Origin of the sequence: Streptosporangium canum, from assembly GCF_900113865.1 — a bacterium.
Taxonomy (GTDB): Bacteria; Actinomycetota; Actinomycetes; order Streptosporangiales; family Streptosporangiaceae; genus Streptosporangium; species Streptosporangium canum.
Genome location: NZ_FOQY01000013.1, coordinates 1 through 55018 on the forward strand (window position 1 = coordinate 1; position 55018 = coordinate 55018).

Below are 55018 nucleotides of genomic sequence, written 5' to 3' on the forward strand. Positions count from 1 at the left end.
GGCCGTCCCGGAATATTGGCGGGCGACCCCCGCCGACCGCACGCCCTTCTTCAAAAACCCCGTGTCATCCAGAATTAGAACACCTTGTTCGGCATCTCCTATGGATTCGGTAACCAGGGAGCGCATATCGTCACGCACGCCATCCATATCCCAAGCATAGAAATTCAGCAGACGCTGAATACGTTCCGGGCCGTCCGCGCCTGATATCTCCGCAAGGGTCCAGCCATTCTTCCGCTCGAGCTCGCTGAGGAGTCCGCGCAGGTATGAAGCCGCCTGGCGGCGCGACTCCACCCGAGGAAAACGATGAGCGAACACCGCTAAAAAGTCGGAGAACTCCCGCGACCAGGCTTCGACATCGATCGTGACCACACACCACTATCGACATTTCACGAGAAAGAGTTACAACCTGTCGTTGCAGTACTAGCCTTCGCATTGACGTTTTCCCTGTAGCGAGGGTCGTCTTCTTCCTCCCAGATCCTGTGCAGCGCAGTGCCGCGGCCCACAGCACCTCTGTCGATGTACTCCAGGTAGTCTCCTGGGATCACCTTGCTGGTGTTGGCGAAGGCGCTTTTGATGTGACGAGCGACCTCCCCGTGGTTCACGCTCTTTTCGTAGTAGGTGAGGAACCTGTTCCCCTTGGCCAGGATGCAGCCTCCGTAATTGTCCTTGTACTTGGGTGAGGTGTCGCACATCACCTCCGGCTCCTCGTGGAAGTTCTTGACGTCTTCATCCTTCAGGAGCTTGCCGTTGAGGTAACCGCCGACTTCGATGTACGGGGCTATCTTGCAGGTGCCGACCTTGTCGGGCCCGCTGCTGTCGGCGGTACGGGACTTGATTTTGAAGTGTGCGTAGGGGTTTGACTTCCAGTCCGCACGCGACGCCTTTCTGGAAGAGGGTCCGTCGACGGCGCAGACGCCAGGACCGGGGTCGCCCGCCGTCGTGATGTTGGCATTCAGCATGATGTCGTTGATGCTGACGCCCTCGGGCGGGACTGTAGAAAAAACGGTGTAACTCCTGATCAAGGAGACACACCTGATGAGTACTGTGATCCAGGCATCCGAAGCGATGGACCTGGAGGCGGCCGCGGTGACGCGGGAAGAACATGGAACGTCGGATCGGGAGCTGGTGGCCAGGCTGGTCGACCAGGCCCATGCCGAGGGGCTGGAGCTGGTCGGTGAGAACGGTCTGTTGGGCCGACTGACCAAACTGGTACTGGAGTCCGCGCTGGAAGGCGAGATCACTGACCATATCGGCTATGACAAACACGATCCGGCCGGACGCGGCGCCGGCAACTCCCGCAACGGCACCCGGGCCAAGACCGTCCTGACCGACGTCGGCCCGGTAGAGATCACCGTCCCACGCGATCGGGACGCCAGCTTCGAGCCGAAGATCGTGCGCAAGCGGCAGCGGCGGCTGGCCGGCGTCGATGAACTGGTCATCTCCCTGTCAGCCAAGGGCCTGACCACCGGAGAGATCTCCGCGCACCTGGCCGAGGTCTATGGCGCCGAGGTCTCCAAGCAGACCATCTCCACCATCACCGACAAGGTGCTGGAGGGAATGGCCGAGTGGCAGAACCGGCCGCTCGATCCGGTCTACCCGGTGGTCTTCATTGATGCGATTCATGTGAAGATCCGTGATGGGCAGGTCGCCAACCGGCCGATCTACGTGGCGTTGGCGGTCACCGTTGACGGCGAGCGCGACATCCTCGGGTTGTGGGCGGGCGACGGCGGCGAGGGCGCAAAGTTCTGGCTGCACGTGCTGACGGAGATCAAGAACCGCGGCGTCACCGATGCGCTGATGGTGGTCTGCGACGGGCTCAAGGGTCTGCCGCAGGCGATCGAGCAGGTCTGGTCCCGGGCGGTCGTGCAGACCTGCGTGGTGCATCTGCTGCGCGCCTCCTTCCGCTACGCCGCCCGCCAGCACTGGGACGCCGTGGCCAAGGCGCTACGGCCGATCTACACCGCGCCGACCGAGGCTGCAGCTCTGGAGCGGTTCTATGAGTTCGCCGAGGCCTGGGGCGGGCGTTATCCGGCGATCGTCAAGCTGTGGGAGGACGCCTGGGCGGAGTTCGTGCCCTTCCTCAACTTCGACGCCGAGATCCGCCGGGTCATCTGCTCCACCAACGCCATCGAGTCGGTCAACGCCCGGATCCGCCGAGCGGTCAAGGCCCGCGGCCACTTCCCCAACGAGCAGGCGGCGCTCAAGTGCGTTTACATGGCGATCATGAGTTTGGACCCTACCGGCAAGGGCCGCAAACGCTGGGTTACCCGGTGGAAGGCCGCGCTGAACGCCTTCGCCATCACCTTCGACGGACGCCTGTCAGTCGGCCAGAAGTAGACAATCAAAACGATCAGTTACACCGTTTAATTGACAGACCCGTCAGGTAGCGGAATGTGGGATAACGATTGCGGTTCGTGATCGTTTCGGAGTGGTGAATGTGGTTGGTTGGGTGGGATTTCTGCTTGATCGTGTTCGTGTCGGAGACGGTCAGGTGGTCACCTCATCTAGGCGTGGCTGGGTGCTGATCGAAGCTGGCCGCCAGACATGTCAGGATGCGTCGAAGGTGACGGCAAATTCTGGAAGAGGTTGAGCGCTACCGGCCCACGGTGGAGAACGTGTGGCACATCTCCCCACGGCAGCAGCGGCTCGTCTGGGCCGAGGTTCCGGAGTCGCTCCAGGGCGCGGTTGGTCACCTCGGAAACTGCCCGCAGCGTGGCGGTTGTCAGCGGGAGATAGTCGTCCTCGGTGCCGGGGTCGGCAGTTCGGGCTCCCGGTGTGACACGCATGAGCCGGATGCAGCATCGTGCTGGGTCAAGTTGCGAGGTATCGAGTGTCCAGACCGGGACGTTGCCCATGGGCAGCCCAGCACTTCGCACCGCGTCGAACAACACTGTGGGGTTGAGCGGTGAAAGGAAGACCACGTCGGCCCATGTGCACTCGAGCGGTATCACTCGTTCACGTAGACGGTGCTCTCGGCCGGCGTACTTGGCGACGTGACGCGCGTGGAGGTCTGGGTAGCGCTCCCGAAGCATTGCCAGCGGCAGGAGCTGGTCACCATGCGGATCCGTGATCATGGCGTGGAAGAGGCGCCCGCGAGCGCGCTGCTGAGTGGGTTCGGTGGGCATAAAAAAAGCGTCGGGCTCGAAGGAGGCCGACGCATGATCAATTATATCCGATGCCCTGCATTGAGAGCTCCTTGATCTCACTTCACTACCTGACGGCTGGGGACATGTTCGGGAGCGGAGAGCCTGGCCTGGTGGCTGCTGGGCAGCCTGCCCGCGCTGCCGAAGACCGCCGAGGAGGTCACCGCCCGCCAGGGCGCCCTGCAGCGCGTCACCATCAGCCCCAGCCGCAACGGCGAGAGCCGCCCCGCCCCGCTCTGGACCTCAACGCAATCTGGAAGTGATCACCATTGAGAAAACCTCAGTGGCCATGATCCTGCGTAATACGACGGTGGTACGGCGACGCGGCGCCGCTTGGCGGGCACCAACGGGACCAGCGTCTGAGCCCTTCTGAATGCCGGACCTCTGAGTGACCAACTGGGTGACAACGCCCATGGACGAGACCAGACGGTGATGGATCACTATGGACCGTATGCGCAGGTGAGAAGGGAGATTGAGGGACGCCCTACAGGGGTTTCGGGGCGGCGAGACTTGCTCAGGACCGACCGCGGGGGTGTCGTCTGGCGGTGATGTCCGCCGTAATGAGCAGTCCGGCAGGGATGACTGTGAGAAGGAAACCGCTCGGTCCGATCAGGCTGACGGCCAGTGCTCCCCAGGCGAGGGTCACCCAGCCGACATACCCGGGAACGTGTTGTCCCTGCCGCCCCGCCCGCGCCACCAGTAGCCCCAGCAGCACCAGCACCACGACGAATCCACCGGGCAGCGCCCAGAACGTTGCCACCGAGTCGCTGTCCGCGGCACGGTTGCGGAGGTCCCCGGCGAGCCAGCTAGACCAGGGGGCGAGGAGGGCGAACACGGCGGTGTGCGCCATGGCGATCAGGATCATGGTTCGGCCGGCCCAAATGGTGAGCCGACTCGGGGGTGCGGACAATGCAGGTGAGTAGGCCGTGGGTGTGGTGCTCATGGTTACCAGCTTCTCTGGGCCGCGGCCCGGTGTGCTCCCCCGCAGGAGGGATCCGGCTCCCTCGCTCCGGGGAGTGGCGCACAGATGCGGCGCTTACGGCCGCAGCAGTGGTCGATTCTTTTCGCCCGCGGCGCCAGGCTCGCCGAAGACAGCGGCGCCGCGATTCTCACCGCCTATTTGGACCACTACGTGCTTCGGCTGGATTGCCACTACGACCAGCACGACGCGGTGGGTGCGCTGCTCAACCTTGACGAGCGGCTCGGCACTGATCGCGCCGCATGCTGGCCTGCCTGCTGGAAATCGACATCATCCGCGACATGCAGGGAGACTGTGACCCAACCGCGACATTCGCCCGCGAGTCGGCCAGCCCACCACCCATGCCGCGCCGACGGAAGTCCACGCCTCAGCCCGGCCGCGCCGCCCAAGAGCCGCAAGCAAGGGGCGGCAGTCGCATGCAGGGCCGGGGGCGGTGGCAGGTGCCAGGGCAGGACCAGCCACACCCCCTCGCCCAGCTGCTTGATCACCTCGCTGTACACGCCGACCTCGGCTTTATTCGCCAGCCGAACATAGATCACTCAAAGCTGGTCAACGCCTCCGCCGTCCAGCTCGGTGCCGCCATGGCTGCCCTGGGCCTGTACGACGGGACCAACGCCGCCGACGAGCACGCGGCCGAGGCGGCCCGGCTCGGCGGGGACGGCCCGTACCGGATGCGGCTGGCCAACGCGCCGAGGTCACGCTGTACGAACGCGCGATGGACCGCACCGCCCGCGTGCTCGGCGATCTGGTGAGACTCGACCTCGAGACACGCCTGATCCGGCTCAACGAGCGGCAGGGCGCGATGCTCGCCGAAGTGATCCGCGGCTCCCTCGACGAGCACCTGGCCCGGGTCCTGGCTCTGCTCGGCGACCGCGCCGAGGCCACCGCGATCCGCCAGTCCTGGCCCATCTGGTCCTCCCAGATCGTGCCCGCCCAGATCGCGACCGTTGTGGCCGGTGACCGTGGCTGACCCGAGCAGGGCCCCGGTGCGCCTGCCCGAGCGGGCCACCATGACCGTCACCGAGACCGCCCGGATCCTGGGCATTCACCGCGACACCGCCTACGACGCGGTGCGCCGCGGCGACCTGCCGGCCATCCGGGTGGGCCGGGCCATCTTGGTGCCGACCGCCCTCCTGGCGGCGATGCTCGGACTGCCCGCCCCGGGGGCCGGCGACGTCGCCCCGCCGTGAGGGGATTTTGGGACTTTCGTGACACCCCTACGCGGGCGCGTGTGAGGTCCAGCCGAACGCAGAGTCTCGAACGCCCACCGCAGAGGCGGGGAGTTTCCGCAGGTCAGGCGTTACCGCGATAAGGGAAGTTATCGGGCGTTAGGCGAGCCGGTGACCTGCGGAGGTGCCGCCGGATCACCTCGAGGGCAGGTGCCGGCACACCGGGCGCTGCTGGTAGCCGCCGCTGACATCGGCGTCGACGGTGGCCCAGAACGCCGCCGAGGTTGAACTCGTTCTTGACGCCTCCGTCCGACTGCGCCGAGGTATATCATCCTTTGCAGAACGATGACGTGCACGTGACGGGCACCAGTGCTCCAATAGCACGACGGCTTACCAGCAGCGGTCCTGGGACGAGCGGATGGAAACCGCGACCTCCCTCAATGACCGGACTCGCCCGGCTTGCGTACACCGATGGTTTCGCGTGGGCGCAGAGCCCATGTCCCCGGCATGGCCGGGGTAGCCGTCCCGTGACGAGCACCGGACGGCATTGAGCAGGCAAGGAAGTCCTGCCATGTCCCCACACGCCAGGACCGTCGTCACCGAAGACGGCACCGAGATGCAGATCGAGCGCGACCCCCGGCCGCTGCCACTGCCCGACTCCAAGGACCTCAGCGCGCTGAAGCGCTCCCTGCGCGCCAACCCCAACATCAATCTCACCGGCGCCGCGATCGATACCGCCGTCGGGATGTTCATCGACCTGCCCAAGGTCATCCGCATCGCGACGCACCAGTCGGGCATCGATGGCCTGAGCTCGCAGTATGCCGGCAGCACCCACCTGTTCATGCTCGAAGGCGAGGCGGACGCCGAGGCGCCGTCGTACCCCTTGGGGAATCCGCGGTTGGGCGACCTGCTGCATGGTGTGCCGAAGGGGCCGCGGATCACCGGCGTCCGAGACGAAGACGGATGCCTCCAGGCGCAGCTTGTCGTCGAGTTCGACTCGGTCGCCGACGCCGAGAGTCTGGTGGAGAGCACCGTCCGCGGAACGCTCCAGGACCCGGGCGCCAACTACAGCGACTCGATCCTTGGGCACGGGGTGATGACCCCGGTCGAGGCCGTCCTGGTGGAGGTTCGCTTCGCTGACGGCAGCCCGTCGCTGCACGTCGCCGCGCTGTACGACGGCACCTCGCGAGTCACCAGCGCAGCGCTCGTCCGATACCGCGAGAGCACGGATCCGGCGCAAAACGTGGCGCGTGCGGCGCAGGAACTCCGGCGGGCCCTGACGACGCCCTCGCGCAAGCGCCGGGCGGCGTACCTGAAGGAGGCCGAGGCTGCCAACCTCGCCTACGTGCGAGACGGGCTCACCATGCCGGTGCTGCGCCAGCTCCAGGCCCGGCGGGTGCCCGTCCGGCTGATCGTTGGGGCGCAGTTCAGTGATGAGAACAACCTCGCCGAGCTGCCCGCCGCGATCACCGCAGCACAGAGCACCCGCCACATCAGCGTCAATCCCTGGCGCGAGGCGGCCAAGGACACCGTGACCGCGCAGCGCACGGTGCTGCACCTGCGCCAGGCCGACCAGGTGGCGGAGTCGTTCGTCCACCTCATTGAGGACCGCCCGCTCGATGACAAGCAGGTCGAAGAACTGTTCCCGGGGGCCGACCCCGAGCTGGTGACCGACCCTGCGACCGGCCGTGCCCGGCCGTTGTGGCGGGCGGCGGTCATCGTGCACACGCTGACCGACCCCGAGGTCCACAAGGAGGCCAAGCGGTTCATCCGCAGCGACCAAGGCATCGCCATGGTTCATCCTCACCGCTACGCCGGGTTCGTCGGGGTCCTGGTGGACCTGCCCTGGCGGTGGGCCAAGCCGCAGACCACCGACACCGCCCGCAACGCCTGGCGCAACGGCGGCGTCCTGTCCGACGGAATCCTCAAGGATGACTGGGAGCCGCTGTTCGAGTCGATCGAGGAGCTCGTCCGGCTCGCCGACGACGGGAACGTCTCGGCCCGGCTTACCCTGCAGGTACTGGCAGGCACCGCGCTGCTCGCCGACGGCATCCTCACCCGCGACCGCGGCAGCAAGATCGGTGAGGACGGGGTAACCTACCGGGCCACACCGCCGGTGTTGCTGGCGTCGTGGGCCGACACGCGGCATGGGCGACTCCAGGCCATCCGGATCGTGCGCGGCTTCAACCCCACCCGCGCCGGCGGCTCGGGCACCGGCCGGGCCATCAAGGTCGACTACACCTACCCGCTGGTGGACGAGAAGGGCGATCCGGTCCGCTCGGGGGAGAGCCACCGGGTGCTCATCGAGGGCGACCTGTTCGACCAGGCCAACCCAGAGAAGGCCGCTGAAGGACGCGAAGAGATCAACGAAGCGCAGAGGAAGCGCGACGCGCAGAAGGGCCACAAACCCTCCCGTGAGCAGCTGAACGAGCAACGGCGCTTCATGATTGTCGAAAACATCGGCCGCGCGGGGACCACCGTCCAGCAGTTGGAGGCTGAGATCCCCGACTACCCGAGCAAGCTGTCCGAACACCCCTTCGGAAAGCGCGCCGACTGGCAGCTGATGCGGAAGAGGATCAACGACCTCGGCGAGTCCTTGATCACGGTCATGCCGCCGGCCGATCCCGAGCCCCCTCTGTTCGACGACCCCGAAGAGAAAGAGGAGACGCCCGAGCAGGAAGAGGAGAAGTGAGTACCCGCCCGCGCCCGCTGGCGCCGGGTCACCCCACCGCGGTCATGTGGCAGCGGCTACTCGCCTGCACCCCGGTCGCTCGTGCGCTCACCGACCCAGCCGACGCGCGAAGCCGGTCCTTGGCCTGGCCGCTGCCCGCCGTCCTCCCCGTCGACCTGCCGCATGGGCCGCTGGTCTACCTGATGCTGGAAAGCTCAGGCAGCTTCCGATATGTCGGGCGGACGATCCAGCCGTTGACTCGGCGGATCGCTCGGCACCGGCTGGACCGGCCGGATGTTGCCACTCGGTGGCGATGGGTTCTGGTCGCGAAGGTCAATCCGGCCATGGCAGGTCCGGCTGAGGAGTGGATACGGGCGGTGCTTCAGCCGCCGGACAACCGGATCCGTGCCGCAGGGTGGGCGCAGGTAGCCTCCTGATCTCTGGCCGCCGCAACCATCTCCCAGATCGTTCCCCGCGCCACCACGTAACATGTAAACGTCCCCGATCCTTTCCTGGTTGGGACAAACTGCTGCCCTCGGACTGACTATCCGAACACACAGGACGGCAGAAGCCCCCGCCGACCACACGTCGGCGGGGGCTTTTTCACGCCAGCTACCCGGCCACGCATTTCAGAACACCATCCCGGGGTTGAGGAACTCGCTCAGATCAAGGAAGACATCCCCGCGCTGGTCCGTGCCGTCAGCCTGCTCACCGCCGAGAACGCCGAGCTGCGCGAACTCCTGGAAATGCCCACGGCCAACGTCGTTCCCCTACGGCCTGATGAGCACTGGCGACAGTGTCGTAACGGGCGGCGAAGCTCCTGGCGTCCGATGGTTTCGGGAGCCACAGAGGGCTCACCGAGGGTGATCGTCCGCCAAAATAGCGGGATGCCCCAACCAGTCCCCGCCGACCTCCTGGAAATCGCTGAAGCACTGGTTCCTGACGCTGCTCTTGCCTCCGCACGCCTTGCCGAGCACGGGAACATGCACCACGTCGTGCTGTTCCCCGGCATCGCCGCCGTGCGTATCAGCAAGCGCCCCAGTGCCGCCGCCGAGCTGCCGCGCCGGGTCGAAATTCTTCGGGCCGTTGCGGCGGCCGGCCTGCCTTTCGCCGTGCCGGAGCCGCTGACTGCGGTGGCCACGTTCGGGGAACGTGCGGCCGTCGCGATTTCGTGGATTGACGGCGAGGGGCTGCCGGAAGGCAACGGGGACCCGGCGGCGTTCGGCCTGCTCTTGGAGGCAGTGGGCAAGGTTGAGATCTCGCCGGAGCTCGAGGCCGTTCTCCACAGGCCGCGCCGGTATGCCGATGGCTTGGGATGGGCCGACATCCTGAACGACGAGATCGTTCCGCGCCTGCCGGCGAAGTGGCGTGACGGAGTTCGGCAGCGGCTGGACACGCTGCTGGCGCTTGAGGAGGTCCCGGCCAGGCTTGTCCACGGCGACCTCGGCGGCAGCAACTTCCACTTCGGCGAGGACGGCAAGCTGACCGGCGTCCTCGACTGGGACATGGCGATTCTGTCGGACCCAGCGATCGACGCGGCACTCGTCGCGGCCTGGCATGGCTGGGACGTCCTCCGGGCCGCTACCGACGAGGAGACCTACCGACGCGCCTGGGCCTGGAACGACGCGGTCGGGGTCGGGCACCTCCACCCGGTGTTTGCCGGCAAACCCTTGTCACGCGTCGACGGTCTCGTCCGGTCCGTCATCGCGTGGTTGGAGGAGCGCGGCTGATGCCATCTCTCCGGATCGGGCGGGGACGGTCCGGGTAGCGGTTTCGATCTCACACAATGCGGGTTGCGTGAGGCCCCGGTCCGCCCGACCAGGGAGAACCGGAGTTTCGATGCGGAAACGACGGGCCTGGGAGGCGGAATTGCCTACCTGGGCCCATGTCCGTTGGTCCACCAGTCAATGGCGATCAGGAACGCTCGAACAGCGAGTGCCGCCCCTTCCCCGAAGACCAGCTTCTTGCGGCGTCGCCGGTGCGCAGCCATGAGAGATATCTCCCTCCTGGGCCCCTGTGACCAAGGAAACGACCGTGGGGCCTGCTTCCGGTCGATCCCTGCAGGAGACCGACCGCTGAGCGGCGATGCTCGGCGACGCGGAGTGGGAGAGACGGTTCAGTGCTGCATCTTCTTGCGGTGCACGCGAATGCTGGCGGGGGCACCGAGGTAGTTGCAGCTCGCTTCGGGGCAGGCCTCCCAGTAGCCCTTCTCCACCGCGGCCTCGCGGACGCCGTTTTCGGGGCCGAAACCGTGGTGGGCGATGAGTCGGGCGACGGAGTTGTCGTACCGGGCCGCCAGGAGGGCGGCTTCTGCGATCTTGTCGTGTCCCTGGGAGAAGAAGGAGCCGAGACCAACCTCGGTTCCACATCCACACCAGCACGTACCTGTCGGCATCAGGCGGGGTTCGCTCTTAGGCATACCTTCAAGGTAGACCTTCTAGAAGGGGAGTCAAGAAATAGTTCCTAGGAAACTTTCCAAGCGATTCTCGATCATGAGAATCTGGGTTGCGATAACATGCCTTATCGCAACCCAGAACATGGGGTCAGGCACGGACGAAAGGACCCTTTCGGATGACCGAGTTGGTACGGCCGACACCTGACACCACGACCCCGGCGACCATCGCCGCGGCGCACACCGCCGACCGGGAGCTGAGCGAGGCCGCCCGCGCCCGGGTCGCCGGCGGACTGGCCGACAACACCAGCCGCGCCTACGCCCGCGACTGGGAGATCTTCACCGCCTGGTGCGCCACCCACCACCGCACGCCGCTGCCCGCCTCGGCCGAGACGCTCGCCGAGTACGTCACCCATCTGGCCGCCACCCCGACCCGGCGCGGCACGCCCCCGGCGCCGTCGACGATCGAGCGGGCCCTGGCATGCGTGCAGTCCCGGCACAAGAAGGCCGGGCTGACCGTCAACGCCGAAGGCGGCCGCCTGGCCCTGCGCGCCTACCGAAAAGAGCGGGCCAAAGCCGGGACACGCACCCGCAAGGCGCCGCCGGCCGAGCTCGACCTGCTGCGCCGGATGATCGACGGATGCGACCCCGCCACCCTGGCCGGCCTGCGCGACCGCGCCACCCTGGTGCTCGGCTTCGCCCTGATGGGCCGCCGCTCGGAGCTGGCCGCCCTCGACCTCGGCGACCTGGCGCTGACCGCCGACGGCCTGGAGGTCACCATCCGCCAGTCCAAGACCAACCAGGACGCCCGCGGCGAGGTGGTGCCCCTGCCCTACGGCTCGCACCCCGACACCTGCCCGGTGCGCGTCGTGCAGGCCTGGAGTACCGCCCTGGCCGAGCACGGCATCACCGCCGGGCCGCTACTGCGCGGCATCGACCGGCACGGCCGCATCACCACCGCCCACGCCGGCGCCTCGGGCAAGGCAGCAGCACGGATGAGCGGCCACGGCCTCAACCTCATCGTGCGCCGCGCCGCGACGCGGGCCGGCCTGCCCAACGCCGAGACCTACACCGCCCACTCGCTGCGCTCCGGCGGGGCCACCACCGCCGCCAAGAACGGGGCGCCCGTCTCGGCGATCGCCCGGCACGGCCGCTGGTCGGAGAAGTCCCCCGTGGTGCACGGCTACATCCGCTCCGCCGACAAGTGGCGCGACAACCCCATGCGGGGAATCGGCCTGTGACCTCAGAAGGGGCGTCGGTAAGAATCGCGTCACCCGGCCCAAACGAGCGGCGTTACTGCAGGTCACCCTACGCAACGGGCCCAACCCGCCGAGGGCGGGTGTCAGTCCGGGCGTAGGCTCAGGAGCCGACTGGCTGGAGGGGCGGTCCAGTGGTGTTCGCCCGGCCGCGGGACTGGATCTTTCAGGCGGCCGAGAGCCCAGGTGAGAAGAAACTCCAGCCCGATTCCGGCGACTGAACCGGCAGCGCTACGGTGCCTCCCCGCGCAGTCATGAGCCGGTGGGGTGCCACGACTGCCGCGCCGGTGGTGGCCGGATGAGGCCACGAGACGGCGATGCTTACGGCCGTCCTGTTCCGCGGCCGGCGGGGCGAGAGCGGCAGAGCCAATGATCTACCCCCTTGGCGGCCAGGGCGAAGGTTGGGCCCTCGGCAGCCCGGACCTGCGGCGTCGCACCGAGACGGAGAAGCGGTGCCGGCGTCGCCGATCGTGGCCGGATGGGGGTCGTGGTCATATTCCGACGAGACTTCTCGATAAGCGCTGAGCCGCAGGTCGGCTGAGTGTTGGGCCCGACGCTCGGGTCGGAACCACCGAAGGAAAGGTGGAGCCGTTCTGGCACGTCACGGGCGGCGCCTGCCCATCCTCACGGAGCGGGCTTCACCAGCAGCTGGATGAACCGTTCGCTCTCCAGCGGGTGCTGGCGCGCGTCCACGACCACCATGTTCTCGCCCTGCCCGCCTGGCAGGACCACGAACGTCGAGTCCAGGCCGCGGCGATCGAGTTCCTTGCGCACCTCCTCCAGCGGCTTGCCTTTAACCGGGTAACCCTCCAGGAGGCCGCCCTTCCCGGTCACCGAGCGGGAGCCGGCGAACTCCTTGACCAGCTTCTCGCCGCGGTCGTCGGCGACCAGCTCGCACGGCGCGACGGGATCCTTCATGAGGATCGTGCTGGTGCTGCTGCCGCCGCCGGACAGTGGGGTGATCGTCCAGACGAAGGTTTCACCCGGGCGGAACAACGTGGTGTCGACCCGCATCTGCCAGCCCCGCTCGTCGCCCGGTATGTTCTGGGGCGCGTAGTAGAGGCCCTTGGGCACGTCCTCGACGTATTCGGCGCGCGGCTCCTTGCACTTCTTGCCCTCGGGCGCGTAGTCCACGATCGCGGGGACGCCCAGCTCTTTGAGCTGCCTGCTCAGTCCGGTGGCGTCCTTGAAGTCGGTCACCCTGACCCACACCACCCCGTCCGCCTGCTTGGTAACGGCCCAGGAGGCCGAGGTGTAGGTGCCGCTGTCGTCCAGAACGCTCGGCACGACCACCGCCGCCACGGCGAGCGCCACGGCGACCGCCAGTCCCAGCGCGAACCGGGGCCGCTGCAACCAGCGCCGCGCGGCTTTCTCGGCGGGCGCGTGCGCGGTGATCTCCGCCAGCAGCGCCCGCGCCCCCGCGCCGGACGGGTCCCCGCCGTGCTCGCCCGGCTTCACCCTGGCCAGGGTTTTCGTCATCGTCTCGATCTCGTCCATCACAGCGACCCTTCCGTAGATACCAGCCGGTCCGTCCGCACTCCTGCCTCGGTCAGCGCCCGTGCGAACCGTTTGCGCGCGCGATGCAGCCGCACCCGAACGGCGTTGCGCGTCAGGCCCAACACCGCGGCGACCTCCTCCCGGTCCAGGCCCTCCCAGGCGACCAGGGCCAGCACCTCCCGATCGTCGTCGGGCAGCGTGGTGAACACCCGCGCCACCGCCTCGGCCTCGACCCCGCTCTCCGGCGCGGCGGCATAGAGGTCGGTCATCTCCCCGTCGAGCTCGACGGTCCTGGCCCGGCGCCGGTTGTCAGTGCGGTAGTGGTTGGCCAGCACCTTCCTAGCCACGCCGTACAACCAGAGCAGGGCCGGCTCTCCGCGCGGCAGCTTGTCCACCTTGCGCCAGGCGATGGCGAACGTCTCGGCGACCACGTCGGCCGCGTCCTGCGGCGCGATGCAGCGGCGTATCGCATATGCGGTGATCTGGCCATACGTCTGCCGGTAAACGGCCTCGAATCTGGCCAGCCGTTCTTCATTCACGGGCGTCCTTTGTCAGGCGAAAATACGGACATCACTTTCTATGTACGGCAAGGCCTGGGCATTACCGGTCCCGCGAAACTTTGATGAGCAAAGCCAGATGCCTGCCCGCGAGCAGCAGGGGCGTCTCGCTCTGGGACACCGGGGCGGACTCGTGCGCGTGCTGCTGACGGGCCTTGGCCAGGGCCAGCACGCGCGGGTCGGGGGTGGACCTGCAACGGAACCGGATCGCACGTTAAGCCGGTTCGGGGAGATCAGGAGGGGTGGCCGGTGCGGGCTCGCCGAGGGGCGGATTGCCCGTGGGAATGTCGATTCCCGCAGCCGGATCAGTCCTCGCTGAACAGCGCCGTCATGCCGCTGAGCATCTCCAGCAGGATGTCGACGTTGCCGATCGCGGCGACCAGGCATTCGCGGGCCGCCCGCACCAGGCTGCCGCAGAGTGCGGTGTCGATGGCGGTAGCCAGACTTCGCGAAGCAGGTTCTGTCGTGGCCCGCACCGATCCACGTGACCGCCGCCGGACACTGCTGCGTCACGCAAAGCACCTCTCCGATCGGGTCGGAGAGGTGCGCGCGCGCACAATCGACGAGGCACTCGGCCGCGCTCTCGGCACCGACGACACGGACGAGATCCGTGATGTCGTGCACGCCCTGGAAGCGATGTCCCAACGGTTGGGCCCGCAATCGGCCCAGCCAGGCTGACCTCGCCCCGCTCTGGATCATCCGCGCGATCGCCTCAACACGGATGGGGGTATCCCTCGCGAGGGCGCCGGTCACCTTGGCGTCGCTATGCCGCCGCACCGCTACACATGAGTCGCCGGCACGGCGAATCTTGCATCGCGGTCGTGCTGAGCGCCCCCCGCCGGAGGCGAAGTCCGTCTCGCGCGCTCCGGCGGTTCCGCCGGTCACCCGGGGCGGGGATCACCGGACGGGTTCCTGACCGCCGCGCAGCGGTAGCCGTACGGTCACCCGCCACTCCCCGTCCACCGCCCCGGCGTCCAGACGGCCGCCCAGCAGCGTCACCCGCTCCCGCATGCCCGCCACCCCTCGGCGTCCGGTCCGCTCCGGCCGCTGCCGGGCCCGGTTGCGCACCTCCAGCTCAAGACGGTCGTCATGGACGGCCGCCACCAGCCGGGCCGGGCCGGAGCCATGCCGGAGCGCGTTGGTCAGCGCCTCCTGGACGATCCGGTAGGCCTCCCGCGAGACCAGTGCGGGCAGCGCGGAGAGATCGCCGGTGATCTCGGCGGCGGCGCCGGTCGAACGGACCAGCTCGGGCAGGTCCGCCAAGGTCCTGGCCGGAGCGCGGTCGCCGCTCTCCTCCTCGCGCAGCAGCCCGAGCACGTGATCCAGATCCTCCAGGGCCGAGCGTGCGGACTCCTCGATCGCCGTCAGCGCGGTACGCGCCGCCTCCGGATCCCGGTCGAGCACCCGGCCGGCCGCGCCCGCCTGGATGGTCACCACGCTGAGCGCGTGCCCGACCGAGTCGTGCAGCTCGCGGGCGAGCCGGTTGCGCGTGGCCAGCAGCCGGGCCCGCTCCTCCAGCGCCGCCAGCCGGTCGGCCGGGGTGGGGCCGAGCAGGGCCGGGGCGAGCCGCGCCAGCAGCGTCCCCGCGCCCGCCGCCGCGTAGACGAGCAGCGCGAGCGTCGCCAGCGCCGCCGCCGGTCCCCACGCGCCGCTCCAGCCGGCCGTCACCGTGAAGCTGAGGAACCCGATCCGGTCGCCCAGCAGCGGCAGCAGGGACAGCCAGATCACGAACGGCACCAGCGCGAGCGTCGCCCCCGCCAGCACCGCGCCGATCCCCAGGTGCAGGGTGAACCAGGCCGCGGTACGGCGCCGCTCGGCCCAGGTGCGTGCTGGCCGGTCCGGAGGGGAGTCGATCCGGGCGCCCAGCAGGCCCCGCGCGGCGGTCAGCTCCAGCGCGCGCACCGGCAGGAACAGCCCGGTCAGCGCGATCAGGGGGAGCGCGCCCGCCAGGACGGCCGGATCCATGGAGACCAGCGTGTAGGCCGTCGTCTCCCGCAGTCTCAGCAGCTCCGCGAGCACCGTGCCGACCATCACGTACGGCGTGGCCAGCGCGCCGCCCAGGATCAGGCACGTCCACCCGAGATAGGTGGCCGAGCTGGTCAGCGGGGCCAGGATGCGTCTCACGCGGGCAATCCTCCCAGCTCGTGTTGGGGTGCGCCCTCCCACCGGGGAGGGACCGCCTCCCTCCTGCGGGGGAGGGGTGGATACGCTCTGCCGGGCGGACATCTGATTCGGGGGCTTGGCGTGGATATGGCGGAGATCGTCCTGCTGCTCGTGGCGGCGGCCGGGGCGGGATGGATCGACGCCGTGGTCGGCGGGGGAGGGCTGCTGCAGCTTCCGGTGCTCCTCATGGCCGGGCTCTCACCGGTCCAGGCGCTGGCCACCAACAAGTTCGCCGCCATCTTCGGCACGGCCTCGGCGGCCGTGACCTACGCCAGGACCACCAAGATCGACGCAGGGGTGGCGGTACCGGCCGGGCTGGGCGCGGTGGTGTTCGCCGGGCTGGGCGCGGCGTCGGCGGCGGCGATCTCCCGGGAGGCGCTCATCCCGCTGGTCATGGTCACCCTGGTGAGCGTGGCGCTGTTCGTCACCTTCCGCCCTGCCTTCGGCACCCATCCCCAGCCCCATCTGCGCACCCGCGTGAGGACCGTTGCCGCGATCGCCGTCACCGGCGCCGGGATCGCCTTCTACGACGGCATCCTGGGCCCGGGCACCGGCACCTTTCTGATCATCGCCTTCACCACGATCCTCGGCATGGACTTCGTGAGCGGCTCGGCCCATTCGAAGATCATAAATTCCTGCACGAATCTGGGCGCCCTGCTGGTCTTCGCCTATCAGGGGCATGTGCTGTGGCTGCTCGGCCTGGCCATGGCCGTCTGCAACATCGCCGGAGCCCAGCTCGGCGCCCGGATGGCCCTGCGCCGGGGGGCGGGGTTCGTGCGCGCGGTCCTGCTGTGCGTGGTGATCGTGATGGTGGCCAAGCTGGGCTACGAGCAGTTCGCCGCCTGACGCCCCGTGGTGGCGGCGCATGTGCGCCTCGGCGGACCGGCGGTCCAGGACCACGTCGGAGTCGAGCCGGTGGATCACGTCACCGGTGGCGGTGGCGAGCCCCGGAGGCTGCTCCGCTCCGATCCGGTGATCTACTTTGTAAAGGGATGGGGCCGGAGCGCGGCCGCCGCCAGTGCCACGAAGGCCGCCAGAACCACGGGGATGACCAGGGCGCGTGGCAGCCCCACCAACTCGGCCACGCTGCCGATCAGCACCGGACCGCTGAGGAAGCCCACGTAGGACAGGCTCGCCACCCGGGCCAGAGCCTGCCCGGCGCGGGCCGGGTCGCGCCGTCCGGCGGCGGAGAAGACCTGCGGGACGATGCACGACAGGCCCGCGCCGAAACAGCCGAAGCCGATGACCGCGGCCACCGGATGGTCGGCCAGCAGGGCGGCGCCGAGCCCCGAGGCGGCCAGCAGGCCGCAGCCGCGCACCAGCGTCACCGGGCCCAGCCGGGCGGCCAGCCGGTCACCCACCAGGCGGCCGGCGGTCATCATGATGGAGAACGCGGCGTAGGCCGCCGCGGCGAACCCGGCCGAACTGCCGAGGGCGTCGCGCAGGTAGACCGAGCTCCAGTCCGCCGCCGCCCCCTCCCCGATCATGCAGCAGATCCCCAGCAGGCCCAGGAGGAGCAGGCCGCGGTCCCAGCCCGCCGTACCGGCGCCGCCCGTGGCGTCGGCGTCGGCTCGGGCGGGTGCCGCCGGGACGGCGAACGCCCAGCGGGAGGCCCACAGGGCCAGGACGGCGATGGCCGCGGCCAGGACGGCGAAGGTGGCCGCGGGGGTGAACGCGGCGTGCGCGAGCAGCCCTCCGACGGCCGCGCCGACGAACCCGCCGATGCTGAACACCGCGTGGAAGGACGACATGAGCGGCCGGTCCATGGCCCGCTCGACCTCGACGGCGTTGGCGTTCATCGCCACGTCGAGCGTGCCGTGCACCGCGCCGAAGGCGAACAGCGCCAGTGCCAGGGCGGCCAGGTTCGGCATGTAGGCAGGGAGGATCAGCACGACGCTCTGCGCGAAGGCCATCGGCAGCATCACCCTGACGCTGCCGTAGCGGTCGACCAGGCGGCCCACCACCTGCATGCCCGCGATCGCCCCGGCGGCGATGCCGAGCAGTCCGAGGCTGAGCTGGCCGTCGCTCAGCCCGAGCTCCTGCTTGATGGAGGGGATCCGCGCCGTCCAGGTGCCGATGGCCATGCCGGCGAGCAGGAAGAGCAGGCAGACCGCGACTCTGCCGCGGACGAGCGTGCCGCGGTCGGCGGTGGTGACGTGCATGAGGGGGAAGCTCCAGTCAGACGGTGCGGACGATGACGCCCGCGGCGACGAGGGCGTCGTGCTCGGCCGGGGGGAGCGCGGTGTCGGTGACCACCATGTCGAGGCGGTCCAGGGGGCAGACGGCGCCGAAGGCGGTGCGGCTGAACTTGCCGGAGTCGGTGGCCGCGACGACGCGCCGGGCGGAGGAGATCGCCGCCTGCTTGACGGCGACGTCGGACAGGTCGTGGGCGGTCAGGCCGTGCTCGGCGGACAGGCCGCAGCAGCCGATGACCGCGGTGTCGAAGCGCAGGGAGCGGACGGCGCCCTCGGTCAGGGGGCCGACGAGGTTGAGCTCCCCGGGGCGGACCTCGCCGCCGGGGAGCACCAGGCGGATCCGCGGGGCCGTGCTGAGCTCGTGGGCGGCCTGCAGGGAGAGCGGCAGGACCGTCAGGCGGCGGTCGCGGATCGCCCTGGCGATCTCCAGGTTGGTGGTCCCGCCGTCCAGCAGCACGGCCTCGCCGTCGGCGAGCAGCGAGGCGACCTCGGCGGCGATGCGCCGTTTGGCCTCCACCGCCTCGCGTTCGCGGACCCCGAACGGCGGCTCCTCCCCGCGCAGCAGCAGGCTCACCGCGCCGCCGCGCACCCGCCTCACCACGCCCTGCTGGGCGAGCTCGTCGAGGTCGCGGCGGATGGTCATCTCCGACACCGCGTGCTCGACGGCCAGCTCCGCCACCGAGACGGTGTCGCTGACGCGCAGCGCGGACATGATCGCCCGAATCCGATCAGCACTTTCCATGCGTTCATTTGAACACGAGCTGTGTGACTTTGGCAATCGTGCGGAACAATGGGCGGCATGCGTGCGAGTCGTCTGCTGTCACTCCTGCTGCTCCTGCAGACCCGGGGGCACATGACGGCCACCGAGCTGTCGCAGGAGCTGGAGGTCTCGGTCCGGACGGTCTACCGGGACGTGGAGGCCCTGTCGTCGGCGGGGGTGCCGGTCTACGCCGATCGAGGCCCGGCCGGAGGATACCGGCTGCTGGACGGCTACCGCACCCGCCTCAACGGGCTGACCGCCGAGGAGGCCTCCTCGCTGTTCCTGGCCGGGCTGCCCGGCCCCGCCGCCGAACTCGGGCTGGGGGAGGTGGCCGCCAACGCCGAGCTGAAACTGCTCGCCGCGCTGCCTCCCGAACCGCGCTTCCACGCCTCCCGGATGCGTGAGCGCTTCCACCTGGACGTCCCGGGGTGGTACAGAGGCGCCGACGAGGCGCCCTTCCTGGGGGAGGTCTCCGAGGCGGTGTGGGACCAGCGCCCGCTGCGCATGACCTACCGCCGATGGGGCCCGCGCGACGTCGAGCGCCTGGCCCATCCCTACGGCCTCGTCCTCAAGGGCGGGTCGTGGTACATGGTGGCGGCCGTCGGCGGGGGAGAGCCGCGCACCTACCGCGTGTCGCGGATCCTCGCCGCCGAGATCGCCGAGGGCCGTTTCGAACGGCCCGGAGACTTCGAGCTGGCCGCCTACTGGGAGCGCTACGCGGACGACTTCCGGGCCCGGATGTACACCGCCGAGGCCCTGGTGCGGGTGGCGCCCGGCATCGAGGACATGTTCCGCTATACCGTCGGCGCCGATGTCGCCGACGCCGCGCTGGCCGAGGCGGGCCCGCCCGACGATCGCGGCTGGGTCGTCGTGCGCCTGCCGATCGAGTCGGTCAGGCACGCCCACTGGCTGCTGCTGCGCCTGGGCGCCGACGTCGAGATCCTGGAGCCCGCCGAGCTGCGCGCCCGGATGGCCGCCACGGTCGCCGCGCTCGGCGGGCTGTACGGCGCGCGCCAGGACTGATCGTCGGCCGACTCGGCTCAGGAGGCGGGTGGTGCCTGCGGCAACGGCGCGAACAGGTCGACGGCGTTGCCGTCCGGGTCGCGCACCAGCGCGTAGCGCTGCCCCCAGAACGCGTCCCAGGGCTGCTTGTGCCCCTCGTAACCGGCCTGGACGAGGTCGGCGTAGACCCGGTCCACCTCCTGCGGATCGTCACAGGCGAAGGCCAGGCCGATCCGGGCGCCGCCGTGGGAGGGGGCCCATTCCGGATCGAAGGAGCGGATGGTGTCGACGGTGTCCCACGCGAGCCGCAGCCCGCCGGGGAGGTCCGTCTCGACATGCGGTTCGGAATCGGCGCTCTGCGGGATGTCCAGCCCGAGGCGGCGGTAGAAGGCCAGAGACTTGCCCATATCGGCTACGACGAGACCGATCAGATTGAAAGAAGGTGCCATACCCGCCACGTTACGGTCCGGCGGCCCGCCCGTCTTGAACGGATCGGACATGCCGGCCCGCGGTGTCCGTCCGCGGCAGGGGTCTCGAAGGCGGTTAAATCAGATGAAGCGACAGTTGGATGAACCGATAATCGGATGATGCAGATCTTCTTGGAGACCGACCGCCTGACGCTGCGCCGCTTCACCGGGGCCGACGAGGACGATCTGGTCGAGCTCGACGGCGACCCCGAGGTCATGCGCTTCCTCAACGGCGGCAGGCCGACTCCCCGCGAGGAGATCCGGGACAGGGTCCTGCCCGCTTTCCTCGGCTACTACGAGCGCTCCGAGGGGTTCGGCTTCTGGGCGGCCGTGGAGAGGTCCACCGGACGGTTCCTGGGCTGGTTCCACTTCCGGCCGCGCCGGGACGAGCCGCGTGAGGGCGAGGTCGAGCTCGGCTACCGCCTGCGCCGGGCCGCCTGGGGGAGGGGCTACGCCACCGAGGGGTCGCGTGCGCTGATCCACAAGGGATTCACCGAGCTCGGCGTGGACCGCGTGTTCGCCGGGACGATGGCGGTCAACCTCGGCTCCCGGCGTGTGATGGAGAAGTCCGGCCTGACGCTGGTGCGCACCTTCCACCAGGACTGGCCGGACGCCATCGACGGTTCCGAGCACGGGGAGGTCGAGTACGCCCTGACCAGGGCCGACTGGCAGGCGCGCCACTGAGAGCGTGGTCCGGCCGGCGGGCCGCCGTACCCGCGCGGAGGTCAGGCCCCGGCGGTGACGGCCGGGCGCAGCGCGGCGGTGACGGTCTGCCGCAGCGTCGCGGCGGGACGGCCGAGAACCTCCCGGAGGTCGCCGGTCTGGGTCTCCAGCGCACCGGCGCGCACCTGGCCGTTGAGCCAGCGGAGGGCGCCGCTCGCGTCGTCGGGCCCCTCACGGCGGGCGACCGGGACGCCGGAGACCTCCGCGAGGGTCCGGGCGAGCTGCGGGTAGGTCCACAGCGGACCGGTGAAGTCGTAGCCGCGGCCCAGGTGCCCGTCGCCGGTCAGCACGTTGGCGGCGGCCTCGGCGAGGTCGGCCCGTGACGCGGTGTTGAGACCGCGCCCGCCGGTGGCGTCGGTCAGCTCGCCGGAGGCGACGGCGGCCCGGAGACCGGGGTTGAGGAACGCCTCGCTGTAGTAGGGGTGACGGAGCATTGTGTACGGCAGGCCGCTGCCGAGGATCGCCTTCTCGGTGGCGTGGTGCGCCTCGGTGACACCTGTGCCGTCGCTCCCGGCGCCCAGGAAGCTGGTGTAGGCGAGGGCGCCGACGCCGGCGATCCCGGCCGCGTCGATGGCGGCCAGGTGCTGGGCGAGGCGGCGGGCCGGGTCCAGCTCCGGGGAGGAGATCAGCAGCAACCGGCCGGCTCCGCCGAACGCCTCGCGCAGGCTCGCCGGGTCGTCGTAGTCGCCACGGCGGACCTGGACGCCGCGGGCCGCCAGGTCGGCGGCGGCGCCGGGATCGCGCACGGCGGCGATGACCTCACCGGCGGGCATCCGGGTCAGGAGCTGTTGGACGACCAGGCGGCCGAGCGCGCCGGAAGCGGCGGAGACAGCGATCATTGGTACTCCAGGGGGCGGTACGGGGGAGGCGGCCGAATCTACCCGGACGGCCAGGGCGGCCGGAAATGGTTTTCCACCGGCCCGCGGAGCCGGCGGCCCTCAGCGCACCCGTTCGGAGAGCAGGCGCTTGCGTTCGGCGGTGTAGTCCCACCACGGGCGCGCGGGTCCGCCGTCGGCCTGCTCGACGGCGGACATGAACGTGTCCAGCAGGCAGGGGTCGTATCGGTGCCCGTCCAGGGCGCACAACCGGTCGTACAGCTCCACCGGGTCCAGGCCGGCGAGCCGGCCCGTGCGGGTGATCCCCGCCCGTGCCAGATGCCGGGCCACCGCCGGGCCCACGTTGACCAGCTCCAGCAGGTCTGTCTGCTCGGTCGTGTCGTCGCGCCTGTCAGGAGAGCTCATAGCCCCATGCCATCACGCACGCGGTCCTGGCGTCTTGCAGGTTTCGGTCATCCAGGTCGTCCAGGTCGTCCAGGTTCATCCGGGTCAGCCGTACGGCCTGCGGGGAGAGCCGGGCGAGTGCGGTGGGCGAGCCGGCGGCCCACCCCGGCCGGTCTGGTCAGGTATTTCACCGCGCCGGAGATCGCCGGCGGCCTCCTACTGCGGGGACATCCGGTGGAGGGCGTCGATGGCCAGGCGGTAGCCGTCCACGCCGAGGCCGACGACGGTGCCGCGCGCGATGGGGGAGATGTAGGAGTGGTGCCGGAAGGCCTCCCGGCGGTGCACGTTGGAGATGTGCACCTCGATGACCGGGAGCTCGGTGCCCTCGATGGCGTCGTGCAGGGCGATCGAGGTGTGGGTGTAGGCGCCGGGATTGAAGACCGCGCCGATGCTCTCACCGGCCTTGACGCGCGCTCCGGCCTCGTGGATCCAGTCGATCAGCAGGCCCTCGTGGTTGGACTGGCGGAAGACCAGGTCCAGGCCGAGCCGGGTGGCCTCCTCGCGGCACAGTTCCTCGAGGATCGACAGTGTCGTGGTGCCGTACACCTCGGGCCTGCGGGTGCCGAGCAGGTTCAGGTTCGGGCCATTGAGTACGTAGACGACGGTCACAGGGATCATTCTCGCGCATCGACGGAGGCGAACCGGCGAGCCGTACCACCTGGTCGCCGACGGGGGCGCCGAGGTCCGCCCGGAGCGGCCCGTTGTCGATGCCGGGACGGCCTCCGGCCCGGTGGGGAAGCGTGGCCCGCCCTTCTTCCGCGCCACCCGATCCAGGCGGAGTCCGGTACGGCGGTCCGATGGGCCGGCTCGCTCCGGAGATCACACCTCACCGGGAGCAGGGTTTTCAGCTGGTACCGTGGTTGGTCGGCAATGGCGGAACGGAGCATGACATGGCAGGCGAAGAAGACATCTCCGGGTGATCCCGGATCTCACCGCCATCGGTGACGCGCCCATCGCGTGTGCGCCGGTTGGCGATGTCTTCGTGTCCTGACCATTTCGCCGGGCGGGCTTTGCCGTGCCGGCCGAACGCGGAAGCGATCCGATGTCCGACGCCCTGATCGTGGTTTCGAACCTGTCTTTTTCCTGGCCCGACGACACCCCGGTGTTCGAGGACCTCTCATTCACCATCCCGGCGGGACGCACCGGCCTGGTGGCGCCCAACGGCGCCGGTAAGAGCACGCTGCTCAGGCTGATCGCCGGCGCACTCCGCCCGGCCGCGGGCTCGGTCACGGTGGAGGGGGTCCTGGGCTACCTGCCCCAGACCCTGCCCCTCGTCGGAGACCTGACTGTGGCCGAGGTCCTGGAGATCGCTCCGGTGATCAGGGCGCTGAACGCCATCGAGTCCGGAGACGCGAGCGAGGAGCACTTCACCGCGATCGGCAACGACTGGGACATCGAGGAGCGCACCCGTGCCCAGCTGGACCGGCTCGGCCTCGGGGACGTCTCCCTCACCCGGCGCCTGCACACCCTCAGCGGCGGCCAGGTCGTCTCCCTCGGCCTGGCGGCACAGCTGCTGAAGCGACCCGACGTCCTGCTGCTCGACGAACCGACCAACAACCTCGACCTCGACGCACGCCACAAGCTCTACGACGTGCTCGGCGACTGGAACGGCTGCCTGCTGCTGGTCAGCCACGACCGGGCACTGCTCGACCGCATGGACCGCATCGCCGAGCTCGACCAGGGCGAGATCCGGTCCTACGGCGGGAACTTCACCGAGTACGAGGAGGCCGTACGCGCCGGGCGGGAGGTCGCCGAGAAAAACGTCCGCAACGCCGAGCAGGAGGTCAGGCGGGAGAAGCGGGAGATGCAGCAGGCCCGCGAGCGGGCCGCGCGCCGGGCCGGCAACGCCGCCCGCAACCTCAAGAGTGCCGGCCTGCCGAAGATCTTCGCTGGGACGATGAAGCGGCGCGCCCAGGAGTCGGCGGGGAGGGCGAACGAGACGCACGCCATGCGGGTCAGCGAGGCCAGGGCCCGGCTCGACGAGGCGGGCCGCGCCCTGCGCGACGAGCAGAAGATCGCGCTGGAGCTGCCCGGGACCCGCGTCCCGGCCGGACGCACCGTCTTCCTCGGCGAACGGATGCAGGTCCGCCACGGTGAGCGACCCCTTTTCGCCGGTGAGGGGGCGGACCTGGCGATCCGGGGGCCCGAGCGGATCGCCCTGACCGGCCCCAACGGGGCCGGCAAGTCCACCCTGCTGCGCGTGATCAACGGCGAGCTGGAGCCGGAGGGCGGCGGGACCAAGCGGGCCGACGGCCGGGTCGCCTACCTGTCCCAACGGCTGGACCTGCTGGACCCCGGCCGCACCGTGGCGGAGAATCTGGCCGCGTTCGCGCCCGGGATGCCGGAGGCGCAGCGGATGAATCTGCTCGCCCGCTTCCTGTTCCGGGGCTCCCGCATGCACCTGCCGGTCGGGGTGCTGTCCGGCGGCGAGCGGCTGCGCGCCACCCTGGCCTGCGTCCTGTGCGCCGAACCGGCGCCCCAGCTGCTGCTGCTGGACGAACCGACCAACAACCTCGACCTGGTCAGCGTCGCCCAGCTGGAAGGCGCCCTGCAGTCATACGAAGGCGCCTTCGTGGTGGTCAGCCATGACGAGCGGTTCCTTGCCGAGATCGGAGTGGACCGCTGGCTACGGCTGTCCGAGGGGCGCCTGCTCGAAACGGGCGCCCCTGGTGTGTGAGGTGACGGCGGCGGGACCCCCGCCTCACCTCGGTCAGCCGGTCCCCGGCAGGGCTGATCGGCGACGGTGAGGGGGGCGGGACCGGTCTTCCCCGGTGCCCGTACGGCGTAGGCGACCTCGTGCCGCTCAGCCGTGCAGGAACTCCACGAGCGCGGGCGCGAGCTTCTTGGGGGCCATGACCACGGCGCCGTGGTTGAGGCCGGGCAGCGTGCGGTGCTCGGCCTCGGGCAGGACGTGGGCGAGCGCCCGTGCGGCGTCGTGGAATCCGGCCGGGCTCTTGCCGCCGGTCAGCACCAGGGTCGGCGCTGTCGCGGCCGACCACCGGCCGGCCTCCAGCGGCTTGCCCCGCTGGGTCTCGCCCATCACCGCGGCGTCGTAGGGCAGCGTGTGCGCCAGCGCCTTGAGGTTCGACCACACGCCCGGCATCAGCCGCATCATGGTCACCATGAACGCGGGCATGCCCTGCGCCCTGGTCATGAAGTACGTGACCGCGTCGCCGCGCCGGTCGGCGGCCAGCAGCGCGTCGAGTCGCCGGGCGTAGTCCCCGGGCGGGCCGAAGCCGTCGCCGCCGATCACGAACGGCGGCTCGTACAGCGCCAGCCGTTCGATGTTCAGCCCGGCCGCCGCGGCGCGCAACGCCAGCACCGCGCCGGACGAGCTTCCGAACACCGACGCCGAACCCCCGGCGTGGTCGATCAACGCCGCGATGTCCTCGACCTCGCGTTCCACCGCGTAAGCCGCCGCGTCACCGCTGGCACCCCGGCCCCGCCGGTCGTAGTTGATCACGGTGAAGTGCTGGGCGAGCAGGCCGGCGAGCTTGCGGGCGTCGGAGCGGTCAGCCAGCGCCGAGGACACGAGGATGACCGCGGGCCCGGCGCCGAGCCGCTCGAACGCGATCTCGGTTCCGTCCCCGGAGATGACCGACGCGTTCGCGGTGATCGCCTTTTCACTGCTCATGGACATGGTTGTTTCTCCGCTTCAGGCACTGTGTCATGTTCTTGGTGGTATGACGGTGCCTCGGAGGAGAAGGAATCGGTCCGGTTCCGGCTTACCGCGATCAACGTGACCGGCCTCGGCCCCGGATTGCGCAGCACGCGCAGCGGAAGGCCGGCCAGGCACAGCACCGCGCCGTGACCGAAGCGCCGGCGGACACCGTCGACCGTTTCGAGTTCGACCTCCGCCCCTCGGACCCGGACGATCGCGTCGTGCCACGCGGCCGCGTCGTAGTCGCGGACCTCACCGCAGGCCAGGATCACCTCGCGCCGCCGGAATCCCGCGCTCACGGCAGGACCAGGGGCAGGCCGAACGCGGCGAAGTGGCGCGGTTCGAACGACGTGATCGCGGTGATCCGGCCGTCGTCGATCCGCAGCACGTCGAGCACCTGGGCGCGGAACCGGCCGGCCAGGTGCCTGGTCTCGTCCACCGTGGGGTGTTCGACGTAGTGCGCCACCGCGGGCTGCAGGTTCGCGCCGGTGACGACGCCGCGCCAGCGCCCGTGATACCACGGTGAGCCGGGTTTGAAGACCTGTCCGGAGAGGGTCAGCAGCGCACTCCGCCCGACCAGCCACGCCGGGTGCGGCGGCATCGTCATCCGCACGTCCTCGGCGAGCATCCCGGCGAGCGCGCCCAGATCGGCTCGCTGGTGGGCTTCGACGTAGCGCCGCACCAGCGCGCGCTCGTCGGCGCTCGGCTCGGCCGACGGCGCCCAGTCCTCGCGCCGCTGCGGCAGGTACTGCTTCAGCGTCGCCCGCGCCCGCTGCAGCGCGCTCTTCACCGACGCCACGCTGGTGTCCAGCAGCGCGGCCGTCTCGGTGGCCGGCCAGCCCAGCACGTCCCTGGTGATCAGCACAGCCCGCTGCCGGGCGGGCAGGTGCTGGATCGCCACCAGGAAGGCGAGCTCGATCGTCTCGCGGGCGACCGCCGCCGCCGCCGGTCCCTGGGCGCTGTCGGCGGCCGGCTCCAGCAGCCGGTCCGGGACCGGCTGCAGCCACGGCACATCGGCGGGCGGCTGCGCGGGCGTGCCCGGATCGACCAGCGGCGGCACCCGGTACGGCCGCGCGTGCCGCTTGTCGCGGTCGATCAGGTCCAGGCACGCGTTCGTCGCGATCTTGTACAGCCAGGCCCGGAACGTCGACCGCCCCTCATAGGTCTCCCGGCGGCGCCACGCCCGCAGGAACGTCTCCTGGACCATGTCCTCGGCGTCGTCGTAGGAGCCGAGCATCCGGTAGCAGTGCACCCGCAGCTCCCTGCGCAGAGGCTCGACAAGCGCGCCGAAGGCCGCCTCGTCGCCGACCGGCGCGGCGCCCGCCGCGGCCGTGTCCTCCGCCGGGCCGTCACTGCCTCGGTCCTCGACCACAACTACCTCCACCTGCCCAGAACGTGTTAACGACCATAAGACAGCCGCTCCCACCAGAAGGAATCGGATGGACCCCGCCGCAACCACGCGAAACGAGCACTGAGAGGACCTGACCGCAGCGAGCCGGTAACGGGCCGCGCCCCTGAAGGATCTTGCGGGAATGCCTTCAGCGGGGATTCAGGAGCTCGGTGATCCGGAGGAATCCGTCTGTGCCGTGACCTCGTCCGATGGCGCGGCGCGCCAGGCCTTCGGCCGCGCGCATCACGCCCGCGTCGATGCCGTGGGCCTCGGAGGCGTGGACGATATGGGCCATGGACGATGCCGCCGAGGTGATCGGGTTGACCTCGCCGGAGAACATGCCGTTGTCCACTTCCTCCGCGGCCTGCTCGAAGAGCGGCGGAAGGATCGTGCCGATGCCTTTGGCGAACGGTGCCAGCTCCCGCGCGGTGACCCCCTCGGCTCTCGCCACCGCCAGCGCGTGCGCGTAACCCGCCATCGCGGTCCAGAAAATGTCGAGCAACGCGATGTCGTACGCGGCCGCCCGGCCGATGTCCTCGCCGAGGTGGGTGTGGGTGCCGTTCAGGGCGTCCAGCACCGGCCGGTGCCTGCGGTAAAGCTCCTCCGGGCCGCTGTGGAGGAACACCGCGGCCGGTGTTCCGATGGTCGTGGTCGGCGTCATGATCGCACCGTCCAGGTACCCGATGCCGTGCTCGGCCGCCCAGGCGGCTGTGTTCCGAGCCCGGTCGGGAGTATCGGCGGTCAGGTTCACGACGGTGCGTCCCTTGAGCGCGTCGGTGACCGCGCCACGCCGCACGATGGCATCCGCCGCGTCATAGTTGACCACGCAGACCACGATCAACCTGCTTGCGGCGACCGCCTCTTCGGGGGATCGGGCGCTGACCGCGCCCCGCTCGGCCAACTCCCGATCCCTGCCCGGTGTCCGGTTCCAGACCGTGGTCCGCAGGCCGGCGTCCAGAAAGGCATGGGCCAGGGCCCGGCCCATCGGCCCCAGGCCGAGAACGGTAACGGCAGAATGTTCGGTGTGCGAGGTCATGCCTCAACTCCTCAATAATGAGCAAACGGTTATGAATGGGATGAAGATGACGCGCAGCCGTGCCCAGGACCCGAACGTCTGCGGAGTGACCGCCGCGATCGCCGTGATTGACGGCAAGTGGAAGACGGTTTTTCTCTGGGCTCTGGAATCCGGCCCGCACCGCCCCGGCGAGCTGCGTCGGCGGCTGCCGGGCCTCACCGAGAAGGTGCTGACTCAGACGCTCCGCGAGATGGAGGCCGACGGACTGGTCCGCCGGGAGGTGCACGATGTGCGGCCACTGAAGACCGTGTACTCCTTGACCCCGTTCGGCCGCGAACTCTCCGAAGCGTTGGAGTCTCTTTCCGACTGGGGCCACCGCCGTCTGGAGAAGCTGGCCGAGTCCCAGCCGATCTCCTGATACATCGCCGACCTCCCCGTCTCATCTGGATCTGACGGTTCTTCGACCGCCCCTGACCAAGCTTCGGCCCGCCCCGCCCCGGCCGACAAGTACCCACAAAAAAGTGGCCACCCGCAGCGGCCATCAGGGAAGGTCCCGCGCCGAGGGCCTTCCGCCCCGCCGTGCCGGCACCCTCCCGCTGACCATGGGAAGGAGGGCGAGAGCGATCTGTATGAGGGGGGCCGCCGCCGAGCGGCTGGTGGGGCTGTCGGCCCGCGTCATCCGGGGCGGTGGTCATGGGGATGACCGGGCACACACCCGACGCGGCGATCGAGTTCGCCTTCGGCGAGGCCGACGTCCACCGGCTGCCCCTGGTCGCGGTGCACGCCGGGCACCTGCCGCCGTGTCGCGGGCGAGCCGGGTCGGCCCCGGCGAGGGCGGGGATCTGGAGGCGGGGAGGTCGCCGGCGGATTCGAAGGCCGGTCGCGACGATGACGCCGACGCTGCGAGGTCTTCCGGTCCGGGGACTGCGTCGCGGATCGCGGGCCGGCCGGGCATCGACGGCGCGTTTCTGCGTGATGCCCGGCCGCCCGGGTCCGCGTCAGCCGTGTGAGTCGGCCCGTGAACCCGAGATGGTGAGGCAGGACGGGCCGTTCGGACCGCCGATGCGGACGGAATTGAAGAAGTCGCGGTAGGTGATGAAGAAGTTGCCCTTCCCGCCGGGAGTGGTCAGGGCCGAGCAGCCGCCGTAGCCGGCTTCGGAGTAAAGATGGATGGAGGAATCCGTGCGATTCCAGTCCGACTTGGCCCGGCCGGCCATGTTGAGGGCGGCGAGATCCGGCGTATCGCTCTGGATCTCGATGATGTCACCGGTGCCGTCGAGGCCGGAGAACAAGCAGTAGTGGTCGTCAGGGCATCGGTTGTAACCGTCGGCCGCCTGGGCGGGAACGCTCGTCAGGGTGGCCAGTGCGAGGGCCGCGATCGGTAGTGCCAGCATCTGAAGCTTCTTGCCCAATGTTCCTCCATTGGTGAAACTTTTTTTCGATGACCGGTCAAACATACCTGCTTCGATCTTGCTGAGGAAGGGACGATTGCCGCTGATTTCCGCGCTTTGGGGATGTACGGGGGACCAATCCGTCGATGAGCCGGATGAAAGCGATTCCTGCCCGGGGCCGGCGACGTGGGGGAGTGTCGCGGGGAGATCGGATCAGGAGGCTGCCCGGCCGGCTCCAGGGCCGGCCTCGCTGTTCCTCCGCGATCCACCGGCCGTCGCACCGCCCCGGACGGGGGGCGGTGCGACGGACCCGGCGTCACCGGTGATCAGGCGGGCTGCGGCATGAGTGCCTAACGGCGCAGCAGGATTGTGGCGATGGCGACCTGGGCGGGTTCCAGTGAGGTCTTGCCGTCCTCGATGTCCCACAACGCGTTCTGCAGGACGCGGCCGAGTGTCCACCCGGTCGCCCGCTGCCGGTCCAGGCCGAGCGCCTCGGTAAGGAGGTCGAAGCGGCGCAGGACCGCACGGGTCACGTCGCCGGTCGCCACCACCGCCTCCTCCCAGCGGCTGTCCAGCGCCGGCCACAGGTCGAACCCGGGGTCGCCGGCCAGCGGTTCGGGGTCGATGGCCAGCCATGGTTCCCGCTGCCCGGCGAGGATGTTGTCGTAGTGCAGGTCCCAGTGCAGCAGCCGGTCACCGGATTCGCCGATCAATTCGGCCACGGCGGACGCGCAGGTGCGCACCAGCCGTTGCTCGGCCGGGTCACGCAGCGCCGGTACGGCGCGCGGCACCTCGTCGAGCATGGCCGCGGCGATGTCGGCCAGGTGCCGAAGCCCCTGGGGGGCGGGCACCGCGACCAGGCGCGCCATCAGCTCGGCGAGGATCTGCATGGCGGCATCGTCGTCAACCACCGATGACAGCGGCCGGGCCGCGTCCAGCCGTTCCAGCAGCATGGTGCCGGTGTCCGGGTCGTGGTCGAGCAGGCGCACCACGCCGTTGCCGTTCCAGGCCCGCAGGCCGAGCGCGGCGCCGATGCTGTCTTCGCTGACCTGCTGGAGCTTCAGCACCGCGGATGTGCCGTCTGCGCGGGTCACCGGCAGCACGAGTGAGGCCATGCCATGCCAGGTGTGGCCCTCTGGCCGCAGTGTCCAGCGGTCCAGGAAATCCGCGGCCAGTCCTGGCAGCGCGGCGATCCAGGCGCGGCCGGACGCGTTGTTCTTGCCGTACGACGCGGCGAACGCGTCGGGGACGTCGATGGGGATCGATGTGTTCATGTCGGGTTCTCCTCCGTGGGTTCCGGATCCGTTCGGGTACGAAGGAGACAACGGGGGTGCCCGGCTTCCGGGCAGGCGTCAAAGCATGCCCCAACCCTATCCGAACACGAAACGGCTCTGCGATGAAGATCGCGACATGTCCGTGGTGAGCGAGCCGGGACAGCGGGATCCTGGTGGACGCCGTCGTCCCGGAGAGGTCCCGGCAGGCGGGCGACTCATCATCCCCGGCAGGTGCGGAGCATGTTGAGCAAGGCCACCTTCTCCTTGCGGGTCACGGAGAGCCGGTAGTGATGCTTCACGGTGATCCATGAGGTCGCATAGCGGCACCAGTAGCTGCGGCGCGGCGGACGCCAGCTCTGCGGTCCTTGGCCGCCCTTGGCGATGTTGACGGAGTGGCTGACCGTTACCAGCTCGGGGCGGGTGAGGTCGTTGGCGAAGGCGCGCCGCCGCGCCTGGCTCCATCTGCCCGCGCCGGAGCGCCAGGCGTACGCCAGCGGCACGACATGGTCGACGTCGACCTGCTTCTCGCTTTTCAGCCACTTGCCGTCGTACGGGCTGTACCAGACGCCCTTGACCGGGTTGCAGGCCGCGTTTTTGCGCACGCGTCGCCCGTCGCGGGCCAGGACCACCTCTCGCGCGTCACACCTGCCCTTGTGGTGCGCCCATCGGGGCTGGAACCGCCGGTGGCTGTAACCGCGGATCGACAGTGGCCTGGCGACTTTCAGCTGGGCCAGCATGTGACGGGCAGACGCCCCGGCACCGGCCTGAGGCCGTTTGCGCGACTCGGCTGCCGCCTGCGGGGTGGCGGTGATCGGGATGACCAAAAGAGTGAGCACGGCGACTCGGACCGTCTGCCTCAAGAAGATCATGGTTCCACCTATACCAGTCACTATCCGTCGGCGGCAGTGATATGGGGTCCGGCGGTAATCGCGGAAAATCCAGCGGATGCGGCTGATCGGCGTCTGAGTCCGAGGTCGACCGGAAGATGGAGGTCGAGGGCGGCGCGGGTGGTCATCTGGCAGTTCCTCTCCCGGGTCCCCGAATCGCGCGAGCGCCTGATCGCCGTCTCGTTCTTCGCGCCGGCCGCGTGGATCGGCTTCGACGCCGTCCGCTCACTGCTGGGCGGGGGTGATGCCGAGGCTTCGCCGGTGGGGATCGGACTCGCCGTGACCTCGGCGGCGGCGATGGCGATGGCGGCCCGGTGAGTGAATGTGGCTGCGCGCCGGGCTGCACCGACGCCTGCCGCCGGAACGAGGAGGGAAGGAAATAATGCGGCACCGAGCGATGCCGGCGGCCGTGCGTGCCGCCTACTCCGCCCCCACCCCGAGGTGCGTGGCGCCCTCATCCACCGCCGGTCGACGGACGCGACGCCGTACCCAGGATGAAGAAGGAGACCGGTGTGCGGACCTTCGGAAGCAAGAACCGCTCCAGACGCTCCACGGTGAACCCCGCGTGGTCGATCAACGCGGCGCTGTCGCGGCCGGTGTGACAGCCTCCGGCCAGACGCGGCCATACCGTGGCGTCCAGCAGGTCCTGCACCCGGACCAGGCCGGGTGAATCGGCGCGGACGTGTTCCAGGAAACGCAGCTGCCCGCCGGGCTTGAGCACCCGGTACATCTCTCGCAACGCCGCCATGGGGTCGGGCAGCGAGCACAGCACCAGCGACACCACCACGGCGTCGAAGCTCCGATCCTCGGCGGGGAGCCGGTCGGCCAGAGCGCCGACCACCTCGACCGGGGCCGGAGCCTGGGCCGCGGCCAGCTGAGCGAGCCGGCGCAGCCGCGGTTCGGGCTCCACCGCGAGCACCCGGGCGACGGTCGGCGGATAGTGGGCGAAGTTCAGCCCGTTGCCCGCGCCCACCTCGATCACCTGCCCGGACAGCTCGGCCAGCAGCGCCTGACGGCGCTCCGCCAGGCCGCGATGTTCCACCACCTGGCTGATACGGGCGTAGAACCGGGCGAAGATCGGATGGCTGACGGGAGTTGTCGGCATGGCCTCTTCTCTGCTCACCCCCAGTTCAGCAGGTCATCGGCAGCACGGCCAGCCCCGTTTTCCGCACATGGCCGGTCTTTTGGGTGTGGTGGTGAACAGGCGGCGGGCCCGCGGGCTGACGTGAACCAGGGCGACCAAGCGCGGGATCGCTCGGGAGGAACGCGAACGGCGGAACGTCGGGAGAGTCTGGCCGAACGGGGGAGGGCGGGTCGGTCGGATGGCCGATGGCGGAGGGGCGGCGCTGGGCCACGATCATGACATGAGGCGAATCATGGTGCTGGCGGTGGCGGTTCTGGCTGCTGCGAGTGTAGGGGGTTGCGGTGTGGAACTGGATGCGAAGGAGGTGCGTTCCGCTCAGGGGTTTGCTTTCTCCGGTGATGCGCTCACCATCAAGTCCTCGCTCGGCGGGCTGAGGGTCATGCCGGGAACCGTCGGGAGCGTGCAGGTGGAGCGGTGGGTCCGGGGCAAGGCGGCCACGGAAGGGAACGCATCGTGGTCGCTCAAGGACGGCACGCTGCGCCTCAGCGGGAACTGCACCGGCGTTTTCGGCGATTGCGGTGCTCGGTACCACGTCAAGGTGCCGCCGGGGGTCAGGCTCGTGGTCGACGGCGGGGACGACGGAGTGATCCTCAACCGGCTGGCCCAGGACGTGGACGTGTTCGCCGCGGGCCCCATCAGGGTTTACGAGACGGAGGGCAGGCTGCGGCTACAGGGGGGCGATGACGCGATCACGGGAGAGCGGCTCAGGTCGGCGGATGTCAGGGCACGCACCACAGCCGGAAACATCACCCTGGCGTTCGCCGCCCCGCCGTCCAAGGTGGACGTGCTGTCCGGCGACGGCCGGGTGACGGCGACCGTGCCCGACGGCGCCTATGACGTGACCGCCAAGAGCACGCACGGCAGCGAACGGTCCCAGATCAAGGATGCCAAGAGCGACAAGATCATCATTGCCAGGAGCACATCCGGAGATGTCCGGATAAACGCGAGCTAGTGCATGCCTGCCGACGCCTCCGATCCCGAAGCCACGCGTCAGGCCGTGGCTGACACCGTGGCCAGGTTCGGGGGACGCCGCTACGCCGTCGGCAACACTGCGAGTCAGTACGGCCAGGCGGCGCCGGGGATCACCGTTTTCCGGCGGCTCGGCCGGATCGGCCGTTCACCATGGCGGACAGGTGACCCCACGTTCGGGGTCACCTGGCTCACCCCGCACCACGGCGAGCTCATGATGCGCATCGCAGACCCCTCCTGCCGGATGTGATCGCCCACGTCGTGCCTGTCTGCGCGGGCTCTGCGCCTGTCTGTGCGGGCTCTGTGCGGGCTCTGTGCGGGCGACGACAACGGCGAGGTCTACGGAGTGGCCGGACTGCGCGCCCGCACGGGCAGTGACCCCATCGTCGTGTATCGGCCCAGAGTTCCGGCCGTATCCGGAGTCAAGCCGGGGAGCCGGTTGGTTCCAACATGGGCACGAGGAACCGCCGGGCCACTCCGGCCAGTTGCTCGTCGTCGTCGAGGTCGATGACGTGACTGGGGATCGCGAGGAAGGACGCGGAGATCCGGACCATCAGTTCGGCCGCGAGGTCGGTGTCCAAGTCGCTCGACACGTTGCCCGCGTGTTGCTCGCGGCGGAGCTGACCCGCGACGAACTGCCGCACGGTTGCGAGGGTCCGGCCCCCGTCGTTGACCATGGAGGGCACGAGCAGGTCCGGTTCCGCGGCGATCAGACCGCCGATCAGCGGGTTGCGCCGGATGGCGCGTAACGAGCTCACGAAGCCCAGGACCACCCTATCGGCGGCGGTGCGGGCTTGTTCTATGTCAATGAGGAACCGGTCGAAATACCGGCGGAACTCTCGGCGTACGACGTGTTCGACCAGCGCGTCCTTCGTGGCGAACCGCCGGTAGACCGTGATTCGGGACACCCCGGCACGGCGGGCCACGTCCTCCATCGTGGAGCGCCGGATGCCCATACGGCAGAACTGCTCATATGCCGCATCGAGTATGCGTGCACGGAGCTCGTCCGTGTCGTCAACCTGTTCGACGGCATCAATGTACGCGCGCTCCAGCAACGACTCCGAGTTTGCCGGCGCCATGAGCACGGATAGTGCAGATTCCACGATCACCTCCGGTGAATTCATTCTGCCCAATTCCCAACGGCCGCTGCCGCGGCCTTGTGATGTCCGACACGGTGTGCTGTGATAAATGATACACAGACTCGTTCAGTGTTTCTTCGTATCAACGCTCGGCCTCGACCTGAGGAGGAACGAAGGCATGGGCAAACTCGGCAGGCGCAACATGTTGAAGGCGGGCGGGGCGCTGGGCGCACTCGGTGCGCTGGGCGTCGCGTCGCCGGCACAGGCACACTCGCTGTGGACATGGTCACCCCAGGGCTCCGTGGCGGGCGCAGGGGCGGGTCTCGACCCGCGGTGGGTCTGGGACGAGGAGGCCGACCCGCTGGTCGCCTCGCTGCTCGACAGGGGCGATGTGCCCAGGGTCAACGAGCTGTTACGGACCTGGACCAAGAACAGCCAGCCGTTACCGGCCGGACTGCCGGCGGACCTGCGGGACTTCATGGAGCACGCCCGTCAACTGCCGTCATGGACCGACCAGCGCAAACTGACCACCGTGGTCGAGTTCAACCAGAAGCGAGGGCTCTACCTCGGCCTCCTGTACGGGCTGGCCAGCGGCATGATGAGCACGGTCATCCCCAAGGAGGCGCTCGCGGTCTACTACTCCCAGGGCGGCGCGGACATGAAGGACCGCATCTCCAAAACCGCCAAACTCGGCTACGACATCATGTCTCAGACGGCCTACCGGCCGGACGGCGAAATGATCGTGACCTGCGTCAAGACCCGGCTGGTGCATGCGGCGGTGCGGCACCTGCTGCCGCAGTCACCGCACTGGTCGGAGGTCGCCGAGGAAGAGATCCCGATCAGCCAGCGAGACATGATGGTCACCTGGCACAGCCTGCCCACGACCGTCATGCAGAAGCTGACCGCGTGGAAGGTGCCGATCCCCGCCGCCGAGTCCGCGGCCTTCCTGCACTCGTGGCAGCTGTGCGCGCACATGCTCGGCATCAAGGACGAGTACATCCCCGCGTCGTGGGCCGAGGCCAACACCCAGGCCGGGCAGGTCCTGGACCCCGTGCTGGCCCCGACGGCCGAGGGTGTCAAGCTGGCCGACATTCTCCTCAACCTCGGCTCCTCGGTCGATGGCGCCATCCTCAGCAAGCCCATACTCGGCGCGTTCACGCGCTTCATGCTCGGCGATGAGATCGCCGCATGGCTGAAGATCCCCAGGGAGCCGGTCTGGGACCCGCTTCTCAAGGTGTCCTGGAAACCCTTCATCGCCGTCCGCGAAGGACTGCTCCCATTCCCCCTGGCGCCGGAGGCCTACTGGCTCTTCGACGAGTTCCTTCGCAAAGCGGCCCTGCTCTTCCTGTCCGAAGCGCGGCCGATCAGCATCGAGATTCCAGTTACCAACCGCCCGTCCTGATCAGGACCGCCTGATCCGGGCCCGAGGTTCCACGAGCGAAGGAAGGACTCCGGCCCCGGCCTGCCGCAGGCCGGGGCGCGGCCACAAATTCTCGGACCCGGAACCGGAGGTGAATCTCCGGGCCCGGAAACCGGCGGAGTCCGAGCCCCGGTGTTCCCGCCTCGCCTGCCCGTTTGAACAGCACGCGCAGAAGGCGGGTCCGGCCGACGACGGTCACGCCGCCGAACAGCGTGAAGGGACCAGCCGTTTTCCGGACGGTTCAGGTCCGGCGCGCGGTCTTACCAAGACATAAATGCACGTGTTATGTACCGGCATATTAGCTGCTTTCGGAACCCAGGAATGAGTTCAGAACATGGCGGAGCTGAGCAGACGCAGGATATTGGTCTCAGGCGGGGCCTTGGGAGCGCTCGGAGCGCTGGGGATGGCGTCCCCGGCTCAGGCGCGCTCCCTGATGGAGTGGACCTGGGCGCCGAGCGGTTCGGTCGCGGGTTCCGGCGCCGGCGACGATCCGCGGTGGGTCTGGGACGAGGAGGCCGACCCGCTGGTCGCCTCGCTGCTCGATCGCGGCGCCGTACCCGAGGTCAACCGCCTGTTGCGGGATTGGACCCGCAACGATCAGCCCTTACCCGAGGGGCTGCCGGAGGACCTGCGGGCATTCATGGAGAGCGCACGTCAGCCGCCGTCGTGGGCGGACCACGGCAAGCTGAACATCGCGGCCCGGTTCAACGAGTCCAGAGGGCTGTATCTCAACCTGCTCAACGGCGTGGGCGGCGGCATGCTGAGTACCGCCATTCCCAAGGAGGCGCGCGCGGTCTACTACTCCAAGGGGGGAGCGGACATGGAAGACCGCGTCGCCAAGACCAGCATCCTGGGATTCGCCGTCGGAGCCCCGAACGCGTATCGGCCCGGGGGCTCGTGCGCGGTCGAGGCCGTGAAAACGCGGCTGGTGCACGCGGCGGTGCGGCACCTGCTGCAGCAATCTCCCCACTGGGGCGGCGGCATCCCGATCAGTCAGGAGGACATGCTGGTCACCTGGCACACCCTGCCGACCTTCGCCATGCGCAAGATGCTCGAATGGAAGGTCCCGATCACCGCCGCCGAGTCCGAGGCTTACCTGCATGTGTGGCAGGTGACCGCGCACATGCTCGGTATCAAGGACGAATACATCCCCGCCACCTGGGACGCGGCCAACGCCCAGTCGGCCCAGATCCTGCCCCGGAACATGGGACCGACACCCGAGGGCGTGGAACTGACCGACATCCTGCTGGGCCAGCTCGCCGAGCAGACCAGTCCCGGCAGTATCAGCCGGCCCCTGTGCGACGCGCTCGCCCGGTATCTGGTCGGCGACCAGGTGGCCGACTGGGACGGCATCGGGCGCGAGCCGGTGTGGGACCCGCTGATCAGCTCCGCCTGGCCGAAACTGGTGAAATTCCGCGAGGGCCTCATCCCGCTGCCGCTGGTGCCCCAGGTCGCCTGGGTCATCGACGAAGCCGCGCGGCGCTACATCCTGTTCTATCTCACCAAGGGCAAGGAGACCAAGATCGAAATCCCGACGACCAACCGTCCGGGCTGAGCCGGATGACGGCAGGATCGAACGGCGGGCTGGACGAGGCCATCGGGCGGCGGCGGTTCCTCGGATACGTGCTGGCGGCTCCGACCCTGGTGGCCGCCGCCGAACTCGCGCCTCCGGCACCGGCGGCCGACGCCCGGCTGCCTTCGCCGGAGCTCACTGAACTGCTCGACCTCACCGACGTGATGACCGCGGCGGCGCTGCCGACCTCGGGCCTGATCTCGGTCGAGGTCAACCCGGACGGCACGGTGTCGTTCGCGTTGCCACGGGTCGAGGTGGGGCAGGGCATCACCACCTCGACTGCCATGTTGATCGCCGAGGAACTGGCCGTGCCGCTGGAACGGGTGCGGGTCACGCTGGCCGACGCCCGGCCGGAGCTGGTGTTCAACCAGCTCACCGGCGGGTCGAACACGACCATCGCGACCTACACCCCGATCCGGGTCGCCGCCGCCATCGCCCGGCTCCGATTGCTGGCAGCCGCGGCGGCCGAACTCGGCTCGGCGGTCACCGATCTGACGATGAAGGCCGGGATGATCATCGATCGCTCCGGCGGCGGCATCGACATCGGAGCGCTCGCCGAGAAGGCCGCGAGCACGAAGACCAGGCAGGTGGCCGTGGAGCTCACGCCACGCGGGAACTTCGCCGTCATCGGCAGACCCCACAACCGCATCGACGCGCTGGACGCGGTGACCGGGCGCAAGAAGTTCACGATGGACCTCGACATCCCGGCCGCGAAACCGACGATGGTGTGCCGCCCGCCGACCATCAACGGCACAGTCGGCTCGGTGGCCAACCTCGCAGAGGTCCGCACCATGCCGGGCGTCACCGATGTCGTGGTGATCTCCACCGGGGTGGCGGTGCGCGCCGAGACCTTCGGCCAGTGCATCGACGCCGTACGCGCCCTGAAGGTCTCCTGGAAACCCGGTACCGCGGAAGGAAAGTCCGACGAGAGCGTGCTCCGGGAGCTGGAAGCCGCGGAGTTACCGCTCGGGCTCCGGCCGCCGGCTCCGACCGTCGAAGGCAAGTTCACCTTCTACTTCCGCAGCAACAGCGCGCTGGAACCCAACTGCGCGGTCGCCGACGTGAGGGCCGACTGCGCCGAGATCTGGGCGGCGTTGAAATCGCCGATCGTCGCCCAGCGGACCATCGCCGCCAAGCTCGGGCTGCCGCCCAGCAGGGTCGCCGTGCACGTCACCGAGGGCGGTGGTTCCTTTGGGCGCAAGCTGTTCTTTGACGCCGCCCTGGAAGCGGCCGAGGTGTCCCAGAAGATTGGCAAACCGGTCAAACTCATGTGGCACCGCGCCGACGACTCCCGCCAGGGCCGTACCCACCCGATGGCCACCTCGCGCGTACGCGTCGCCTACGCCGGCGGCACCGTGCTGAGCTACAAGCAGCGGCACACCAGCGTCTCCACCGACCTCGGCCACGGGCTCGGCGAGATCATCACCGCCATGGCCGCAAGGCTTCCCGTGGGCGACATCGGTTTCTCCCAGACCTTCTTCCACCTCAGCCAGGCGATGTCCTACAGGTTCGGCGCCAGCAGCCAGTTGCTCAGCGAAACGGACAAGGGCTTCAACACCGGCAGCATGCGCAACGTCTACTCACCCGATGTCACCTGCGCCCGCGAGCTCATCGTCGACCAGCTCGCCGCGAGGATGGGCAAGGACCCTTACCGGTTCCGGCATGACTTCCTCCGCGATGACCGCTCCCGGGCGGTGCTGGCGAAGGTGGCCGAGGCCGGCGGCTGGGGTCGGCCGATGCCGGTCGGCACCGCGCAGGGCATCGCGTTCCACGCCGAGTACAAGGCCGTCAGCGCCGCGCTGGTCGAGATCGACTGCCGGCCCGAAACCGTCAACCGCCCCATCCGTGACGGCGTGACCGGACCACGCGTCACCAAGGCCGTATTCGCTGTGGACGTCGGCCTCGCCGTCAACCCGAGAGGGCTGGAAGCGCAGGTGATGGGCTGCATCATGGACGGCATCGCGCTGGCCTTGACCTCCAGCCTGCACCTGGACAACGGCCACTTCCTCGAAGCGAGCTGGGACAACTACTTCTACACCCGGCAGTGGAACACCCCGCCTGAACTCCAGATCATCATCATGCCCAGCACCTCCGAGGAGCCCGGCGGTGCCGGGGAACTGGGCGTCGCCGCGTCGATGGCCGCCGTCGCCTGCGCGTACGGCCGCGCGACCGGGACGATGCCCACCAGCTTCCCGATCAACCACGGCACGCTCTCCTTCGTTCCCAAACCGACTGTCCCGCCCATTCCCCAGTCCCCGGCCGACGGCCTGAACGGCGCCCGCTGAACCAAGGAGGTCCGAGTGCCTGAGCACACTTTCCGCGTCAACGGCGAGCAGGTCACGGTCGACGTCGCCGGCGACGTGCGCCTGCTGTGGGTCCTGCGCGACATTCTCGGCATCACCGGCCCGAAGTACGGCTGCGGCATCAACGTCTGCAAGGCCTGCACCAGCCACATCAACGGCAGAGCGGTCAATCCCTGCGCGATCCCCGTCAAAGATCTCCGGCCGACCGACGAGGTCACCACCATCGAAGGGCTTCCGGCCACGGTCGGCGAGGACCTGCACCCCATGCAGCAGGCATGGCTCGACCACGACGTCGCCCAGTGTGGCTACTGCCAGCCCGGCCAGATCATGGCCGCCGTGGCGCTGGTCCGCCGCGTCGCCGCCGAAGGCCGCGAAATCACCGACGCCGACCTCGACGGCCTCCGCAACATCTGCCGCTGCGGCACCTACTTCCGTATCCGCGAAGCCGTCAAAGCCGGCGCCGAGAACATGTGAGGCTCCTGCGGGCGCGGGAGTCCCTCCGGGCGGGGGCTCGGGGGACACCTCTGACAGACCGGATTGGCCGCATCGGCCGGGAACAACGCGCTCCGAGACGTGTTTGTGATCAAGGTCCGGCAGGATTTCCCTCCCCGTACCAGGCTGAGAGGAAACCACCGTGAAGCGAGTGATCGCGGGCATCGCCGCGGCCACGGTCACCATGTCCGTGGCCGCGGCGCCTGTCCAAGCCGCCTCCGCGGATCCGGTCACGGCGTTGAAGAGCCAGTTCGTCGCGGGCAAGGGGGTGAAGTTCACCGACGTCGCCACTTTGGTCGAGTTCGCCGGGAACACCTCCTTCCTCAAGCGCACCGGTTTCTTCCAGTTCGGCGGGACCGGGATCGTCGCCTCCGACGTCAACGCGAAACTCACCACCGACGAGACCTCGTGGATACCCAACAGCCTCCTGTGGATGCTGACGAGTTCGGAGCGGACGATCAGGATCGGCACCACCAGCTACTACTCCGGCGGTCTTTGGGAGCCGCCGAAGGGCAAGACCTGGCTCAAGCACCCGCACGGCATGACCGCCGGCTTCAGCGGCTGGTGCAGCCAACTGGTGAACGTGGCCGAACCGGCGACCCTGAAGGCCCTGATCACGAAGGGGAAGCGAACGGGACGCACCTACACGGGCGCGATCAGTTTCGGCGCGCTGGAGAAGGTCTCTCCCTGGTTGCGCAATGCCCGGTTGATCAGGCTGTCCAAGGAGGAGAAAAGCGCGGTGCTGCGCTTCACGCTCACTCTGGGCGCCGATCGGCTCCCTCAGCGGTTGGTCACCGTTTATCCGCCGAGAACCCACGGCGGGACGGAACCGGGGAGGGAGGACAGGCGGCTCAGCGTAGAGACCCATTACACCGGGTGGGGCAGTCGGGTGAGCGTCAAGGCGCCTGCGGCGAGCGAGGTGGGGAACATGGGAAGGCGTGAGCCCGCCGACCGGGGCGGCGGCCGGGGTTGAGGCGGGAAACTCGCTGCCGGGCCGGGATCGCGGGCGACCTTCGGCGGCTCGCCCGTGCGCTCGACCGCGACGACGACGCCGCGCGGTCGCAGAAGGTGCTCGCCGCGGTGCAGCGCGTCGAGGACGCCGCCCAGACGATCGCCGGTGAGCACCCCGGCCTGGAGAGCCGCCGGCGACGGCAACGGCGAGCCGACGAACGCACTAGGCAGCAGGCCGCCACTGTGGCGGTGGTTGTCCGTTCTCAGGCGGTGGTTGTCTCACGGACCAGGATGCCAGGGTGCGCCTTCCGCGCCGGCCGGAAGTCGGTTTCAACGCCGAGGTGCAACTCGATGTCGTGGCCGCGGAACCAGCAGCCGCCACGGGCGGCGAGAACGGGAGGCTTGGGAATTTCGGCCAAGCCGAGCACGCCCGCGTAGAACTCCCGCAGGACGGGCTCGCTGCCAGGCGGGCAAGCCAGCTGGATGTGATGCAGCATCCACCACTCCTTATAAATATCTTGACGTGAAGATATATCTATCACTCTCTTGGCGCCGAGAGTGGATCGCCTGGCGGATCGGATGCGTGTGAACAGACCGGATGGCCTGAAGATCGACACAAGCCCGCGCAACACCCGTATTTCTTCATGACCGAAGATGAGGATCTCCGGCAGGCCGATGAACAGCAACGATGTCGTGGGGAGACCCCACCAGAAACGGAAGCCGATTACTCACAGCTACCTTGCCGCTGGTGGCGCCGGCCCGAGTGGAGGGCCTGGAATGCCGGCCGGCAGGAGTGCGACAAGTTCCCCAGCACCTACCGGGACTCCTGGGCCGGCTGGCAGAGCACCAAGCCGAACGGCAAGGGCAAGCCCTGTATGTCGGGGGTCGCCGTCTCAGTCTCCTTGATCCCCAAGAAGGAGAGCACGGACTCATACCACCGCAGGGCTCGGTCGCTTCTATATGAACGACAGAATCCTTTACGGCGAGGACTTCATTCTCCATCTCTGCAACGCCGACGGTGAACGCATTAATTAGTGAGGGTAGCCCCCGGGTGGGAAGCATTGTCCGGGGGCTCGTCAAACTCACGCCTCGCGCGCGTTCACCGGCCAGAACTGGAACAGGAATTCCTCCAGTCCCTCCATTATCAGCACGAGATCATCATCGTCGTCCTCGTCGAAGTCCTCTACGTCGGCAAAGGGATCCGCCTTCGCGATACGATGCCCGCGCACCAGCCACGAGGCCCCTGACGCTCTCAAGTCAAGCAACGGCCCCGATTCTCCCACGGAATTCGTCGGCCTCAGTTTTCCCGAGCCGCTGAAGAGCTCAACGGTGCACCTGTCCACCCCGCCCTCCTCCTCCGTGGGAGGCTCTGCCTCCCACAGTTCCAGGGTGATGCGGGCGTTGTGGTGGTAACCTGCACGGCTTCGCGCGATCGCCATATTCGCCGTGGCGGCGAACCAGATCTCTTCCTCGTCGGTGAGGGAGAACAGCTTCTCCGGATCGAGCGTGGCGGGCGATCGTGACAACCCGTCCACATCCACGATCGAGAATGATCCGTAGTCGATCTGAAACGCGTCCGAGATGCGCTCGACCAGATTCGCCATCCAACCCTCCACAACATGACAAGCCAGCAGATCATCGAGGCAGAGATTATCCGGGAGATCCACAACGAGGGATGGAAACCTGCCTAAGACCTTGATGTCATCCAACTGCCCAAGGTGCTGGCGTTGATCCCAAAACTCCCGCGCCACCGACGCGACCGTCCGCTCGCCCTTCAGCACCATGCGGATGGCTTCTTTCTTGAACTCCGGCGAGAACTGCCTGCGACGTCTCGTCACATACCTGCCTCCTCCAGATTTCTGTCAGCTTGTATAGCCGAAGGTTTGGAATCTGCTGGGCATCTCACCGGCCGGTCTTCTCGGCTGCTCCGCGCGGCGCAATGCCTGTGGCGTGGACCGCCTTGTCGAGCTCTGCGTCGAATCGCTCACGTCCGGCCTGTGGGTCTTCTCTCGAACGTGACCCCAGCTCCCAAGACGTCCCAGGAGCTTAGGTGTCAAGCAGCAAGGGGTGTGGCCAGGCGGTTGCTCCGTCGTAGAGCGTGTCGGTCTTCAGGCATCCGTGCGGGATGCCGACGAGGCGGTTGGCCACCTGGCGCAGGGCGGCGTGATGGCAGACCTCTCGGGCGCGGAGCCGGTCGTAGTAGGCGCGGGCGCCCGGTGAGGCCTGCAGGGCGGTGAAGGCTTGAGAGTCGAGGGCGTCGGTGAGCCGGTCGTTGTGCACGTAGCGGGCGAGCACGACCTTCTTCTTGCCCGAAGTCCGGGTGATCGGGCTGGTGCCGGCGTAGTTCTTGCGTGCTTTGGCGCTGACGTAGCGGCCTTCGGCGTCGCCGAACTCTGCGAGCACCCGGGCGCCAAGGACCGGTCCCAGCCCTGGCTGCGATAGGACGATCTTCGCGGCCGAATGGTGGCTGAAGTGGTCCTCCACCTGCCCGTGCAGGGCCTTGATCTGCTCGCCCAGCACGGCCAGGACCGCAACCGCCGAACCTGCGGTGGCGGCGTAGGCAGCGGTCACAGCCGCGCTCTGGCCCAGGTGCTCGGTGCGCAGCGCGGCCTGGATCGCGGCGGCCTTGTCGGCGACGCCCCGGCGGCGAGCTCGTTTGAGCGCGGCGGTGATCTGGCCGATGGTCGGTTTGGCCGCGGACGCGGGGTCAGGGGCCTTGGCCAGCAACTCCAACGTGTCGGCCGCGGCCAGGTCCTCGAACGCCTGCAGGGCGGCGGGGAAGTAGTCGCGCAGCGCGTGCCGCAACCGCTGAGCATGGCGGGTCCGTTCCCAGATCAATGTTTTATGGGCCCGGGTCACCCCCTTGATCGCCTCGGCTTCGGCGCTGTCGCCGGCGACGGTGCGCAGCTGGTGGGAGTCGGTGCGGACCATGTCGGCCAGCATGTGCGCATCGGCCGCGTCGCTCTTGGCGCCAGAGACGCTCAGCCGTTCCCGGTACCGTGCCGCCTGCAGCGGATTGACCGCCAGCACCGTGTATCCGACGGCGACCAGCGCCTGCACCCACGGGCCGCGGTCGGTCTCGATCCCGATCACCACCTCCGCCTCTCCGGCCGCTTCACCGAGCTGCTCGGCGATCATCGCGTGCAGCTTGGTCATCCCCGCCATCCCTTCGGGCAGGCGGGCCTTGGCCAGCCTGCGCCCCGAGGCGTTCATCAGCTCGACGTCGTGATGCTGCTCGGCCCAGTCATCTCCCACGAACAGGCGCAACGCTTCCCCCCCGGTTCTCGACACCGATCGATACTCAACAGCCCGCGGGAGAACCGTCAGCGAACTAATCAAGCAGTGCTCACACCCCTACGGATGGGCACGACATCCCAGCGGTGATCAACTCTCCCGGCCGACCAGCGGGGGCACGATCTTTGCCTAGGACTCAAGGTCCAGTAGCTGTGAGTGCTCACCCGCCGGCGGCTGTCAGACCTGAGTCTGCCTCAGCGACAGACTCGTTAAGAGTGGTTAGTAGCTGTCAGTAACCGAGGGCTCCCGGACACGTGGACATAAGCACCATTAGCGAGCAACGCAACCCGGGGGAACGTGCTCGCCACCGTTATCGGGGCAGGGGGCGCCGGACTCATCCCCGAACGCCTGGATCGAAATCCGGAGTCGAGAGCCGCAGCCGTCACGCGCCGTGGCCTGCGTCAACGCTTTACTTTGCCCCCAGTGACGGCGACCCGAGCACCGGGCCGTCTAGGGGGCGGAACGGGACGGTCGCGGCCCGGCGCCGTGGAGGAGGGTGTCGATGATGCGCGCCGCGAGCGTGTCGGAGTCGGCGCCTTCCGCGTTGCCGTGGAGCGATTCGCCGATGAGCGCGTAGTAGACCCTGCGCACCCAGTCGAGGTCGGCCTTCTCGTCGATGAGCCCGTCGTTCTGGGCCCTGCGCAGGGTGAGGGCGCAACGGTCGTTGATGTCGCGCTGCAACAGCGAGGCCTCGCTGTCCGGCTCCGCGGGCAGGGCCAGGGCGAAGGCCCAGGCGCTCTTCACCTCCAGCACGTTCGCGGTGATCCTGTGCATCGCGACGAGGGGCGGCGCGGTGTCGGGCCTGCCGTCGTCGATGGCCTTGATGAGCTGGCGGGCCGCTGAGGTGGCGAGCGCGTCGGTGAGCGCCTGCCGGTTGGCGAAGCGCCGGTGGATCGTCGTGCGCGCCACGCCCGCCTCGGCGGCGATCTGTTCCATCGACGCGCCCGGGTCTACGGCGAGCACGTGTTCTGCCGCCTCCAGGATCGCGCGAACGCTGCGTTCCGCGTCCGCGCGCAGTGTTTTGTCGCTCATCATGCCTCCGATATAGCCCACTTATCCAGCAGAATCTTACAGTACTGATGCAACTCGACGACTAATTGCATCACCTGTGTTGCAGGTTTCCTGGATATTGGTACATACTCCTCTCAGTTGCTCCACCGAACCATGGGGAAGACATGAACCGCACCGCTCTCGTCACCGGCGCCTCGTCCGGTCTCGGCGCCGAGTTCGCCACCCAGCTCGCCGCCCAGGGACACGACGTGATCCTCGTGGCCCGCTCGGGCGACCGACTGGCCGCGCTCGCCGAGCGCCTCGTCGCCGACCACAGCGTGCGTGCCCACGTGCTGGTCCAGGACCTCGCGAGGCCCGACGCCGCCCGGCGCGTGGCCGAGCAGGTGACAGACCACGGTCTGCACGTCGACCTGCTGGTCAACAACGCGGGTTTCGGCACGTGCGGCCGCTTCGAGGAGATCTCGACCGGGCGTGACCACGAGCAGTTGATGGTCAACGTGGTCGCCCTCGTGGACCTCACCCACGAACTCCTGCCCGGCATGCTCGCGCGCGGCGGCGGCTCGGTCATCAACGTGGCCTCGAACGCCGGGTTCCAGCCTTCGCCGTACTTCGCGGTGTACGGAGCGTCCAAGGCGTTCGTCCTGAACTTCGGTCTCGCGCTCCGCCAGGAGTACCGCAAGCGCGGCATCCGCGTGCTCACCCTGTGCCCCGGCCCGGTCGAGACCGGCTTCTTCGAGGCCATCGGCACCCGCAACGCCGCCGTCACCGGCTCGTTCACCACGCCGGAGCCGGTCGTGCGCGCCACGCTGCGGGCGCTGGAGCGCGGGCGCGGCTACGTCGTCCCCGGGTTCGGCAACGCGCTGGGCGCGCACCTGACGCCGCGCCGTCCCCGCACGCTGGTCGCGGCGATCGCCGAGCGCGTCACCCGCAAGGTCCTGGTCGCCGAGGGCAAGGCTCCGGTGGCCTCCGCCGAGCCCGCGGCATGAAGCTCTCCGCTCCCCTCGCCGCGGGCTCGGCGATGCTGCTCGTCGGCACCTCGACCGCGGTGTCGGCCACCGTCGCCGCCTACCCCGTCTTCACCGGCCAGGCCCTGCGTTACGCGCTCGCCGCGGTGATCCTCCAGCTCGTCGTCCGTCGTCAGCGGCTCCCCCGCGTCCGGCTGAACGCGCGTGACGTGCTGCTGCTGTTCGCGCTGGCCGGCACCGGCCTCGCCGGGTTCAACCCCTTCCTCGTCGAGGCCACCAGGCACGCGGGCCCCGCAATGATCGGCACGGTCATCGGCGCGGTGCCGCTGGTCATGGCGCTCGTGGGACCGTTGATGGAAGGACGGCGTCCCGCGCTCCGCACGGTCGGCGCGGCCCTCGTGGTCGCGCTCGGCGCGGCGGTCGCCGCCGGGCTCGGATCGGGAAGCGTGAAGGGCCTGCTGCTGTCGCTGGGCGCGCTCGCCGGTGAGGTGGCCTTCTCGCTGCTGGCCGTGCCCTTGCTGCCCAAGCTCGGCCCGCTGCGGGTCGCGGCCTATCCCGCGGCACTGTCGGTGCCGATGCTGCTGGTGGCGGGGCTCGTGCTGGAGGGCACGTCGGCGCTTCGGCTGCCGACGGCCGGGGAAGCGGCCGGTTTCGTCTACCTCGGTGCGGTCGTGACGGCCGCGGCCTTCTTCCTCTGGTACGACGCGCTGCGCCGACTCGGCGCCGACCGCGCGGGACTGTTCGCCGGGCTCGTGCCGGTGGGCGCGTTGATCACGACCGTCGCCCTCGGCCTCGGCGAGGCGGGTCTCGCCGACGTGGCGGGAGCGCTGGTCATCGCCCTGGGCGTGGTGCTCGGGGGGCGCGGTCAGCGGGCACCGAGAAGGCGGTTGACCGCCGTGACGATGGGCGCCGCGCCGTCCTCGGCCGCCATGCCCGCGGCCAGCGCCTCGGCCCGTTGACGGAAGCCGGGCTCGGTGAGCGAGGCGGTGAGGGCGTCGGCCAGGCGGGCGGGCGTCAGGCTGCGGAACGGGATCGGCGGCGGCGCCATGCCGAGCGCCGCCAGCCTCGACGCCCAGAACGGCTGGTCGTTCATGACCGGCACCGCCACGGCGGGCACGCCCGCCCGCGCCACGGCTCCCGTCGTGCCGCCGCCGCAGTGGTGGGCCACCGCCGCCACCTGGGGGAACAGCGAGTCGTGCGGGACGTCGTCGACGCCCAGCACGTCGTCGGTGATCGGCCCCTCTCTGCCTGTCTGCACCACTCCGCGCAGACCCGCCCGCCGCAGGGCGTCCACGACCAGTTCCGTGTACGGCTCGGCCCGCGTGCCCGCCAGGCTGCCGAAGCCGACGAACACCGGCGCGGGACCCGCGCCCAGGAAGTCCGTCAGCACGGGATCCGGCTGCCAGCCCCTCGGACGGACCGGCCACCAGTAGCCGGTGACCTCCAGCCCGGGACGCCAGCCGGTCGGCCGGGGCACGACGAGCGGGCTGAAGCCGTGGAAGTCCGGCCGTCCGGGAGCCCTCGGTTACTGACAGCTACTTTGCGTCTGGTGGCACGGACCCGAGCGGAGGGCCGGTAACGGCCCGTCAGCTCAGTCCCTGCCTTCATGACGATCACCGTAGCCCGGCGCATACACGATCGGGGCCTAAAGAACATCCATGTCAGATGGTGCGCTAAGTCTGATCGTCTTACTTATCGGGGGCCCGGTAGCAATGGAGCAGAATTCAACGAACCCGCCCCCAAGGGGGCACCGGAGTACGGCGGGAATGGGCTTAGCGTGCGTTTTCGTTCCACCACACTCTGACCCCCGAGCCGCCGGGCAGCAGGTCGGAAGCCACAGAGACGCGGGGCTTCCGACCTGCTGCTCCCTGCCTTAGGCGGCTAGATCGTCATTAGCATGAGCGGGAAAGGCTGCAGTAGATGGGGTGCTTGAGCTTCTTGAGGATCTTGCGATAGGTGCGGGGGACGTCCTTCTCGAAGATCTCCGAGTAGGTTTTCCAACCCGCACGGGCGCCCTTTTCCAGCTTCTTCCACACCCATGCGCCGCCTGCCCGCACTACGGCTTCGCAGGCCAGCCGCACCTTCCAGCCCTTGACGCGGCTACATGTGCCTCTGGCGGCGACGGTGGAAGTTGATCCGGTCGTGGGGACGGTCACGGCCATCGAGGTGGTGGATTGCGTGGACGAGACGTTCGCGGTTGCGACATGGATCGACGGTGCTGTCGTAGCCGCGTGAGCAGTCGCTGGCGCGCAAATGCCGAGGACGGCGGCCGTCAGTACGACCGCAGCCAACCTTTTGGTGAGTGGCATGAGCTCCTCTTCTCGCTCCTTGGAAGGGGTTGATAGTGGGAACGTAGGCCGCCACATGTTGAAGATCTGTTGAGGAAAGGTTGATCCGGTGTCGCCGAGGTGCTGGCCGAGCGGGTCCGCCAGGCACGCGCCGCGGGCGCGGAGCTGACCTGCGCCGACGTCGCCGCGCTGCTGCGCCAGGCGGTGACCCAGGTGCGCCGCCTGCCCGCGCCATCCCGGCCGGCGCCCTCCGGCGCGCCCGCGAACGTCGCCGAGGGCCGTCGCCTGGTCGAGGAGCTGTATGCGGCGGCCGCCGAGATCGGGCGGATCTGCCTGGAGATCGCCCCGGCCTACTGGTCGGAGGCCGAGGCCCCCGAGGCGCTGGCCCTCTTCGCCGATGACATCTGCCTGGACCTGCCCGGCGTCCTCGCGCGCCGGCGTTATGCCCTCACCGGGGACCGGCGCTGCCTGGCAGGCGTCCTCTGACGGCGAACGCCGCTTATCTGCGGGAACCCGCATTCCCGGCGATAAGCCGTGTTCGCCCTGGTCGACGCCGACCGGCCCGGCCCGATTTGGACCTGCAGCCCCATGACCCCCAGTCAAGTGCGGCGCCCAAATACCCGGGGTGGTCTCGCGCACGCCTGCGCGTAGGGCCCCGCCCGAAACGCTCAAAACCCCCGATGCCTGCGACCGCCGCCCCTACGGTGGGCGCTCACGGACCTTCCCCCGCTGCACGATGAGCCCGCCTCCGCCGCCCAGCTCGGCGCCGCGATGGCCGCCCTCGGCCTGTACGACGGCACCAACAGCCCTGAGGAGCACGCGGAGGAGGCGACCCGGCTCGGCGGGCCGGAGCCGTACCGGATGCGTCTGGCCAACGCGTTGCTCGGCGCGGTCCAGGTCGAGGCGATGCTCGCCGAGAGTTCCGCGGCCGGTCCCGAGGACCTGGCGGCCGCGCACCACCAGCAGCTCGCCACCGCGGGCGTGGCCGACGACGTCGACATCCTGCTGGAGATGCTCACCGGCCTGTCGGTGTTCCTCGACAAGGATTGATCCGGCGACGGTGATCTACTTGCGAGAATCCGCATTCTCATGGGTAGATCGGCGCCTACCTGCGGAAACCCGGCCGAATCCGACCTAACTTTCGATAAGTGAGCTGTCCGTAAGTTAGGTGATGAGAATTCACATTCTCATGCGTAGATGGACCTCCGCTCGGGCCGGTGTCATAGGCCACTGAAACCATTTGGCGGAAAATCCTGGACTTCGAGCGTGCGCCGCCTATTTGGAAGACAAAGGGGCCCAAGAGCGTTCACGACCGGCTCGCCGGCAAAGACGGCGGGTGATACGGAGTGCGGTCGGCGCCGGCGATGTCAAACCGGCTGAACGGTTCGCCTACCGGCGGCGCCCGTTCTCCCCGCCTCCGTTACCGGTAGAGGCCGCCGGTGAGGTCCTCGCCGGCTTCCCGGCGGGCCGTGCAGCGCGAAGGCCGACGTTCCCGGCGTTCAGAACACGACCACCTTGGTTTCACGGGCGTTGCCGGCCTGCCGGGGCCGCGGCCGGACACTCCGGGCGGGCTCGCGCACCCCCCGGCAGCAGAATCCCTCTGATCAGCCGTTTCGCCTGTTCGGAACCTGTTCCGAACAGGTGCCAGGCCTTGCCGGGGGCACGGGGTTCATGATGAGACTGATACAGGGCGCCTTGCGAGAGGCTCGCAAGACGCCCGTGGCTTCGAGTGCACCCGTCATGTCTTCCTGGGCGCGGCGTGGATCGTTCGAGAAGCACGAGGAGGGTTCCTGTTACCGGCGGGAACCCTCCTGTCATGTTCAACCCTGATCGGCATCGGCTCTGGTGCGGCATTATTCCGTGCGGAATGATGCCCTCCATGGGACTGCCATAGAAACGTACAGCGTCGAACAGGCCGACTCCAGCCGGAGGTAATTCGGAAAAGGCGCCGAAGCGTTTTCAGGCCTTGTTGCGGCTTGGAAAGGGGGGTGACACTCAGGTCGATCACCTCACGTCGTGGCCGGTAACCGCGATGCGAGAACCCCTACAGCGGATCTACGCCGCGCCCAGGAAGGCTTTTCAATGTCTGCACACAACTCCCGCCTGCCGGTACCGACGCTCCCCGAAAGCACCTACCGCCAGGCCCCTTCCCCGTCCGGGTCTCCGTCCGGGCCGGCCACCAACGCCGGCCTCGTGCGTCCCGGCCACCGGATCGCCGTGCTGGTGGTCATCATCGTGGTCGTCGTCGTCTTTCAGCTGGTCGGCCAGGCCCCCACCGAGACCCTCGCTGTCATCCTCTTGGCCGCGGCCACGGCCACGAAGGTCATCGCTTGGCTGGTCGGGCAGCCGGACGACCAGCAGGACCCCGGAGGGCCGAGCTGATGACCGCCTCGAACAATCCCCCTTCCCCCTCTGGTCCTCCGTCCGGTCCTCCACCTGGACAACAGCCGCCCAAAGGCGGCGAGCCGAGACCCCGCCGGGTACGTACCGCACGCGAGTTCAACGCCCAGTTGGTCAGCCTCAGAACCAGCAAGGGCCTGACGCTGGAGGAGCTGAACAAGCGCTCCGCGGGAAGGCTTCCGAAAAGCACGGTCAGCAACAACCTCAACAAGAACACGCTGCCCGCCCGTGACTTCGTGAAGCGCTATGTCCGCGCGTGCGAGGTCGACGACGACGAGGCGGCCCGCTGGCTCAGCGCGTGGCAGACCCTGAGCCGCCCGCCCGCTCCCGCGCCGTGGAGGCGGCTTGTCGCCGCCTTCGCCGGGACGCCGCGCACCCTGCGGGGCTCACTGCCGCGCGGCTCGCTACTCGCGGTGATCATGGCCGTCGTTCTGATCGCCGTCATCGTCTGGTGGCGGGAAAATCCGGCACCGCCCACTGCGCCGGCCGCCTCCGCCCAGCACTGCAACACCGCCAACCAGAACCTGATCACCGCCGCGAACGGCGAATGCGTGGGGGTCACCGACGGTAGCGACGGCACCGACCTGTTCGGCCCCGCGCTGCGCCCGGTCATGGCCAAGATCGCGGCAGCGAACAAGCAGGCGGTGAAGACCGGCAGATATGTCACGATCGCGTTCCTGGGGCCGCTCACCTCTGCGCCCGACGGCGGCCAGGACTTCACCGGCGGCCGGGCCGCACACGAACTCGAAGGCGCCTTCATCGCGCAAAAGACCGCCAACGATTCTCGGAACTCCTTGAAGGTCAGGCTGGTCCTGGCCAACGAGGGCAGCGACGAGACATCCTGGGAAAGCACCGTCGAGACGCTGAAGACGATGGTCGGCGCCCCACACCACCTGGTCGCGGTGGCCGGGCTGGGGCTGAGCCAGCAGGAAAGCGTGGATGCGGCCCGCCTCCTGGCCAAGCCGCCGGCCATCCCCATGGTCGCCGACATCATCACCGCCGACGGGTTCGACGCCACCGGCACGATCGACGGCAAGGACAAGATCCCCGGGCTGGCCCGGGTGGCTCCCAACGTCAGCGACCAGCTCAGGGCGATCAGCAAGGAGCTGGCCGAACGGTATCGCCTGAGAAACGGCACGGCAGACGATCAGCCAAGCGCCGCGCTCGTGCGATCGGAGGTCACCTTCAACGGCGCCCCGGACCTCTACACCACCTCGATGGCCAACGCGTTCAAGAACGAAGACCTCGGCCTTGCGCGCTACCTGAAGAAGGCAAACCTCAATTTCGGCTTCAACCCCAAGGCCACCAACACCGCCGCCCTGTTGAAGAGCATCTCCGACGGTCTGTGTGGCAAGAGCATCCCGGACATGGTGTTCTACGCCGGTCGCGCGACCTACCTCCCCGACTTCCTCGACCTGCTCAAGAAGCGTTCCTGCCATAGAACGAAGATCACCGTGGTCACCGGGTCGGACGCCGCGGTGCTGCCCGCCGACCTGCTCGCCCCCGATGACGAGGCGCCCATCGAGGTGATCTACGTTCCCCTCGCCGACCCCAAGCATCTCGACAGCCAAGACAACCCCGATCGAGGCCTGTATACCGACTTCAAGGACGCCTTCACCAAAGAACGCTTCCCCGTCGCCCATCTCGACACCGGCTGGGCGATCATGGCCCACGACGCCGTGGTCACCCTCACCACCATCCTCGGCAAAGCCGCTAACGACCCCCGGACCGGGAAAGAGATCATGCCCACCGCCGACGACGTCAGCGCGGGGCTGACCATACTCAGCTCCACCAACGTCATCTCCGGAGCCAGCGGTATCTTCAACATCCACCCCGAAACCGGCAACCGCAGCAGCACCCGAGAACTGAAACCCGTCCACCGCCCCTGAAACCGGCCGACTGGCTGAGCGGGGTGCGCGCCGTCCTGGCCGACGACGCCGACCGGATCACCGCCGCTGTCGACGACCTGCAGCAGGTCCTCGACAGCGGCGCCCCGGAGCGCGGCTGGCGGCTGTGGGCGATCGCGCTCGCCGGGGCCGTGGCCGCTCGCGCCGTCGAGCCGACAGCGCGCCAGGCCGATCCTCGACCCGTGGCTGGCCACCCTCGGCCGCCATATCGGGTGCGGACCGCGATGGGACACACCGCCCCAGTAAGGCGCCGACCCGTTTCCGCCTTCCGCGCGAGGGGGACACCGTCATACCGGACAGTGCATACATTTTGTCCGATATGCCGCCTGCCGCTTCGTCGCTCAGAGCTACTTTGTGCTTGGTGGGGGTGTGATACAGCGGGGAGCAGGCGTACGTGATCCTTAGTGTGGCGCCGTTGGAGTTCCGCATCAGCTGCATCGTCACGATCCCGAACCCGACCGTCACGCTGTACCTGCCCGTCGACATCTTCGACTGGGACGTCCTGCCGACAACAAGGCATTAACCATCCCGTACCGGATACCTCCGGACGAATGTCAGGATGGGGTCATGGGCGCGGGAGAGCTGCACGGGCGAAAGGCCGAAGAGGACGCGATCGCCGAGCTGCTGGCGGGAGCCAGGGCAGGTACCAGCTCTTCGCTGGTGCTGCGCGGTGATCCTGGCATCGGCAAGACGGCGTTGCTCGACCACGCCGCCGCGACGGCCGGGGACCTGCGGCTGGTCCGCGGTACGGGGGTCGAGTTCGAGGCTGAGCTGCCGTTCTCGGGGCTGCAGTTGCTGCTGCGCCCGGCGCTCGGATCTCTCGCCGCGCTGCCCGCGCCGCAGCGTGCGGCTCTGGAGGCGGCGTTCGGGCTCGGTCCTGCGGCCGAGTCCGAGCCGATGTTGGTGGGGCTGGCGGTGCTGTCCCTGCTGGCGGAGCATGCGGACGGGACGGGGCTGCTGTGCCTTGTCGATGACGCGCAGTGGCTCGATCGGGCGTCACGGGACGCGCTGCTGTTCGCCGCTCGGCGCCTGCATGCCGAGGGCGTGGTCATGATCTTCGCTGCTCGTGACGGTGAGGGGTCCTTCACCGCTCCCGGCCTTGCGGAGTTGCGCCTGTCGGGGCTGGCCCCTGAGGCGGCTGCGGCGCTGCTGGATCGGCATCCGCTCGCGCCGGCCGTACGCTATCGCCTGCTCGCCGAGGCGGGCGGCAACCCGCTTGCCCTGCTTGAACTTCCTGCCGCGCTGGCCGCCGAGGGTGGCAGCGTCTTCTCGCCGGGGGCGTTTCCACTCACCAGCCGTCTGCAGCTGGCCTTTCACGGGCAGGTCAGCCGGATGACGAGGGCGTGCCAG

General features: G+C 69.0%; 60 protein-coding genes and 1 pseudogene (1 of these 61 cut by a window edge). 30 read left to right on the plus strand and 31 right to left on the minus strand.

Annotated features, from left to right (window positions below):
- A partial coding sequence (locus BM085_RS20090; RefSeq protein WP_425443270.1) for a transposase occupies positions 1-360 on the minus strand: 360 nt, incomplete at its 3' end.
- A gap of 26 nt (positions 361-386) precedes the next feature.
- Positions 387-1022, minus strand: coding sequence for a hypothetical protein (locus BM085_RS20095; protein ID WP_093888497.1), 636 nt, complete (start codon positions 1020-1022; stop codon positions 387-389).
- Positions 1023-1065: 43 nt separating this feature from the next.
- Here BM085_RS20095 and BM085_RS20100 point away from each other — a divergent pair, with 43 nt between their 5' ends.
- Positions 1066-2337, plus strand: coding sequence for an IS256 family transposase (locus BM085_RS20100; protein ID WP_245789495.1), 1272 nt, complete (start codon positions 1066-1068; stop codon positions 2335-2337).
- A 167-nt stretch (positions 2338-2504) separates the two neighbouring features.
- Here the strand turns inward: BM085_RS20100 and BM085_RS43185 are convergent, their stop codons facing one another.
- The 3 genes from BM085_RS43185 to BM085_RS20105 form a co-directional block, all read right to left on the minus strand.
- On the minus strand, positions 2505-3125 hold the full coding sequence (locus BM085_RS43185) for a hypothetical protein (protein ID WP_143120990.1): 621 nt from the start codon (positions 3123-3125) through the stop codon (positions 2505-2507).
- A 77-nt stretch (positions 3126-3202) separates the two neighbouring features.
- Positions 3203-3340, minus strand: a complete 138-nt coding sequence (locus tag BM085_RS44520; protein ID WP_177245176.1) for a hypothetical protein — start codon at positions 3338-3340, stop codon at positions 3203-3205.
- 317 nt (positions 3341-3657) lie between these two features.
- Positions 3658-4053 (minus strand): DUF6463 family protein, encoded by a 396-nt coding sequence (locus tag BM085_RS20105; RefSeq protein ID WP_425443271.1) that lies wholly within the window; start codon positions 4051-4053, stop codon positions 3658-3660.
- Positions 4054-4170: 117 nt separating this feature from the next.
- Here BM085_RS20105 and BM085_RS47420 point away from each other — a divergent pair, with 117 nt between their 5' ends.
- From BM085_RS47420 to BM085_RS20135, 6 genes are all read left to right on the plus strand, one after another.
- A complete protein-coding gene (locus BM085_RS47420; protein WP_093888500.1) occupies positions 4171-4656 on the plus strand; it encodes a DUF6000 family protein in 486 nt (161 codons plus the stop codon).
- Between the two features lie 47 nt (positions 4657-4703).
- The gene (locus BM085_RS44525) at positions 4704-4874 is read left to right on the plus strand and encodes a DUF6245 family protein (protein WP_177245177.1); all 171 of its coding nucleotides are present in this window, start codon (positions 4704-4706) and stop codon (positions 4872-4874) included.
- Entirely contained in the window at positions 4838-5092 is a 255-nt protein-coding gene (locus BM085_RS20115; RefSeq protein ID WP_093888501.1) for a hypothetical protein, read from the plus strand. The genes BM085_RS44525 and BM085_RS20115 overlap by 37 nt, the downstream gene beginning before the upstream one ends.
- Positions 5079-5312 (plus strand): helix-turn-helix domain-containing protein, encoded by a 234-nt coding sequence (locus tag BM085_RS20120; RefSeq protein WP_218158766.1) that lies wholly within the window; start codon positions 5079-5081, stop codon positions 5310-5312. Before BM085_RS20115 ends, BM085_RS20120 begins: the two co-directional genes overlap by 14 nt.
- 550 nt (positions 5313-5862) lie before the next feature.
- Positions 5863-7983: a hypothetical protein gene (locus tag BM085_RS20125; RefSeq protein ID WP_093888502.1), complete on the plus strand. Its 2121-nt coding sequence runs from the start codon at positions 5863-5865 to the stop codon at positions 7981-7983.
- 866 nt (positions 7984-8849) lie between these two features.
- The gene (locus BM085_RS20135; protein ID WP_093888143.1) at positions 8850-9692 is read left to right on the plus strand and encodes an aminoglycoside phosphotransferase family protein; all 843 of its coding nucleotides are present in this window, start codon (positions 8850-8852) and stop codon (positions 9690-9692) included.
- Positions 9693-10078: 386 nt separating this feature from the next.
- On the opposite strand, the gene BM085_RS20140 is transcribed toward BM085_RS20135, so the two are convergent.
- Positions 10079-10381, minus strand: a complete 303-nt coding sequence (locus BM085_RS20140) for a hypothetical protein (protein WP_218158744.1) — start codon at positions 10379-10381, stop codon at positions 10079-10081.
- Positions 10382-10533: 152 nt separating this feature from the next.
- On the opposite strand from BM085_RS20140, the gene BM085_RS20145 reads away from it, so the two are divergent.
- The gene (locus BM085_RS20145; protein WP_093888504.1) at positions 10534-11595 is read left to right on the plus strand and encodes a tyrosine-type recombinase/integrase; all 1062 of its coding nucleotides are present in this window, start codon (positions 10534-10536) and stop codon (positions 11593-11595) included.
- Positions 11596-12234: 639 nt separating this feature from the next.
- Here the strand turns inward: BM085_RS20145 and BM085_RS20155 are convergent.
- The 3 genes from BM085_RS20155 to BM085_RS44530 all read right to left on the minus strand — a co-directional run bounded on the left by BM085_RS20155 (position 12235) and on the right by BM085_RS44530 (position 14140).
- Positions 12235-13107, minus strand: coding sequence for a hypothetical protein (locus BM085_RS20155; protein WP_093888506.1), 873 nt, complete (start codon positions 13105-13107; stop codon positions 12235-12237).
- Positions 13107-13646, minus strand: a complete 540-nt coding sequence (locus BM085_RS20160; protein ID WP_093888507.1) for an RNA polymerase sigma factor — start codon at positions 13644-13646, stop codon at positions 13107-13109. The genes BM085_RS20155 and BM085_RS20160 overlap by 1 nt, the downstream gene beginning before the upstream one ends.
- A 323-nt stretch (positions 13647-13969) precedes the next feature.
- Positions 13970-14140 carry a hypothetical protein gene (locus BM085_RS44530; protein WP_177245178.1) on the minus strand — a complete coding sequence of 57 codons (171 nt, stop codon included), beginning with the start codon at positions 14138-14140 and terminating at the stop codon, positions 13970-13972.
- Here BM085_RS44530 and BM085_RS43195 point away from each other — a divergent pair.
- Positions 14130-14342 (plus strand): hypothetical protein, encoded by a 213-nt coding sequence (locus BM085_RS43195; protein WP_143120991.1) that lies wholly within the window; start codon positions 14130-14132, stop codon positions 14340-14342. The genes BM085_RS44530 and BM085_RS43195 overlap by 11 nt on opposite strands.
- 219 nt (positions 14343-14561) lie before the next feature.
- On the opposite strand, the gene BM085_RS20165 is transcribed toward BM085_RS43195, so the two are convergent.
- On the minus strand, positions 14562-15788 hold the full coding sequence (locus BM085_RS20165) for a sensor histidine kinase (protein ID WP_245789463.1): 1227 nt from the start codon (positions 15786-15788) through the stop codon (positions 14562-14564).
- A gap of 120 nt (positions 15789-15908) precedes the next feature.
- On the opposite strand from BM085_RS20165, the gene BM085_RS20170 reads away from it, so the two are divergent.
- Positions 15909-16673, plus strand: a complete 765-nt coding sequence (locus tag BM085_RS20170) for a TSUP family transporter (protein WP_093888509.1) — start codon at positions 15909-15911, stop codon at positions 16671-16673.
- A 131-nt stretch (positions 16674-16804) separates the two neighbouring features.
- On the opposite strand, the gene BM085_RS20175 is transcribed toward BM085_RS20170, so the two are convergent.
- Positions 16805-17989, minus strand: coding sequence for an MFS transporter (locus BM085_RS20175; protein ID WP_093888510.1), 1185 nt, complete (start codon positions 17987-17989; stop codon positions 16805-16807).
- A gap of 16 nt (positions 17990-18005) precedes the next feature.
- Positions 18006-18764 carry a DeoR/GlpR family DNA-binding transcription regulator gene (locus BM085_RS20180; RefSeq protein ID WP_093888511.1) on the minus strand — a complete coding sequence of 253 codons (759 nt, stop codon included), beginning with the start codon at positions 18762-18764 and terminating at the stop codon, positions 18006-18008.
- Between the two features lie 57 nt (positions 18765-18821).
- Here BM085_RS20180 and BM085_RS20185 point away from each other — a divergent pair, with 57 nt between their 5' ends.
- On the plus strand, positions 18822-19805 hold the full coding sequence (locus tag BM085_RS20185) for a helix-turn-helix transcriptional regulator (protein WP_093888668.1): 984 nt from the start codon (positions 18822-18824) through the stop codon (positions 19803-19805).
- A gap of 17 nt (positions 19806-19822) precedes the next feature.
- Here the strand turns inward: BM085_RS20185 and BM085_RS20190 are convergent, their stop codons facing one another.
- The gene (locus BM085_RS20190) at positions 19823-20233 is read right to left on the minus strand and encodes a VOC family protein (protein WP_093888669.1); all 411 of its coding nucleotides are present in this window, start codon (positions 20231-20233) and stop codon (positions 19823-19825) included.
- Between the two features lie 138 nt (positions 20234-20371).
- On the opposite strand from BM085_RS20190, the gene BM085_RS20195 reads away from it, so the two are divergent.
- Entirely contained in the window at positions 20372-20935 is a 564-nt protein-coding gene (locus tag BM085_RS20195; RefSeq protein ID WP_093888670.1) for a GNAT family N-acetyltransferase, read from the plus strand.
- A 41-nt stretch (positions 20936-20976) separates the two neighbouring features.
- Here the strand turns inward: BM085_RS20195 and BM085_RS20200 are convergent, their stop codons facing one another.
- The 3 genes from BM085_RS20200 to aroQ form a co-directional block, all read right to left on the minus strand.
- Complete coding sequence (locus BM085_RS20200; protein WP_093888512.1) at positions 20977-21813, minus strand: NAD(P)H-binding protein; 837 nt, start codon at positions 21811-21813, stop codon at positions 20977-20979.
- Between the two features lie 99 nt (positions 21814-21912).
- Positions 21913-22215 carry a helix-hairpin-helix domain-containing protein gene (locus BM085_RS20205; protein WP_093888513.1) on the minus strand — a complete coding sequence of 101 codons (303 nt, stop codon included), beginning with the start codon at positions 22213-22215 and terminating at the stop codon, positions 21913-21915.
- Between the two features lie 195 nt (positions 22216-22410).
- Positions 22411-22872: a type II 3-dehydroquinate dehydratase gene (aroQ, locus tag BM085_RS20210; protein WP_218158768.1), complete on the minus strand. Its 462-nt coding sequence runs from the start codon at positions 22870-22872 to the stop codon at positions 22411-22413.
- Positions 22873-23296: 424 nt separating this feature from the next.
- On the opposite strand from aroQ, the gene abc-f reads away from it, so the two are divergent.
- Positions 23297-24931 (plus strand): ribosomal protection-like ABC-F family protein, encoded by a 1635-nt coding sequence (gene abc-f / locus BM085_RS20215; RefSeq protein ID WP_093888515.1) that lies wholly within the window; start codon positions 23297-23299, stop codon positions 24929-24931.
- A 126-nt stretch (positions 24932-25057) separates the two neighbouring features.
- Here the strand turns inward: abc-f and BM085_RS20220 are convergent, their stop codons facing one another.
- From BM085_RS20220 to BM085_RS20235, 4 genes are all read right to left on the minus strand, one after another.
- Entirely contained in the window at positions 25058-25888 is an 831-nt protein-coding gene (locus BM085_RS20220) for an alpha/beta fold hydrolase (protein ID WP_245789465.1), read from the minus strand.
- Positions 25885-26214 carry a hypothetical protein gene (locus tag BM085_RS44535; RefSeq protein ID WP_177245180.1) on the minus strand — a complete coding sequence of 110 codons (330 nt, stop codon included), beginning with the start codon at positions 26212-26214 and terminating at the stop codon, positions 25885-25887. The genes BM085_RS20220 and BM085_RS44535 overlap by 4 nt, the downstream gene beginning before the upstream one ends.
- Positions 26211-27287 (minus strand): RNA polymerase subunit sigma-70, encoded by a 1077-nt coding sequence (locus BM085_RS20230; RefSeq protein WP_093888517.1) that lies wholly within the window; start codon positions 27285-27287, stop codon positions 26211-26213. Before BM085_RS20230 ends, BM085_RS44535 begins: the two co-directional genes overlap by 4 nt.
- A gap of 166 nt (positions 27288-27453) precedes the next feature.
- On the minus strand, positions 27454-28341 hold the full coding sequence (locus tag BM085_RS20235) for an NAD(P)-dependent oxidoreductase (protein WP_093888518.1): 888 nt from the start codon (positions 28339-28341) through the stop codon (positions 27454-27456).
- Positions 28342-28426: 85 nt separating this feature from the next.
- Here BM085_RS20235 and BM085_RS20240 point away from each other — a divergent pair, with 85 nt between their 5' ends.
- The gene (locus BM085_RS20240; RefSeq protein ID WP_342742891.1) at positions 28427-28738 is read left to right on the plus strand and encodes a winged helix-turn-helix transcriptional regulator; all 312 of its coding nucleotides are present in this window, start codon (positions 28427-28429) and stop codon (positions 28736-28738) included.
- Between the two features lie 580 nt (positions 28739-29318).
- Here BM085_RS20240 and BM085_RS20245 read toward each other — a convergent pair.
- The 3 genes from BM085_RS20245 to BM085_RS20255 form a co-directional block, all read right to left on the minus strand.
- Complete coding sequence (locus BM085_RS20245) at positions 29319-29732, minus strand: peptidase inhibitor family I36 protein (protein WP_093888519.1); 414 nt, start codon at positions 29730-29732, stop codon at positions 29319-29321.
- 329 nt (positions 29733-30061) lie between these two features.
- Positions 30062-30985: an aminoglycoside phosphotransferase family protein gene (locus BM085_RS20250; protein WP_093888520.1), complete on the minus strand. Its 924-nt coding sequence runs from the start codon at positions 30983-30985 to the stop codon at positions 30062-30064.
- A gap of 218 nt (positions 30986-31203) precedes the next feature.
- Complete coding sequence (locus BM085_RS20255) at positions 31204-31854, minus strand: HNH endonuclease family protein (RefSeq protein ID WP_093888521.1); 651 nt, start codon at positions 31852-31854, stop codon at positions 31204-31206.
- 138 nt (positions 31855-31992) lie between these two features.
- Between BM085_RS20255 and BM085_RS20260 the strand changes: the two genes are divergently transcribed.
- Positions 31993-32190: a hypothetical protein gene (locus BM085_RS20260; protein WP_177245175.1), complete on the plus strand. Its 198-nt coding sequence runs from the start codon at positions 31993-31995 to the stop codon at positions 32188-32190.
- Between the two features lie 136 nt (positions 32191-32326).
- On the opposite strand, the gene BM085_RS20265 is transcribed toward BM085_RS20260, so the two are convergent.
- Entirely contained in the window at positions 32327-32977 is a 651-nt protein-coding gene (locus BM085_RS20265; protein WP_093888523.1) for a class I SAM-dependent methyltransferase, read from the minus strand.
- A gap of 271 nt (positions 32978-33248) precedes the next feature.
- Here BM085_RS20265 and BM085_RS20270 point away from each other — a divergent pair, with 271 nt between their 5' ends.
- Together BM085_RS20270 and BM085_RS20275 are read left to right on the plus strand one after the other, a co-directional pair.
- Positions 33249-33968 carry a DUF4097 family beta strand repeat-containing protein gene (locus BM085_RS20270; protein WP_143120992.1) on the plus strand — a complete coding sequence of 240 codons (720 nt, stop codon included), beginning with the start codon at positions 33249-33251 and terminating at the stop codon, positions 33966-33968.
- Positions 33969-34013: 45 nt separating this feature from the next.
- Positions 34014-34235 carry a hypothetical protein gene (locus BM085_RS20275; protein WP_143120993.1) on the plus strand — a complete coding sequence of 74 codons (222 nt, stop codon included), beginning with the start codon at positions 34014-34016 and terminating at the stop codon, positions 34233-34235.
- A 172-nt stretch (positions 34236-34407) separates the two neighbouring features.
- Here the strand turns inward: BM085_RS20275 and BM085_RS20280 are convergent, their stop codons facing one another.
- Positions 34408-35109: a TetR/AcrR family transcriptional regulator gene (locus tag BM085_RS20280; protein ID WP_425443269.1), complete on the minus strand. Its 702-nt coding sequence runs from the start codon at positions 35107-35109 to the stop codon at positions 34408-34410.
- Positions 35110-35242: 133 nt separating this feature from the next.
- On the opposite strand from BM085_RS20280, the gene BM085_RS20285 reads away from it, so the two are divergent.
- The 5 genes from BM085_RS20285 (at position 35243) to BM085_RS20305 (ending at position 41825) form a co-directional block, all read left to right on the plus strand.
- Entirely contained in the window at positions 35243-36466 is a 1224-nt protein-coding gene (locus BM085_RS20285) for an oxygenase MpaB family protein (protein WP_093888526.1), read from the plus strand.
- Between the two features lie 421 nt (positions 36467-36887).
- Entirely contained in the window at positions 36888-38039 is a 1152-nt protein-coding gene (locus tag BM085_RS20290; protein ID WP_281249856.1) for an oxygenase MpaB family protein, read from the plus strand.
- 5 nt (positions 38040-38044) lie between these two features.
- Complete coding sequence (locus tag BM085_RS20295; protein WP_093888528.1) at positions 38045-40342, plus strand: molybdopterin cofactor-binding domain-containing protein; 2298 nt, start codon at positions 38045-38047, stop codon at positions 40340-40342.
- Positions 40343-40357: 15 nt separating this feature from the next.
- Positions 40358-40834, plus strand: a complete 477-nt coding sequence (locus BM085_RS20300) for a (2Fe-2S)-binding protein (protein ID WP_093888529.1) — start codon at positions 40358-40360, stop codon at positions 40832-40834.
- A 160-nt stretch (positions 40835-40994) separates the two neighbouring features.
- Complete coding sequence (locus BM085_RS20305) at positions 40995-41825, plus strand: hypothetical protein (RefSeq protein WP_143120994.1); 831 nt, start codon at positions 40995-40997, stop codon at positions 41823-41825.
- A gap of 241 nt (positions 41826-42066) precedes the next feature.
- On the opposite strand, the gene BM085_RS20310 is transcribed toward BM085_RS20305, so the two are convergent.
- From BM085_RS20310 to BM085_RS20325, 4 genes are all read right to left on the minus strand, one after another.
- Positions 42067-42300, minus strand: coding sequence for a VOC family protein (locus BM085_RS20310; protein ID WP_218158769.1), 234 nt, complete (start codon positions 42298-42300; stop codon positions 42067-42069).
- Positions 42301-42885: 585 nt separating this feature from the next.
- The gene (locus BM085_RS20315; RefSeq protein ID WP_093888531.1) at positions 42886-43641 is read right to left on the minus strand and encodes a transposase; all 756 of its coding nucleotides are present in this window, start codon (positions 43639-43641) and stop codon (positions 42886-42888) included.
- A 208-nt stretch (positions 43642-43849) separates the two neighbouring features.
- A complete protein-coding gene (locus tag BM085_RS20320; RefSeq protein ID WP_093888532.1) occupies positions 43850-45070 on the minus strand; it encodes an IS110 family RNA-guided transposase in 1221 nt (406 codons plus the stop codon).
- Positions 45071-45547: 477 nt separating this feature from the next.
- On the minus strand, positions 45548-46129 hold the full coding sequence (locus tag BM085_RS20325; RefSeq protein ID WP_245789467.1) for a TetR/AcrR family transcriptional regulator: 582 nt from the start codon (positions 46127-46129) through the stop codon (positions 45548-45550).
- Between the two features lie 143 nt (positions 46130-46272).
- On the opposite strand from BM085_RS20325, the gene BM085_RS20330 reads away from it, so the two are divergent.
- Together BM085_RS20330 and BM085_RS20335 are read left to right on the plus strand one after the other, a co-directional pair.
- Positions 46273-47094 (plus strand): SDR family NAD(P)-dependent oxidoreductase, encoded by an 822-nt coding sequence (locus BM085_RS20330; RefSeq protein ID WP_093888534.1) that lies wholly within the window; start codon positions 46273-46275, stop codon positions 47092-47094.
- The gene (locus BM085_RS20335; RefSeq protein WP_093888535.1) at positions 47091-48032 is read left to right on the plus strand and encodes a DMT family transporter; all 942 of its coding nucleotides are present in this window, start codon (positions 47091-47093) and stop codon (positions 48030-48032) included. Before BM085_RS20330 ends, BM085_RS20335 begins: the two co-directional genes overlap by 4 nt.
- On the opposite strand, the gene BM085_RS20340 is transcribed toward BM085_RS20335, so the two are convergent.
- Together BM085_RS20340 and BM085_RS43205 are read right to left on the minus strand one after the other, a co-directional pair.
- Positions 47939-48550 carry a glycosyltransferase gene (locus BM085_RS20340; RefSeq protein ID WP_093888536.1) on the minus strand — a complete coding sequence of 204 codons (612 nt, stop codon included), beginning with the start codon at positions 48548-48550 and terminating at the stop codon, positions 47939-47941. The two genes, BM085_RS20335 and BM085_RS20340, sit on opposite strands and share 94 nt — an antisense overlap.
- Before the next feature lie 415 nt (positions 48551-48965).
- Positions 48966-49382, minus strand: a complete 417-nt coding sequence (locus BM085_RS43205) for a hypothetical protein (RefSeq protein ID WP_143120995.1) — start codon at positions 49380-49382, stop codon at positions 48966-48968.
- Between the two features lie 99 nt (positions 49383-49481).
- On the opposite strand from BM085_RS43205, the gene BM085_RS20345 reads away from it, so the two are divergent.
- From BM085_RS20345 to BM085_RS20370, 6 genes and pseudogenes are all read left to right on the plus strand, one after another.
- The gene (locus BM085_RS20345) at positions 49482-49847 is read left to right on the plus strand and encodes a hypothetical protein (protein WP_093888537.1); all 366 of its coding nucleotides are present in this window, start codon (positions 49482-49484) and stop codon (positions 49845-49847) included.
- Positions 49848-50132: 285 nt separating this feature from the next.
- Entirely contained in the window at positions 50133-50411 is a 279-nt protein-coding gene (locus BM085_RS20350; RefSeq protein WP_093888538.1) for a DUF6245 family protein, read from the plus strand.
- A 1032-nt stretch (positions 50412-51443) separates the two neighbouring features.
- The gene (locus BM085_RS20355) at positions 51444-51743 is read left to right on the plus strand and encodes a hypothetical protein (RefSeq protein ID WP_093888539.1); all 300 of its coding nucleotides are present in this window, start codon (positions 51444-51446) and stop codon (positions 51741-51743) included.
- Positions 51744-51871: 128 nt separating this feature from the next.
- Positions 51872-53650: a helix-turn-helix transcriptional regulator gene (locus BM085_RS20360; RefSeq protein ID WP_093888540.1), complete on the plus strand. Its 1779-nt coding sequence runs from the start codon at positions 51872-51874 to the stop codon at positions 53648-53650.
- A gap of 403 nt (positions 53651-54053) precedes the next feature.
- A pseudogene (locus tag BM085_RS20365) lies at positions 54054-54191 on the plus strand (acetamidase/formamidase family protein); the annotation flags it as partial.
- A 44-nt stretch (positions 54192-54235) separates the two neighbouring features.
- Positions 54236-55018: the 5' portion of a helix-turn-helix transcriptional regulator gene (locus BM085_RS20370; RefSeq protein ID WP_093888542.1), read on the plus strand. Its footprint extends 1947 nt past the window's final position; 783 of the gene's 2730 nt are visible here — the first part of the coding sequence; it begins with the start codon at positions 54236-54238; its stop codon lies beyond the right edge, outside the window.

What these genes read in the sequence shown, in the direction of transcription:
- BM085_RS20100 (WP_245789495.1), top strand. Translation starts at nt 1,066, where the DNA reads ATGGACCTGGAGGCGGCCGCGGTGACGCGGGAAGAACATGGAACGTCG.
- BM085_RS43185 (WP_143120990.1), bottom strand. Translation starts at nt 3,125, where the DNA reads ATGCCCACCGAACCCACTCAGCAGCGCGCTCGCGGGCGCCTCTTCCAC.
- BM085_RS44520 (WP_177245176.1), bottom strand. Translation starts at nt 3,340, where the DNA reads ATGGTGACGCGCTGCAGGGCGCCCTGGCGGGCGGTGACCTCCTCGGCG.
- BM085_RS47420 (WP_093888500.1), top strand. Translation starts at nt 4,171, where the DNA reads ATGCGGCGCTTACGGCCGCAGCAGTGGTCGATTCTTTTCGCCCGCGGC.
- BM085_RS44525 (WP_177245177.1), top strand. Translation starts at nt 4,704, where the DNA reads ATGGCTGCCCTGGGCCTGTACGACGGGACCAACGCCGCCGACGAGCAC.
- BM085_RS20115 (WP_093888501.1), top strand. Translation starts at nt 4,838, where the DNA reads ATGGACCGCACCGCCCGCGTGCTCGGCGATCTGGTGAGACTCGACCTC.
- BM085_RS20125 (WP_093888502.1), top strand. Translation starts at nt 5,863, where the DNA reads ATGTCCCCACACGCCAGGACCGTCGTCACCGAAGACGGCACCGAGATG.
- BM085_RS20135 (WP_093888143.1), top strand. Translation starts at nt 8,850, where the DNA reads ATGCCCCAACCAGTCCCCGCCGACCTCCTGGAAATCGCTGAAGCACTG.
- BM085_RS20140 (WP_218158744.1), bottom strand. Translation starts at nt 10,381, where the DNA reads ATGCCTAAGAGCGAACCCCGCCTGATGCCGACAGGTACGTGCTGGTGT.
- BM085_RS20145 (WP_093888504.1), top strand. Translation starts at nt 10,534, where the DNA reads ATGACCGAGTTGGTACGGCCGACACCTGACACCACGACCCCGGCGACC.
- BM085_RS20155 (WP_093888506.1), bottom strand. Translation starts at nt 13,107, where the DNA reads ATGGACGAGATCGAGACGATGACGAAAACCCTGGCCAGGGTGAAGCCG.
- BM085_RS20175 (WP_093888510.1), bottom strand. Translation starts at nt 17,989, where the DNA reads ATGCACGTCACCACCGCCGACCGCGGCACGCTCGTCCGCGGCAGAGTC.
- BM085_RS20180 (WP_093888511.1), bottom strand. Translation starts at nt 18,764, where the DNA reads ATGGAAAGTGCTGATCGGATTCGGGCGATCATGTCCGCGCTGCGCGTC.
- BM085_RS20185 (WP_093888668.1), top strand. Translation starts at nt 18,822, where the DNA reads ATGCGTGCGAGTCGTCTGCTGTCACTCCTGCTGCTCCTGCAGACCCGG.
- BM085_RS20190 (WP_093888669.1), bottom strand. Translation starts at nt 20,233, where the DNA reads ATGGCACCTTCTTTCAATCTGATCGGTCTCGTCGTAGCCGATATGGGC.
- BM085_RS20195 (WP_093888670.1), top strand. Translation starts at nt 20,372, where the DNA reads ATGCAGATCTTCTTGGAGACCGACCGCCTGACGCTGCGCCGCTTCACC.
- BM085_RS20200 (WP_093888512.1), bottom strand. Translation starts at nt 21,813, where the DNA reads ATGATCGCTGTCTCCGCCGCTTCCGGCGCGCTCGGCCGCCTGGTCGTC.
- BM085_RS20205 (WP_093888513.1), bottom strand. Translation starts at nt 22,215, where the DNA reads ATGAGCTCTCCTGACAGGCGCGACGACACGACCGAGCAGACAGACCTG.
- aroQ (WP_218158768.1), bottom strand. Translation starts at nt 22,872, where the DNA reads ATGATCCCTGTGACCGTCGTCTACGTACTCAATGGCCCGAACCTGAAC.
- abc-f (WP_093888515.1), top strand. Translation starts at nt 23,297, where the DNA reads ATGTCCGACGCCCTGATCGTGGTTTCGAACCTGTCTTTTTCCTGGCCC.
- BM085_RS20220 (WP_245789465.1), bottom strand. Translation starts at nt 25,888, where the DNA reads ATGAGCAGTGAAAAGGCGATCACCGCGAACGCGTCGGTCATCTCCGGG.
- BM085_RS20235 (WP_093888518.1), bottom strand. Translation starts at nt 28,341, where the DNA reads ATGACCTCGCACACCGAACATTCTGCCGTTACCGTTCTCGGCCTGGGG.
- BM085_RS20250 (WP_093888520.1), bottom strand. Translation starts at nt 30,985, where the DNA reads ATGAACACATCGATCCCCATCGACGTCCCCGACGCGTTCGCCGCGTCG.
- BM085_RS20255 (WP_093888521.1), bottom strand. Translation starts at nt 31,854, where the DNA reads ATGATCTTCTTGAGGCAGACGGTCCGAGTCGCCGTGCTCACTCTTTTG.
- BM085_RS20265 (WP_093888523.1), bottom strand. Translation starts at nt 32,977, where the DNA reads ATGCCGACAACTCCCGTCAGCCATCCGATCTTCGCCCGGTTCTACGCC.
- BM085_RS20270 (WP_143120992.1), top strand. Translation starts at nt 33,249, where the DNA reads ATGGTGCTGGCGGTGGCGGTTCTGGCTGCTGCGAGTGTAGGGGGTTGC.
- BM085_RS20280 (WP_425443269.1), bottom strand. Translation starts at nt 35,109, where the DNA reads ATGAATTCACCGGAGGTGATCGTGGAATCTGCACTATCCGTGCTCATG.
- BM085_RS20285 (WP_093888526.1), top strand. Translation starts at nt 35,243, where the DNA reads ATGGGCAAACTCGGCAGGCGCAACATGTTGAAGGCGGGCGGGGCGCTG.
- BM085_RS20290 (WP_281249856.1), top strand. Translation starts at nt 36,888, where the DNA reads ATGGCGTCCCCGGCTCAGGCGCGCTCCCTGATGGAGTGGACCTGGGCG.
- BM085_RS20295 (WP_093888528.1), top strand. Translation starts at nt 38,045, where the DNA reads ATGACGGCAGGATCGAACGGCGGGCTGGACGAGGCCATCGGGCGGCGG.
- BM085_RS20310 (WP_218158769.1), bottom strand. Translation starts at nt 42,300, where the DNA reads ATGCTGCATCACATCCAGCTGGCTTGCCCGCCTGGCAGCGAGCCCGTC.
- BM085_RS20325 (WP_245789467.1), bottom strand. Translation starts at nt 46,129, where the DNA reads ATGAGCGACAAAACACTGCGCGCGGACGCGGAACGCAGCGTTCGCGCG.
- BM085_RS20330 (WP_093888534.1), top strand. Translation starts at nt 46,273, where the DNA reads ATGAACCGCACCGCTCTCGTCACCGGCGCCTCGTCCGGTCTCGGCGCC.
- BM085_RS20335 (WP_093888535.1), top strand. Translation starts at nt 47,091, where the DNA reads ATGAAGCTCTCCGCTCCCCTCGCCGCGGGCTCGGCGATGCTGCTCGTC.
- BM085_RS43205 (WP_143120995.1), bottom strand. Translation starts at nt 49,382, where the DNA reads ATGCCACTCACCAAAAGGTTGGCTGCGGTCGTACTGACGGCCGCCGTC.
- BM085_RS20350 (WP_093888538.1), top strand. Translation starts at nt 50,133, where the DNA reads ATGGCCGCCCTCGGCCTGTACGACGGCACCAACAGCCCTGAGGAGCAC.
- BM085_RS20355 (WP_093888539.1), top strand. Translation starts at nt 51,444, where the DNA reads ATGTCTGCACACAACTCCCGCCTGCCGGTACCGACGCTCCCCGAAAGC.